The organism is Ligilactobacillus sp. LYQ135, from assembly GCF_053711055.1.
In genome coordinates, this window is the sequence record NZ_JBSJYT010000001.1 from 230,687 (window position 1) to 288,357 (window position 57,671).

The window sequence follows — 57,671 nt, forward strand, 5'->3', positions numbered from 1 at the left end:
TCACATTACTGCCATCATAAATTGTCAACCAATTAGCTGGAGTAGCTGGAAGTTCTTGATTTTGATCTTTATTAATAATTTGTCCTTCAACCGTTAATGTATTAGAGTTTTGCAATAAATTCGTGGGCAAATCAACTGTCATACTTTGTTGATTACCATTATTTCCTGGTTTAAATGAGTAAAACTTTACTCCATTTAATTCAAGAGTGATATTGGAAGTTTGATCATTACTTAATTGTGAAATCATGTAATCTAAATTAAAAGTCGCTTTTTTTACATTCCAATAATCAACCTTATTAAAATACATTGTTGCCTTAACACTTTTACCACTTAATGTTGTATTAGTGTTTTCAAAAGAATATGCAAATGTAGCATTTCCATTCTCTTGATTACCATTATTATTGGTAGTTGCTGAACTACTTTGTGATGAAGTTGTTTGAGTATTCTGGCTTGCTGGTGCCGCATTCACAATAGCTGGCATCAGTAAAAATGTAGTCAATGTAGCAAAAAAAGCTTTTGTAACTTTCTTCATAGTGACCCCTCTATTCTATTTATATCTTTTCGTTTTATACCATTTAGTTGATGATTCAAGATGGAAAACACTTTCCTTAATGTATAAATACATCCCTTTCAACGCAACAATCAGCCACATTTGGGTATAAATAACGTACATCAGGATAATGACGATAATGTTTGACCACCGCATTTCGCCTTTTTCTGTCGTGATCGAAACAAATACACTGACAACGTATAAAACTACCGCAAGTAGCCACAGCATGTTACTAAATCCTGGAACCGTTACATTTGCATATCCCGAAACCGACATTACAAAAGTAATATCCGACATTACTAAAGCAGTTAAAAGTAAAAAGTAAGTTGATAAGAAGTAAAAAATATCAAAACGAATTCGTTTTGCACTTGGATCAAATAATAGTTTTACGTTCTTAACAATTACATAAATATTTCCTTTTACCCACCGGGTGCGCTGGCGAAACCACACATCAACGGTTTGAGGTTCTTGTTCCCATGTAACCGCAGCTGGTTGAAACTTAATACGATATCCCATTTTATAAATCCGGAAACTAATTTCAGTATCTTCTGCAAGGGCCTTATCATCCCAACCACCCATATCTTCAATAATACTGCGCCGAATTACATAATTAGTCCCTGGAATCGTACATAATTTAAACATTTGACTTCGACCCGCTTGAGCCATCCATTGAAATGATAACGTTTCAACGTTAATAAAACGCGTTAATAAGTTAACATCTTTATTTCTGGTTCGAAATTTTCCAATTACCGCACCATATTCATCATTTTGTTGCAGTTCAGCAACTAAGTAGCGTAAAGCATTGGGTTCTGGAGTATTATCAGCATCATAAATTGCAATTACTTCACCGATTGCTGATTTAAATCCAATATTTAATGCATTTGATTTTCCTTTACCACCTGTAATGTTATCGGTATTAATTACTTTAAAATTACGGTCAGGATGTTCTTTTTGTAAATTTGCAAGTAATTCAGCACTATCATCGTCACTATTATCATTAATTACAATGACTTCATAACGGTCATGCGGATAATTGAACTTTAATAAAGCTTGAACAGTCTTTACAATTACAATCCCTTCATTATGAGCGGGAACCATAATAGATACAAATGGCGCTTTTTTGTCATCCAATTGTGGTAAAGGTGTTTTCGCCCAGTTCAAATAATACATGTATCCTGAAATCACCAATGCAATTGAAACTAAAAGCAATGTCCAAATAACTGCTGTTGAAAAAATTGTCATTGCATCCCAAACTGTTGACATTATTTCTCTCCTTTCTGCTCTTCTTTTTCTTTCTCTTTTGCAAAACGACTCTTAAACATTTTCAAATACAATTGTCGTCCTTTAATAAGCAAAATTCCTAAAACAATTAAAGCCCCAATAATAATTACCGTTAATACATCATTAATCTTATCTACGGTCCGTTTTGAAGTTATCGCAGTTGAGTTTGATTGAGCATTATTCACATTGGTAGCTTTATGTTGAATTGCATCAAAATTAATATTATTAACGGGAACATCATTTAAGGTAATCACACCATCTTTTCCTAATAAGTTTTGTGTTTGCGTTGATACCCCTGTACTAAATTGATATAAATACCCATCAGTTGGTGGGAACGGATCAGCTGTAATTTCAGCAAACATCTTTTCTAATTGCTTTTCTGATTTAGGAAATTGATAGTTTATGGTTGTTGGCATTGGGAAAGTAAACTCTGTATATTTCCCATTAATTTTCCAGTGTACATTTTTTAATGCCGAATGTGAAATTGTAAAAAATGTCGTTGGAAATACTTGACTCGTTTTAGTTTTCGTATGGAAATACTGATCTTTATCTTGGTTATAGAGCATCACTGCATCTCCAAAATCCAGTGCATTCATTTGATAATATTTATCAAAATTCCAGTACGTTGGTGCACTGATTCCTAATGGAAAAATTCCATTCTCAATAAATGTACTAATTTCTTGAGTCAACATGTTCATCAAATTATCATTATTTCCTGAGTCCTTAGTATTCATTGCCGGAACATTTAAATATATAATTGCATGATTATTTCGCGTCATTTGTTTGATAAACTTCAAGTAATCTTTAAAAGTTTGCGTATCAGTATTACTTGTTGTTGAAGTCGTTGTAATAATTACATTATTTTCAATCTTATTTAAGTCTTTAACAAACTTCTTTGCAATTTTAAATGAACTTAACGGCGTAAAGTTTTGGACTGTAATATATGGTGAATAATTTCCCTTAACTCCAAGCCACTTAGAAATTAATTGGATTGATGATAACAAGGATGCGCCTTGATCATCAAAAAGTGGTAAGTAGGCATTATTTCCATTAATAATTCCATATGAGTATGTTTTTTTAGACATTGATTGAGATTCTAAAGTGCCCACTGTTTCCTCGGTTTCAGATGGCTCTGTCAGTAATTCAATTGGGGGTTGAAAACTGATATCTTCATTGTAGTAACCATGTTCGCCTTTAAGTGTTAAAGTTTGTGCACTAACTTGTTGCCATTTCCCGGGAAATTCATTTTTTTCATTAACGGACAAGTTGGAACCAATATGCAGTTTTTTTCCTGTAAATTTTTGCAAATCTTGCTCATATGAGTGACTTTTAAAATCCATTTCTGGCCAATTAATCATCGTAATAACCGCATCATATTTACCATTTTTCAACATTCCAGCCTTATAATCTCCCATTGAAGTTGCCGTAACTTGCCGTTGCATACTCATCAACATTCGCGTCAACGTCTCTACTTCAGTTTGGTCTCCTTGACGCACATTTAAACTATCATAAACAAGCAAGACTTTTGATGCTGAATTAACTGCAGTATCTGCTTTAACATTTGAAGGACACCAGAGTAAGAACAATGTACTCAAAAATAAAATGAATGCCTTAATTTTGTTTTTCATCATTCATTCCTCCTGCCTTTGCAATCACTACTGTATCTTGATTAATCCAAATATCATGTTGGAACGTATCAGATAATATAATTAGAATTAATAAATCAAGTAATGCCGATGTCAGCGTTAACTGCCGAATTACATTTGTTTCTCCTGAAATTACAATCGGAGAAATAAATGATAGTAGCATCATTATTAATAACCCTACATTCATAAAGAATCTCGCTGCATATAGGGTTGAACCCATTTGCAATCCCCGCACAAATGAAACTGCATAAAGTGAAATTACTAAAATCGCAAAAATGATATAAAAACCAAATTTTTTAGGCAAAAAGGCGCCTTTAATTATCGTTGCCCACCGGAACAAAACTTTATTTTCATCTTCTGCTTTAACTGCACCTTTTTCATAAGCACTAACTTTAGTACGCGATACACTTCGATTTTCTAATCCCATTTGAAGTAAATTTGCTAGTACATTTGGGTGAGTGCCATAGTACCATAAAATCTTACCATAATTTAATTCATCAACAAATCCTTTTTGAATCGTTGCTGAATTAGAAGAAGCAATTGCATATGGTGAAGAGTATGAGGTTCCTCTTAAAATTTCGTTTTGCGGATCAACATCAATTTCAGCTAATCCCTTTCCTGGCTCTTTTGCAGCTGGCATTGCACCTAAAGTCATACTTTGGTAAATATTTTCACTTCGTTGCGGTGTATTATATAAAGTTGCCATAAAAAGACTAAGTGGAACTAATGCACTTACTAAAATAATCGCTGATATTCTCCATTGACGACTTTTAATAAAAATAATTCCACCAATTAGTGAAATACATAAAGCTGATAATAGGAGTGAAATCTCCTTAGAAACAAACATAAATAAGAAAACAATCAGCACTTGTCCACTACAGTACTTCAATATTTTTTTAGTATCAGTCTGTTGAAAAGCAAGTAAGCCTAATCCGACAAAAAAGATCATCATTACAAAATCTAAAGGTTCAATATAAAATGAATTGAAATAAATCGTATAAGTAGTATCTCCAAGTAAAAATACCGTTAATAATACGATTAAATATGCTTTGAATCCTTTTAACTTATTTGATAGTCCTTTCAAAAGTAGGCGTGCTCCAAGTAAAAACAAAACAGTATAAATTGCTCCTAAAAAGCGCACATCAAATACTTTTGTACTATAAAAAATTTTATTCAGAAAAATCGCCGCTTGAATCACAACATTTTGCAACGACAAGTATAAATGAGCATCTGGATTATAGTATTGCAAAATCGGGAATTGAGGTACAAAGTACTTATAGTAATTTGGATCGTTAGGATATTCCCGTAAACCATTTGCATGCAAAATTAAATTATAACTTCCATCATCAACCGGTCCATTTACTGGCGGTACAAATAAAAGTGTAATTGTAATAATTGCTAATAAAATGACCCCTAAACGCACGGGTGGTAAGTAATGCTCAAATGGGCCTGACCACTCATGCATCTTCTCTTTGATCTTATTGAACATTTAATCTATTCTCCCTATAAGATTGTGACATATCAAAGTTGTGTTTGATCTATTAATAATCATATGCAAGCATTGCCATTAAATTGTTAAATGAGTAAACTTCAAGTGTATTTTGATCACCAATTCCGCCATAAATTAAACTTGAAGGATTCATAATTTGGAAATTACCGACAATTTTAATTGCTTGACCATACAATTGTTCATCGCCAATTTCTTTTCCGATCATTGCAGCAATTGCATATGAGGCTGCAGATTGACTTTTATCTGCAGGAGTACCATCTAAATTATATGCATTATATAAAGTTCCGGTAGTTACCGCATTTTTTACAAACTGAATACTTTGTGATTTTTCTTGCCCAATTTCACTTAAATATAAAATTGATAACAGCGACTCAATAATATTGATTGTATCGCCATCTGTATATTTACCAGTATCATAATTATATTTTTGATGATACAGTGGGAAGGAATCAGAAATATAACCCTTCTTCAAAATTTGGTATTGAAATTCCAAATCTTTCTTCGGTAAATCAGCAACTTTATAAATATATCCCATTTGTTTTATATCAAGATAGTATAAAGAAACTTCATGAGCAGGTTTCTTCGAATTAACATCATAAAAGTCAACTAACATCCCATTTTGAATTGACTGCTTTTTAAAGGTTGAAACTAACTTTTTAATTTCTTTTTCATACTTTGGATCTTTAAACCGCTCTTTTGCTTCAATCAAAGAACAAATAATACGCATATCATCGACAGATGCATTTACAGGTGACTTAGTTCCATTTGCATTGATTCGATATGTAAATTGCCCTTTATCAAAAAATTCTTGCTTGGTTTTTTGATAAAATGCATCATACTGCTTTTGAGTGCCAGTAAGTGCTAAGTGGCGCAACCACAACCCTGATGATTCACTCAACCGGTCATGTCCTGTGGCCAGTTCAGTTTTATTTTGATCTTTTTTAGCTTTGTAGTTAGTTACAAAACTACCACCTACAAGCATATGATCAACCAAAAAGTCTTGTAACTTTTGTTTATCTTCTTTTTCAGAATCAGTTAATGGACTTTGAATGATTTTAAAGCTATTTGCATTAGTTGTATAAACCTTTGAGACTGGAGATGAAATTGATGATACTTGATGATCAACCTTGATAGTTTCTTCATTCTTATTTTTGAAAATGTAAAACCCGATAGCCCCAACAGCAATGATCAATAAAATTACAATGCTGATTTTAAATTTCTTTTTCATTTTCACACCAATATTCCTAACTTTATAAAAATTATTCAATCATTAGTTCAGAGTAAAACTAACAATTAAACTGCAATAAAAAATTGCAGTACTCCTCCCCCCGACATTTTCACTTATTTTTAAGTATAACAACTCTTTTGGTTTTAGTCTTAACGCATAGTTAACCTTTAAGATTATTTAACTTATTCAAAAAAAACAAAAACACCTAAAAAAATAAGTGCACCAGGATGAAATCACTTATTTTTACGATTCTGCTACACTTATTTGTGATGTTTTCCTTTCTTATGATGACACTTTACTTTTCTTTGAATTGCATTCCAAATAGAATGGAAGTTTTCTTGTTCTAGTTCTTTACGTGGATTATCCATCGATTTAAGCATTTCGTCTTTCAAAGCGGCATAAATTGGACGACCACCTAGCCAATCATTAATTACATAAGCAATTAATGTAACAATCAATAGTGGCATCATGTGTTTAATACTACCAACCATCTCAGAAATTAAAACTACTGCCGTAAAAGGTGCTTTTTCAATTGCTCCAAAATAAGCCGCCATCGCATAAATTACAATATTTAAAAAATAACCTTCTTTTAAAAATCCTAATCTAATCATCACACTAGCATACAAGGCACCACTCGTTGCTCCAAGTACTAAAATAGGCATAAAAATTCCTCCAGGAGTAGAAGCCCCATATGAAATCATTGAAAAAACAAAACGAATGATTAGTAATAAGAAGACAAAGCCAACCGCATGTAAAGGACCAGTAATATAACTAATAAACTGCTTGCTAGTTAAATCTAAAATGAAATCGTGACTTCCACCTAAAATTTTAGCATAAAATAATCCAATTGGAATAACCAACAATAGTGGAACAATGCTATGCCAAGCAGGTGGAATAATTTTCAATTTGCCATACCATTTTGGCAAACTCAAAATCACTACTTGATAGAAATAACCAAATAAACCAAGAATAATTCCTAAAATAATTAATTGCCAGTAATCTTTAACTGGTACGCTATAATCATAAATAAAATGCAAACTTGGTTTTAACCCGAAGAAAAGCAATGTCACTAAATCAGAAGCAACTGCTGCAGATAAAGCGGTCAACCATACAACTGAAGTTGCAAATCCTGAAGTAATTTCTTCAATTAAGAACAATGCACCTGCAAGGGGAGCGCTGAAAGCTGCTGATAGACCTGCTGCAACCCCACATGCAATCAAAATATTTCGTTCTTCTTTTCCTCCATGAAAAAGTTCTTCAGAAAATCCCTGGCCTATACATGCTCCCATTTGAATACACGGACCTTCTCTTCCAAGAAATAAACCTGGACAAATAGCCAATAAACCACCTACAAATTTACGCCAAAGAGTTGGCCACCACTTCATTTCAATTTGACCATCCATTACCGCTTCAATTTGAGGTACACCTGATCCTTTTACATAAAAAAGTTGTGCGCGAATTACAAACCCTAATACAATACTGACAATAATCGTTGCTAAAACATATAAAATAATTGTTTTAGGATGCTCCGACATGTAAGGATATATGTAATACAGGCATTTCATTGTTTTATCGATAATTAATCGAAAAATACTAACTACAAATCCCGTTACTAGCCCAACTAAAGTCCCCTTAAGCACATAAATAATATGCTTACTAGTAAACGGTTTTTGCAGAATATCCGAAACATTCATAATTCAATCCGTCCTTTACCAAGATCTCATATATTTATTTTAATTTAAAAACTTTAGTATTTGAAAGAATTATGCCTCTACCATTGATAATAATTTCTAATGTCAAAAGTAAATAAAAAAGATACAACTTATGCTGTATCTTTTTAAATTAATATACTTTATTTATTTGCTTGATTCTTAAATTTAAATTTACTCCATGGTTTAATGTAATCAAGCAAGAAGAGTTCTTCTTTTGCAATTTTTGCAACCAAGTTTTTCCGGGAATCAACTTGGGATGTTAAAACAATTTGCAATTCATTTTTATAACGTCCAAATTCATCATTGCCAATAACCACATCACCTTTTTCAAACTTGAATTCATTATTATGTGGTGGATTATCTTGGTGTGCATATTTCACCCGAACTTGAGTTGAACGAATAAATTGATCAGTGATATCGCCTCTCCGAAAATGCAAATTATCTTCAACGATTTGAGCTTCAACTGGATTAATTTCAGGTAAGAAATCAACGTCTAAGGTTACACAGTAACGGTCAAGTTCAGCTAACTTCTTCAACTCTTCATCAGAAGCATAGGCATCACCAATAATTACTGTATCAATTAAGTTAGTTGCAAATAAATGTTTAGCTTGCAATTCAATTGGCATATGACGGTGCATCTCTAGCGTTGGCAATCCATCATTAACATTCCAAGGACCTCCAGTTGCATCTTGACTAGTTACAAATGCAGAAGTTTTAATTCCATATTTCTTGAAACGTTTGCTACATTCAACAAAGAAATCATATGGTAAACCAGTTCCTTCTTGAGGATAAAAATTATGACAACCATAAATAAAAGGTTCATTAGCTTGGTATGACAAAATGTTATCCAAGTAATCTACATTGTTACTCATGTTTAACTCAATGTTTAAGCCATAGGGATTATATGAAATCAATGATTCTTTTAATCCATCAAAACCTTCATCTAAACGGATTCCACTTGCACCCAATTTTGCGAAAAATCCTAGATCATCATATGAAATGTCAAGTTGTTTAAAAATGCCAGGATTAATATCTAAAATAACTTCAAAGCCTAATTTACGGGCATACATAATAATATCTTTAAATTTTTCAGCAGTTTTTTCTTTGCCACCAGTGATTTCAAGCATACTCATAAATAAGCGACTAAATCCTAAGTCAGCTGCTTTTTTCACGTATTCCTTATCTTTTACTGGATCACTATGGTCAGGGTAAATTGAAATTCCTAATTCGCGTTTCATATGAAACATCCTTTCTCCTATTTCAATAAAAAAAGCGCAGTTATCCTTTTCGAAACTGCACTCTTTATTAATTAATTTTCTTTTTCTAAGCGTTCGTATAAATCAACCATTTCACCCGCTAAATCACGGAAAGTAATTGCATTCATCAAATGATCTTGTGAGTGCACTGTTAACAATGTAACTGGTTGACTTTCACCTTGAGCTTCTTTAGTAAGCATCAAAGTTTGTGCATTATGCGCTTCGTTTAAAGCTTTGTCTGACTCTTCTAATTTTTTATGAGCTTCTTCAATTTCGCCGGCTTTAGCTTTTTTGATCGCTTCAAATGCTAATCCCTTGGCATTTCCAGCATTAATAATTAAGCCCATTGTTGCTTCTAAATTTGGTTGTGTATTTTCTTCAGCCATATTTATTCTCCACTATTTAGATTAGCCTTCAATAAGGCTCATTGCTTGATCTAAAACTTTATTTCCATCCATCATTCCATATGCTTGCATATCAATTACAGCAAGTGGAACTGGATTGCCTAAACTGTTTTTTCTCTCTTCAAGCATATTTTCAAAATCGCCTTGCATGTAACTAACTTGTGGTCCAAGCAATACGCAATCAATTGTTTTTGAATCTAATTGTGAACGCGCTTCACTTGCAGGAACTGCAAAGATTTCTGCGTCAACACCTTTTTCTTGAGCCGCAGCTTGCATTTTAGTAACAAGTAAACTTGTACTCATTCCTGCAGAACAGTTTAACATAATTGTATATTTAGCCATGATATTGCACCCTTTCTTGATTAAACGTTTTGGTAACGCTTTCTCAACTCTTTTAGTATAGCACGTTAAACGACATTTTTAAAGTATTTACTTTATTTAATATGTTAATTTTTTTGTAGACAAAACCTAGAATATTCCTACGCTTCTTGCGTCTTCAATTTACGCTTATCTGCAACTTTGAAGAAAAACACATAAACTAATGCATCAACTACAATTAAAACAATTTGTAAAATTGATCCTGAAATGTGTCCAGTTGCTAAGTAACCTGAAATAATTGCTGGCGTCGTCCACGGAACCATAATTCCAATTGTTTTCGCAACTAAACCACTTGCCATTGCAAAATATGTAATTAAAACATTTAATAATGGAGCCACAATAAATGGAACTGCGATAAATGGATTCATAACTACTGGGAATCCAAAAATTAATGGTTCATTAATGTTAAAGATTGCTGGTGCGATTTCTAACTTACCTAAAGTTTTATATTCATCACTTTTAGCAAACATTACCATAATAATTGCAAGTCCCAATGTTGCGCCTGATCCACCAAGATGAACAAAGTTATCAAAGAATTGTGCGGTAACAATGTTTGGTAATTCTTTATGTGCTTCAAAAGCAACTGCATTTTGTTGCATTGCAGCAAGCCAAATAACTGACATTATACTTGAGACAACATTCGCACCATGAATTCCGAATAACCATAAAAATGCAACTAAAAATTCACAAATCAATGCACCTGGTAAACTTGTACCTACGATTGAAAGTGGTTTAAAAATAAATGCCATCAAGTTTGGAATTGTTTCAATTGGTGTGAATGAAATTCCTAAACGCACTACCCAAACTAATACTAAGCAGAATAACCCAGGAAATAATGCTGCAAATGAAGCACTTACTGCTGGTGGAACTGTACTTGGCATTTTAATGGTGATTTTTTTATGGATCAACCATACATAAAAATCAGTGATAAATAATCCAATAATGATTGCCATAAATAATCCACTTGCACCCAATTGATCTAATGGAATCCAAAATGAACCATCTTTGTTCATCTTAAATGGAATTGTTAAAAAGAATGCACACATTGCAACTAATGATGCTGGCAGTGGAGCAATATCTTTATAACTTTTTGCTAAGTTATATGAAATTCCAAAAACTGCAACTAATCCCATTAAATTAAATGAGGACTGGGTAATTTGTTGAATAACAACATTCCAATCTGGACCAAATGTTTTGGCCATAAAATCTAGATATGATTGAATTGGAAATTGTCCAATAATCATAAACACCGATCCAATTACGATGAGTGGAACGGCTTGAGCAATCCCGTCACGTAATGCGATCATATGACGAGCATTTGAGATCTTACCAATCACTTTCATCATTTTGTCCTTTGCATTTCCGCTTGAAGCCATAACGATCAACTCCCCGTTTAAATTAATCATCACCAATCATGCTTATTAAAAATTAATCGAATAAAAATAATTGCAAATAAAAAGCATTTTGGTAACGCTTACATTTTTAATATAGCATATCAACTGAATTTATTAAATAGATAATTAAAAATAATTTATGAACATAAAAAAGATTGTAACCGTAGTTACAATCTTCAACTTTAATATTAAGTTATACTATTGAGCAGCTTTAGCTTTTTTTCCTTCATTGCAAGCTTTACGTTTGTCAGCTTTCTTAAAGAATACAAAGTAAATCAATGCATCAACTAAAAGACATACTAATTGAGTAATTGCTCCTGAAATGTGTCCGGTTGCTAAAAAACCAGAAATTCCAACTGGAGTTGTCCATGGAACCATTACCCCAATTGTTTTTGCACATAAACCAGTTGCCATTGCAAAGTATGTAATTAAAACATTAGCTAATGGTGCAATGATAAATGGTAAAGCAATATAAACATTCATCACGATTGGGAAACCAAACATTAATGGTTCATTAATATTAAAGAATGCTGGTGCAATTTCCAATTTTGCCAGTGTCTTGTATTCATTACTTTTAGCAAACATAATCATAATGATTGCTAATCCTAATGTACCACCGGCACCACCAATATGGACGAAGTTATCAAAGAATTGTTGAGTAACAATGTTTGGCAATTCTTTATGTGCAGCAAATGCAGCCGCATTTTGTTGCATTGCTTGTAACCAAAATGCCATCATAATTCCAGAAACAACATTTGCACCGTGAACCCCAAATAACCATAAGAATGAAATTAAGAATTCACAAATTAATGCACCTGGTAAACTTGTTCCTACGGCTGCGATTGGTTTAAAGATAAATTGCATTAAGTTTGGAATTGTTTCAATTGGTGTAGCTGAGATTCCTAAACGAACTAACCAAACTAAAAGCAAACAAAAGAAACCTGGGAACAATGCAGCAAATGAATTACTTACTGCTGGTGGAACTGTACTTGGCATCTTAATTGTGATCTTCTTATGTACCATCCAAACATAAAAATCAGTAATAAATAAACCAACAATAATGGCAATAAATAAACCACTTGAACCTAATTGAGCCAATGGGATCCAAAATGAACCATCTTTATGCATTGAAAATGGAATTGTTAAGAAAAATGCACACATTCCAACTAATGCAGCCGGCAATGGAGCAATGTCTTTATAACTTTTTGCCAAGTTATATGAAATTCCAATTACAGCAACTAAGCCCATCAAGTTAAATGATGCAAATGTGATTTGTTGAATCACAATGTTCCAGTCTGAACCAAATGTTTTGGCCATAAAGTCTAAATATGCGGGAATTGGAAATTGCCCAATAATCATAAAGACTGAACCAATAATAATCAATGGAACCGCTTGGGCAATCCCATCACGTAATGCGATCATGTGTCGTGAATTTGAAATTTTGCCGACAACCTTCAAAAGCTTATCTTTAAAACTTACTTTTCCTGTAGCCATATTACCACTCCTAGCTTTTAAAATTATTACTTGATATTTCCAGCATAAATTTTAATCATTAAAATTGGTCTAGATAAACAATCGATAAAAATTTTTAAAAACAATATTTCAAAAGATGAGTGCAGTTTTTTGAATTATATAAATAAAACTAGTTAAAATTAATCATTTGATGACCAATTATTAATTAAAAAATTAATGATATCTTGATAAATAATTAAATTTAAAAAAGTTAATTTACCCTAGAAATATCTGGAAATTCGCGAAAGCGTTTACCGGTATTAAGTATAGAGAATAAAACACCTTATGTAAACCCTTTCGCTTGCTGAAACAGAAAAATCCACCAAACATTATACAATTTATAACAAAATAGTTAAAATCCCATTAAAATGATAATGTTAACGTTTACATCAAAAACACGCTAAATCATTAAATTAAAAGCGAATGATAAGACCAATTTTATAAAGTTGAACACATTTAAAAAGTGCATTCCGAAAAATATTTTTTCAAAATGCACTTTAAATTTCGTAATTTAATTTTCAGCCAATAGTTTTAAAGATTTTATTAAGATCTTTATTCTATGCTTTAGCTGGCTTTTGGTCAACTTGTTTTTCTTCTTTTTGTTCTTCTTGACCAAGTAAGTATTTATCATATTTTCTTGCAAATGGCCAGTACATTAATGTTGAAATTACAAGAACAACTGCTTGCCATAAAGCCCATTTCCAGCCACCAATGAAGAATCCTGAAATGATGATTGGAGTTGTCCATGGTGCTGCTACCCCATTTAATGGTGGTAAAATGCCGAAGTAAACCGCACCATAAGTTAATGCTGCAACTACAACTGGGACGAAGAAGAATGGTAATGCAAGCCATGGATTCATTACCATTGGCATCCCGAACAAGAATGGTTCGTTAATGTTAAAGATCGCAGGGACTGCTTCTAATTTACCCATTGATTTCATTTGTTTTGACTTAGCAGCTACTAAAGTAAAGATTAATAAACCAATCGTAATCCCAGAACCAGTTAAGTTAATGATGTTGTTGTAAAATTCATTTGTAACAATGTGAGCACCATTTGCTAATGATAATTTACCTGCTTGATATAATTCTGAGTTTGCTACTGTGTTTGGTAGTAAGAAGATTCCAGCAATTCCACCAACAATCAAACCACCATGAACACCGAAGAACCAGAAGAAAGTTACCGCAAATGCAATTAAAATTGCTCCCCAAAATGAATCTGACATTCCTTGAAGTGGGATTTGTAAAATTTTGTAGATCCAAGTTAATAAATCAGTATGCATAAATGTCTTGAAGACTGCGTAAATTAACATTGAAACTGTTAAAATTACACCTGCTGGAATCATTGCAGTAAATTGCCGTGAAACACCTGCTGGCACTTGTTCTGGCAAAGTAATTTTCCACAGTTATGCTTAATCATATATGTATAACTCCAACCGACAATTAAACCAATAAGTAAGGCTGCAATCATTCCTTGACCACCTTGAAAAGTAATGTTTAATACATTTGTCACTGGAGAAGTAATGAATGTTTGTAAAGTATGTGGAAGTTGTTCAATACTTTTTTCAACAACTTCAGCTTTCATTGTCACATTTCCTGCTGAATCAGTAATTCCTGACTTGATTGCTGCAGCAAGAGGATTATCTACTTGTAAGTTTTGTAAAAGGAAGAATGCTGATAAGGCAGTTAAACCTGCAGGTAAAGCATCATCTAAGCCTTCATTTTTAACATATGTATAGGCAATTCCTATAACTGCCCAAATAGAAGTAAATCCAAAAGTAGTTGTGTAAGCTTGATTAAAGAATACAGTCCAACCAGTTTTAGCAAAAAATTCCGAAACTGCTGGAATTGGGAAGTTTGCAAAAATTAAGAAAATTGATCCAATGATAATGAATGGTAAGGCTGCTACCATCCCATCAGTCATTGCTTTTACACCCTTTGTATTAACAAATTTCATTATCGGAGGTACAATTTTTTGATTAACAAATATATTTAATTTTGAAGTTTTTCCACCCTGATTATTCATTATAAATCATCTCCATTATTTCTCAATACCTTTTTAAACCAGTAAAATGACTTTTTAGGAACCCGCTTTAAATCCTTTAAATCATGGTTAGAACGATTAACATAAACCGCACCATATCTTTTTTCCATATCTGCATGTGAACTTGGAATATCAATTAAGCCCCAACCAAGGTATCCAAGTACCTTTGCACCATCTTCAAACATCGCATCTTTCATCGCTTGAATATGTTCTTTATGGAATTGAATTCGTTGATCATCTTCAATCATGGTTTCGCCATCCCATTCTTCACGACAACCAATTCCGTTTTCAATTGGAAATACTGGAATTTCATATCGATTGTAAAGATCCGTGATGATTTTGCGGAAACCTAATGGATCAATTTCCCAATTCCATTCAGTTTTTTCAGTAAACCGATTACCTTCACCGCCAACTTCCAAGTAGCGATTAGGTGCATCTTGAGCACTTAATTTATCAGCATTTAACGTTGTTGATTGATAGTAACTAAATGCCAAATAATCTGCATGCATTTTCTTTAAAATTTCAAAGTCACCTGCTTGTAAGTCCATGTCAATGTTGTGATTATCAATATACTGCATTACAGCAGGTGAATATGTTCCTTTAGTGAATGCGTCATTTAAGTTGTTATATAAAAATTCATTTGTCCGATTTGCATAAAAAACGTCATTTGGTTTAGATGTTGCTGGATATACTGGTGTAAATGCGTTCATTCCACCAATTTTTAATTGCGGATAGTTTTCATGAATGTATGCATCGATTTGTGCATGTGCCAACATGGTATGATGGAAAATCGTGTACATATCATTTAAACTTTGATCTCCATGATCGTACCCTGAAATATTGAAAACTTCATCTGTAAAGTATAAGTTATGTTCATTAAATGTAATCCAATATTTTACCCGATCAGCAAAATGATCAATAACATATTTCCCATACGCTACAAAAGCATCAACTGTATGGCGTGACATAAAACCATTGTATTTTTGTGCTAAATTAAGTGGCATGTCAAAATGATAAAGACAAATCATTGGTTCAATTCCACGTTCTAACATGCCATCAATCAAGCGATCATAAAAAGCAATTCCTTCTTCATTGAATTCACCATCACCATTAGGATTAATTCGCGACCATGAAGTTTGGATACGGTACATATTCATGTTCATTTCTTTTAATAAATCCAAATCCTCTCCATACCGGTGATATCCATCAATTGCAGCATGCCAATCGCTAGTATGCTCAGTTGCTGATCGCACATCATATACTGACAAGCCCTTGCCACCTTCATTCCAAGCACCTTCAGTTTGCATACTTGATGAAGAATTTCCCCAAAAGAAGTCCTTTGGCATTTTTTTCATAAAATCACTCTTTCTTAAATCTCTTTTGTCGTTTAATTTTTAGTTGTGTAAGCGCTTTACGTTACATTTATATTGTAGATAATTTTTTAATAAAAGTAAATACTTTAATAGAAATATGTATATACTTATTTGTATAGAAAAAAGTTGCTTTTTTAGTTTAAAGAAATAAAAAGAAGATTGAGACATAAGTCCAATCTTCTTAATTTTTATGAGTTTTAAAATGTTCTCATTTCTGGAATGTATTCTAATAAACGACAATCTTTTCTAGCTTTTTTGACTTCTGATTCAGGAATTAATTCACTTGGACTTTTCATAACTTTACGATTAGGATTTTCATCAAAGTAATATTATCTAATTTTCTAGATATATCCCCATCAACAATCACCATTCCTAGTTCATCCACTCACTCTCTGGTAATTTAGTTACAGAACAATCAAACCATAATTCTTCATTATCGTTAACATATCCTTCAATAATCGGTTCAACCGTCATACCTTGACTATATTCAATTCTTAATTTGATTGAATTTGGGTCTACATTGTTATAATACTTTTTAAACCAAATTTTCAAACCATCTCGAGCTTCTCTCAAAATATACTGATTATTAATAAAATTACTTTTTATGTTGATTTAATTTTGACATTTCATTATAATTCTTTGATACTAATTACAGATACAATAATACATAAAACCTAATAATTTCGTTAAGGATAAATTTAAATGAGCATTAAAACTACTGATGCAGATTATTTAACACTTGCTAAAAAGATATATGATGATAGAAAACTAAAACCAAAATCAAAATTCAGTAAATAATCCAACACAAGATATTAAATAAAATCATAACTGGAAAACTGTTGCTAGTATTGATGACAGAGAAACTGGTCTACAAGGAGCTATGGTTGTTCCTGCTGATGAATATGATGACGTTATACATCACGAGCAACCGTCAAAAATATATAATGCTGAAACAACAAAAGACAATTTAGAAGCAAATCAATTTATTCAATATGATAAATTTGTTCAGGAAAATTTACAAAAATATCAACCAAAATAATATTCATTTACAGGTCATAGTTTAGGTGGGATTTTAGCCACATATGCAGGTGTTAAACATAATAATACTAAAGCTGTTGCTTTTGCCGACGCCAATAGCTATCATTACTTTAATGAGTAACAAAGGAGACTGCACAAACAGTCTCCTTTTAATTTCTTCCTATGTCATACTTATTTGAACATTCTTGTCACATTTTACTGCTTATCAATTGTCTTAATAAATCTCATAAACGCTTGTTGCCCTTGATGATTACGTTTAAATACGCCCGCATCTTCCAAAACTTTGACAAATACTTTGCCAATTTCATCTTGCACAATATCACGAACCGTTGAACGTCGAATTTCAGTATGACTAGCCTTAATTTGTTCTGCCCATTTTTTATGATAATCCGCAATGTTATTTGGCTGATTCAATAAAAATTTTTCAACTTCTTTCATTTCATTTTTTAATCGTGGTGGCAAAATTGCTAACCCCATTACTTCAATCAAACCAATGTTTTCTTTTTTAATATGTTGAACATCTTGATGTGGATGAAAAATGCCATCTGGATACTGACTTGAAGTTTGATTATCCCTTAAAACTAAATCAAGTTCATACTTACCATTACGCAAACGCGCAATTGGAGTAATTGTATGATGCATTTCATCATTAGAAAATGCTCTTATAGAAACGCTTTCATCAGTATAATGCCGCCAACTTTGTAAAATTTTATCTGCTAGTTGACACAGTTGTTTTTTATCATGACTAGTTAATCGAATTACCGATAATGGCCACTTTACAATGCCTGCTTCAACTTTATCGTAATTTTCAAATTTTAATTTGCGTTCAATTGGAGCTTCTTCCATTGCAAATGTATGCCGTCCACCTTGATAGTGTTCATGGGCTAAAATTGATCCTCCTACAATTGGTAAATCTGCATTACTTCCTGCAAAATATCCTGGAAATTGCTTCACAATTGATAATAATTGTTCAAAGGTGGTTTTATTAATTTTCATTTCTTCATGCACTGAATCTAAAAAAATACAGTGTTCATTAAAATATGCATATGGCGAATATTGAAATCCCCATATTTGTCCTTCAATATCAAACCGAATTAGACGGTGATTTGCACGTGCAGGATAATCAATGCGCCCTTCATAGCCTTCATTATCCATACATAACTTACATTGAGGATAAGTTGCATTCTTCATTTTTTTAGCTAATGCAATTTGTTTAGGATCCTTTTCTGGCTTAGATAAGTTAATGGTAATTTCAATTTCACCATATTGACTAGGATGTTTAAAATAAATATTTTTAGCGATTGCTTTAGTTTTAATATAGTCATTGCGTTTACTCAATGAATAAAAATCAGCAATTGCTTTTTGAGGATCTTCTTGATACGTTTCCCAAAAGTGCCGGTTTACAACACCTGGAGGTGGAGTAATCAAATCCATTAATTTTGCACCTAATTCATCTTGAGCACTTTGTAAGGAATCAATTTTTTCATTTTTAATTGCAACTTTTATCAATTGATTCTTCATTTCAATTAAATTATTAGTTTCACAATTTAGAGGAATATTTTTTTCACCTACTAAATTTAAAACGCGATTTCTTAAATAAATATGGTCCAGTTGCGTATAATCACTTTCCATAATGACACTTGCAACAAACCGTTCAACTAAGTTTTCCTGCATAACTTCATCTTCCATCTTTATAATTCGTGTGTTCCATCAGCAACTTCAGCGACATAGAAACGAGGAGCATAGCCGATTTTTTCTTCATAGATTTTGCCGACTTCTTTTTCTAAATTATCAACTCCATCTTTTTGCACTAATGCAATTGCACTTCCTCCAAAACCAGCACCACACATCCGTGCACCTAAAACGCTAGGTTGATTCCATGCAGAATGGACTAAAGTGTCTAATTCAATTCCACTCACTTCATAATCATACTCAAGTGAAACGTGCGAAGCATTTTGTAATCTTCCAAATTCAGCTAAATTGCCTTCTTCAAGCACCTTTTCACCTCGAATACACCGTTGATTTTCCGAAACTGCATGTCGTGCTCTCTTTAAAAACGTTTCATTTCTAAGTAAATATGTATATTCATCAAATTGATCATTATTAAGATCACCTAATGCATTTATTTTTAATTCAGTTTGTAACTCTTTTAATGCTTCTTGGCATTCCGCAACTCTTTCATTGTATTTTGATTCTACTAAAGCACGTGGTTTATTTGTATTCATAATGACAATTACATTATCTTTTAGGTCTAGTGGCACATATTTGTATTCAAGTGTATTCGTATCAAGTAAAATGGCATGCTCTGCTTTACTCATTCCGACTGCAAATTGATCTAAAATTCCGGAACTTAGGCCTAAAAAGTCATTTTCAGTTTTTACTCCCATTTTTACTAAATCAAGGCGCTCAATTTTTAAATCAAAAAGACTTTGAACCATTATACCAAATAACATTTCAATTGAAGCTGATGATGATAATCCTGATCCTCCTTGAGGAAGATTTCCCCATATGTATATATCCATGCCTGCATCAATTGAATAACCGGCCTGTTGAATATAGTAAATCATTCCTTTAGCATAATTAGCCCAGTTATCTTCTTTTTTATATTCTAATTGATCTAAACTACTTTCAATGATTCCTAATTTTTCAAAGTTTCCGGAATAAAAACGCAATTTACGATCTTTTCTTTTGGCAACTGCTCCCCAAGTACCTAGTGAAATTGCACATGGGAAAACATATCCTCCATTATAATCTGTATGTTCTCCAATTAAATTAATTCTTCCAGGTGAAAAAAATTCTTTTTCAGATTGCCGTTGAAAAATTTTCTCAAACTTTGCTTTTAATGTGTTCTTATCCATAAAAATCATCCCCTGATCTTTTTTATTATGTAACCGATAACTACACTTTAATTATAAAAATATTTACTAAAATAATCAATATGTTTACTTAACATTTTTCGTTAAAAAGTGTCTTCTATTATGCTACAATATTTGTATACATTATTTACGGAGGTGAAAAAGATGGCCACTATCAAGGATATTGCTGCAATGGCACACGTTTCATCAGCAACCGTTTCTCGAGTTTTAAATTATGATAAAACTCTTTCTGTAAGCGATGAAACTCGCAAACGCATTTTTTTAGCAGCTGAAAAACTTGATTACTTAACTAAACATAAATCTAAAAAGAAAAGCCATCTTGGAAAAGTTGCGATCATTCAATGGTACACTGAACAAGAAGAATTGAATGACCTTTACTACTACTCAATTCGTACCGGAATTGAAGAACGTTTACGTGAATTAGATTACTCAGTTACCCGCATTTTCCATAATGATTCTTTAAAGCAAATCAATGAAACTGATGGAATTATCGCCATTGGTAAATATAGCGAAAATGAAATCAAAAAAATTGAAAAAATCAACGCTAACATTGTATTTGTTGACTACAATACACTAAAAACAAATCATAGTTGTATCGTACCTGACATTGATGATTCAGTAATTGATGCACTTGATTATTTTATTAATCAAAACCGGACAAAAATCGGTTTATTAGCCGGAGAAGAATTTACTAATGATAATACTGAATCTATCATTGATCCACGTTTTGTCACTTTTAAAAACTATTTAAGTGAAATGTCACTTTATTATCCTAAATATGTGTATATTGGCAACTTTACTGCGAAATCAGGTTATGACATGATGCGCAAGGCAATTGCTGATCTTGGTGATGATTTACCAAATGCCTTTTTTACTGCCAATGATTCAATTGGAATTGGTGCTTTACGTGCATTGCAAGAGGATAATATTAAAATTCCTGATGAAGTTTCTTTAATTTCATTTAATGACACTTCAATTGCAAAATATGTATACCCATCATTGAGTTCTATTCGAGTTTACACCAAACAAATGGGGATCGAAGCAGTCAATCGTCTAACTTCCATTATCGAAAATGGCGATGACTATCCACAAATGACCACCCTTAAAACTAAATTAATTTTAAGAGATAGTTGTTCATAAGGTGTGACAAAAGCATTTCGTACTTATGTTTAGTTTTGTTACCTTTAAACCCAATTAAAGTGACACAAAAAGAGACTGTGATTTTTCACAGTCTCTTTTTAGTGTGTTTTAGAAAGTGTTTACTAATTTTTATTATTTTTTAACTAATCTCATTACATTATCAAATGCATTAATCTTTTGACCATCTTGTGGCAAAAGATCAACTTCATTAAATTCTTGAGCATTGGTAATCGTGATCATTACCGTATCATCAAAGCCAGCTTTCTTGATTGCTGGATCCCAGAATTCAAGAATTTCTTGGCCTTTCTTAATTTGTTGATCCTTTTCAACATAAGAAACAAAGCCCGTTCCTTGCATATTAACTGTACCAATTCCAATGTGAATCAACATAATTACTCCATGATCAGACTCAATTCCAATTGCATGCCGCGTTGGAAAGACTTGACGAACAATTCCATCAAACGGAGCATAAACTTTACCATCAGTTGGTTTTAAGGCATATCCTTTTCCCATTGAACCTGAAGCAAAGGTGGCATCATTTACTTCGTTAAGTTGTACAAAATTACCTTGTAAAGGAGATTCGATTTCATATGTGCCTGCAACGACTCTTTCTTGTGTTCCTTTACTTGTATCATTCTTTTCGCCCCAACTTTTTTCAAGTTCTTCAACAATTTGGGCATGTTTCTTTTCTGTAAGGGTAACTTTCTTCCAGAAAATTAATGCACCAATGATGATCAACACAACTGGAATAGCAATTACAAGAAGTTTAAAGACCATAATATCATGTGCGGTCACTGTCTTATAAGTGTAACCACTTGTCATATGTGCCAAAATCGCAATTGGTCCAATGCACCAACCAGCAATGGCACCACCAAGTTTATCAATTAATGGACGTACAGCCAATGTTAACGATTCATCCCGGTGTCCCAATTTCAATTGACCATATTCAATTGAATCAGTAATTGTCATTAATATTACTAAGAAAACGATTTGTTGTGGTACTGCAAAAAGTTCCATTGCAATAACTACTAATGGTAAATTTTGTCCTGCAATTGCTAAAAGTCCTGCACCAATTACCATCACTAAAATTGAAACATAAAATACATTTTTACGGTTAAACTTCTTAGCTAAAATTGGAAAAGCAGAAATTGAAAAGAATCCAATAATCATATTAATTGTTCCAATAATTGCAAACTTTGAAGATTGACCAAGAACATATGTAAAGTAGTATAATTCAGCGGAATTAAAGATGTTAATTCCAATTCCATACAATCCATAAGCAACTGCGGTCCACATTAATTGATCATTTCCAAGTAAAATTTTGAAAACATCTTTTAACTTAGTTTCTTCTTCGTTTTTACGCAAATCAGAATCAAGTTCATGAGTACCAAGGCAAACAACAATAACGGTAATAATTACAATAATTGCAGTGATTACCCCAAACATTGACCATCCACGAAGGTCACCAGAACCGTCATTTTTCGTCAATGAGAAGAACAATACTAATGGCATGATTACCATTCCAACTAAGTTCCCACCAATATTAGAACCAATCCGTGCAAAGGTTGAAATCTTTTCGCGTTCCCCTGAATTAAATGTCAATGACGACATTTCAGACCAAAAACCAGTATCTTTAAATGAATAAAAGATATCCATTGCAATGTAAAGAATTGCAAAAATTATTAGATAAATAAATGGATGAGTCCGGTTTAAACCACCCATGTTAGTGAATAAAATTGCAAGGGCAATTGCACTCACAATTCCTCCACCAAAAATCCAAGGCTTAAATTTTCCCCAACGCGTCTTGGTACGATCAATCGCATTTCCAATAATTGGATCAATGAAAAGTTCCACAATCCGTAAAATCGCGATGATATTGGTGATATAAAGAATCATTGCGTTATCACCTTTACCAAACAAATGCGAAGTTACAAACATAATAAAGTAAGTTGAAAGAACGGCATAAAACCAGTCATTCCCAAACGCACCAATTGCATAAGAAATACGGGTAACCCATTTATTGCCCTTTTCTTCTTGGACATTATTTTTCATAGGAAAACTCCTTTCTTATATGATTACAATTTATATTGTAAACGTTTACTTCAAAAATAGCAATAGTGTTTTTACTAAAATATCGGATTATTTTTACTTAATGGTTTTACTAATCGTTTCTTAAATGTGATTCATTAAAGTTTATTGGTAAAATAGCCGCTTTACTTGCCTTCCCATGTCAGATGAATTATTACGGAAGGAGAAGAATAGTAAAATGATTATTTTTAAATTTTACTGTGATTCAATTATTTTTAGGGAGGTGAACGTAATGGACAAAAAAGATGCAAAGGCGCCTAAATCTCAAAAATACTTCATGTCAACATTAGCATTAACGATGTTAAACGTTGTTATGATCGCCGGTTTAGCGAATGATCCCCAACAAGCTTTTTATGGTTTGTCATCAGTCACATACTTTATTATCGGATTCATTCTCTTCTTCATTCCAACTGCGTTAGTATCAGCTGAATTAGCGAGTGGATGGCCACAGCGTGGAGGCATTTTCCGGTGGGTCGGCGAAGGTGTCGGTAAAGGTTGGGCATTTACATGTTTGATTATTTTATGGTTCCAATCAACCTTTAACTTAGGAGCCGGGATGCCTAACTTTGCAGCAACTGTAATGTTCTTTACGCCACACTATAACGAGGCGATTAAGTTTCTTGAACATCCTCAACATGAACTGTTAATCATGTGTGGATTCATTGCACTATTTTGGTTTGTTACATGGCTTGCAGCTCGTGGGACCAAAACATTTTCTAATATTGCTAAATATGGTGTTATTATTGGAACTTTTATTCCATTAGCTGTAATGATTATTTTAGTTATCGTTTGGCTTTGCCAAGGTCATACTCCTGCAATGCCAACTCAACCTAAAAATTTGATTCCTCAATGGAATGGAATGGGGACGCTGGCATTAGTTGCCGGAGTTTTATTCTCATGGGCCGGAATTGATATGAATGCCGCTCATATTAAAGAATTAAGACATCCAGAAAAACAATATCCAATCTCAATTTTCTTTGCTGGAATTTTAGCATTAATCATCTTCATCGTCGGAACTTTGATTATTGCAACCATTATTCCATCAAATCAAATTAACATTTTGGATGCTTTATTTGTTACATTCCATGAATTAGGTTCAACAATTCATGCACCTTGGCTTTATATGTTATTTATTTACGCAAACTTTTTAGTAATGGTCGCAATGTGGATTACCAACTTAGCAGGTCCATCATTTATGCTTGGACAAGCTGGTCAAAGTGGGTTACTTCCTAAGTGGCTTCAAAACTATAACAAACACGGAATGCCATCAAAAATGATGTATTTCCAAGCAATTTGTGTTACTGTAATTGCATTTATGGTTAAGTTACTCCCAAATGTTGAGGGATTCTTTATCATGATTACCCAAACAATCACAATTTTGTACTTGTTATACTACATCATTATGTTCGTTGCATTTATTCGTTTGCGCTATACACAAGCTAACCGGCCACGGTCATTTAAAGTTCCTGGTGGAAAATTTGGCGCATGGTTAGTTACAATTGTTGGAATTGCTTCTTCTGTATTTGGGATCATTTTGGCATTTTATCCACCAACTCAAGTTAAAGAAGAAGTCGGCTCAGGAACTACTTATGACATCATTATCGCTTGTTTAGTCGGATTAGTTTTACTTGTTGCCTTTGTTTTATATCAAACATCTAAACATCACAACGCTAAACACAACAATGATTGGGTTAATAAAGATAATAAATTTGCACCATATACATGGGAAATTGAAGGTTTGAAGAAACCCCAAAAGGTTGAATCAAATGTTCCAACTGACATTATGTCTGAAGATCAAAATCCAATGGGAATACCAATTAAATATAAATTTGATCCAAATGAGAAGGTCAAACTTCCAAAAGACTGGTCTTCACCAACTGCAGATATTGCAAAATATGCGAAGGAAATGCGTCAAAAAGAATGAAATATAAGATGTAATGCAAATTGCAGCCTTTCTACTTTATTTTGAATGTTTATCTAAAACTAAATTAAACAATAATAAAAGAAGTTATGGATTATGATACACACCTCAAATCTTGGACAAAATAATTCAAGATTTGAGGTGTTTTTTATGCGCTTTTCAAAGGAAGACAATATAAATATGTATCAAAAAGGATATGGGTATTCAAAAATACAGGAATATTATCCTATGTTACCGAATTTAAATTGCGTTATGAAAAAATTATTGCCTATGATGTTTCAACTTCTCCAACATTAATCAAACCTTTAATATGTTAAATAACCTTAATCAATGTGGATCATTAGATGGAATGATCTTACATAGTGATTAAGATTGGCAATACCAACATTCTGCTTATCAATATTTTTTGAAAGATCATGGAATTATTCAAAGTATGTCCCGTAAGGGAAATAGTCTAGACAATGGATTAATGGAAAACTTTTTCAGTGTTATGAAAAAGAGATGTTTTATGGTTATGAAAGCCAATATAAAAATACTGATGAATTAATTCGAGCAATCCATCAGTACATTTATTACTATAATAACGAAAGAATTAAGGTAAAATTAAAAGGACTAAGTCCTGTTCAATACAGAACTCAGTCCCTAACTGCTTAATTTAATAAAGTGTCCAACTTTTGGAAGTGCATATCAATTACCACAACTTCTTTTATATTATTACCAAATTTGAACTCTTTTTTCTGGTGCTAGCCACATTCCATCGCCTTCATGAACATCAAATGCTCGATAAAAATCTTCAAAGTTTTGCGGTTGAACATTTGCACGCAATTCTTCGGGAGCATGTACATCAATTGCTAATAGCATCTTCTTGTATGCTTCACTTGCCTTCATCCGCCATACAGTTGCCCAATTGGTAAAGAATTCTCTTAAATTAGCATCTGAGTAGCGTTTAATTGCTTCAAGTGAGCAACTCATCCCGCCATTATCAGCAATATTTTCTGAAACAACTAACTTCCCATTAACCTTGCCACCAGCAAATGGAATGCCATCAAATTCATTAATCATTGCTTGAGTTAATTTTTCAAAATGAGCAAAATCATCTTTTGTCCACCAGTTAACCATATTACCATATTCATCAAAGTGGGCGCCGTTATTATCAAATGCATGTGAAATTTCATGTCCCATTACGCAACCAATACCACCAAAGTTTTTACTACGAGATTGGTGTAAATCATAGAATGGTTTTTCTAAAATTGCTGCTGGAAATGTAATATCATTTCTTGAAGGATCATAACATGCATTTACTAATTGTGATGGCATATCCCACTCAGAACGATCAACTGCTTTATGATATTGTTCAAAGTTATCCGCAAGCATTACGCTTTTGATTTCAACGTAATTACTTAGTAACGTCCCGCCATCTTTGGCCTCAGTTACATGTAATTTTTGATAAACTGGTTTGATTTTATCTGGATAACCGACTTTAATTGCAATCTTATCAAGTTTCAAAATTGCCTTTGCACGGGTTTTATCACTAAGCCATTCATTGTGTTCTAACCGATGCTTATAAATACCAATCATTTCTTTGATCATTTCAGTTGCGTTTTGCTTTGCTTCTTCACCAAAGTATTTACGCCCATAGTAATCACCAATTACATACTTGAAAGTATCATCAATTACACTGTATGCAAATTTTGGTTGGGATAATGATTGTTTTGTTCCCGCAACTTCACGGTGAAACATGTCTGCAATTTGGCGAATATCTTCACTTAAATATGGTGCCAATTGATTAATTGTTTTAGTTAACATCCAACTCTTCAAATTCTTAAAAGTAGTGTCATTGACAATTTGATCAAATGCTTCAAAGAACTTAGGTTGAGTAACAATGACTTTTTCAGGTTCATCATCCACTAAATTGGAAATTAGTGCAGCTAAATCAAAACTTTGACTGTAAGCCTTAACTTCTTTCATTGTGCGTGGATTATATTGTTTAGGATAATCAGCAAGTTCTTCTGAAGTCATTACATGTGGTACTAATGATTTATCAAATTCAAGTGCTTCGCTGACAATTTGCTTTGCATTTGCAGAATCAAATCCTACTAATTCTAATAATTTTTGTGACATTTCAGCCCAAGTCTTAAGTAACTTCGGGCTGTCTTTACGGTCTTTGTCATAATATGTCTTATCTGGCAAAATTAAGTCAGGTGCATACATAAACACTGCATTTTTAGCAGTATCTTTCCAATCTGGTTCCACATCAATCGTAAAGGGAACTGGTAATGTGTTTTTAATCCATTCATCTAATTGCTTGCTTAAATCATTCATCATATTTAACTGTTGAATTGGTTTAATATAAGGAACTAATGGCTTAATTCCCGCTTCTTTCCGACTATCAAAATCAATTGCAAGTGCATGCATTTTCATTGCTTCTGCAAACATTTTATTTGGAGCATCAAATTTTCCTTGATGATAATCTTCAAAGTCATGAATCAAGCGCTTTTCAACATCTTCATCCATGTCTTGAAAACTTCCTGCAGCAGGTTTATCAGCTGGAATTTTGGCTGTCTTTAACCATTCATAGTTAACATGCATATATAAATTATCTTTTGCACTTGCTTGATAACCCTCTTCTACTGAAGCACCACCAAGTACACCTACAACATTACTCATTGATAAGACTTCCCTTCAATTTATCCCTTTTAACATCTATACAAGTGCTGTGACACAAACTGTCACCGCCTTAAATCTAATCAAGTTTCCAAAGCCACAAACTAAACACTGCTAAAATTATGCTTCACGTGTTTAGTTACTTTGGTGTACCTGATTTTAAACTCATTTTAGTCAACTTGTCATTCGGAAGCAATTTAATTGTCACTACCTTCTTTTGATTTATCAATAATTTTAGGCTTTTTTTCACGCATTTCTTCAGCGTATTTTTTAGTATCAGCAGTTGGCTTAGACCAATCTTTTGGAACTTTAACTTGTTTATTTGGATCAAATGGATATTTAATTGGTACCCCCATTGGATTTTGTCCTTCAGACATAATATCAGTTGGGATGTTTGATTCCACTTTTTGGGGCTTCTTTAACCCTTCAATCTCCCATGTATATGGTGCAAACTGATTATTTTGATTTACCCAATCATCATGATTTTGGGCATTGTGATGCTTAGATAAAACATACAAACCAAGTGCTGCTAAAAGAACAACTCCAACTAAACAGGCAATTGTAACTACATAAACAGTTCCTGAACCAACTTCTTCTTTAACTTGAGTTGGTGGATAAAATGCCAAAATGATCCCAAATACAGAAGAAACAATTCCGACAATTGTAACTAACCATGCGCCAAATTTGCCACCAGGAACTTTGAATGACCGTGGTCGGTTAGCTTGCGTATACCGTAAACGAATAAACGCAATAAACATAATGATGTAGTATAACAAATATAAAATTGTAACTGTTTGAGTAACCATTACAAAGAAGCCTTCAACATTTGGTAGAAGTTTTACTAAAAATGCAATTATAGTTACACAAAGTGCTTGGAAATACATCATCCGTGATGGCATCCCATGTTTATTATAATTTTGTAACCATTTAGGTAATAAACCACTTTGTCCTGCTTGCCCAAGCATAAATGATGGTCCAGCAAGGTTAGTTGTCCACATTGCAATTAAAACAATAAAGTTAACGTAAATGAAAATTAAATATAACCATGGGAAGTGAATTGTTTCACCTAAATCATGAAAGGTAACAAATAAGGCATCTAAAATATTGATTTTACTTGCAGGAATGATTGTTGCAATAATTAAAGTACCAACAACGAAAATAATTAATGCTAAAATTCCGGCAAACAGAATTGAAATTGGATATTGCTTTTCAGGATTCTTTAATTCTTTAATGTGAGCAGCGTTCATATCAATTCCAGTCCAAGAGAATAAAACTCCGGCAACTAGCGCTAATGTGCCCATTCCATCCCATTGCGGAATTAAATTTTTAGGTTGAGTTGGCATTGCAGGAGTATGACCTTGGCAAAGCCAAACAATTGTTAAAATGACTAATACAGCAAGTGGAATAAAAGTCCCAATAATAACTCCATACTTAGCAATATTAGAAAATGTTTTGGTCCCACGTGCCGCAAGCCAAGTAACAAACCAAAATAATGCGATAAACCCACACATAATTAACAGTTCATGTTGAGGATGTTCAACAAAGTTAATCGCTTCTTTATAGTGAGGAGTAAAAAACATAATTGTGGCTGCAAAGTTAGGCATCCCGGCTCCTAAGTTAAAGGTTGATTGGAACCATAAGATCACTAAACAAGTAAAGGCCCAACCTTTTCCTAAACCTTCACCAACCCAGCGGAAAATCCCACCACGTTGAGGCCATCCACTTGCTAATTCGGCAGATACCAAGGCAGTTGGAATGAAGAAAAGAATAAACCCAATTAAAAAGTATGTGACTGATGATAAGCCATAAAAGGCCTGTTGCGGATCATTTCCTAACCCCGCAATCATTACAACGTTTAACATTGTTAATGCTAAAGTTGACATGAAATATTGTTGAGATTTAGGTGTTTTTGTTTTTGATTTTTCCATTACTTTCATCTCCCTAGAAAGTGCAAACCAAGTTACAAATCAGACTTAATTGAGACGACTACCTCTCTATTATTTAGTAAAATGCAATTTTAGAATAATAAATAAGAGATTGAATTTTGTCATTACCTTTAATTTAAATCTTCTTTAATTACATTCCTTACTTTTATCGTAGTTCAAATATTTGATATATTCAATTTCAGTTTCTTTGCGCGATTTTTATTTGCTACATTCCTTTTTTGATTCCTTTTTTTACTAAAAACCAATTCATTGGATAAGCAGTTAAAAATCCACATGCCATTCCAATTGACATCATCACCCAAAATGCCGGTTGGAGTGGCGTAAAGTGCAAATGTAACCCAAATGTTTCAATTGCAGACCAGCCGTACATTCCTACTTGCCAAGCAGTTAATGACCAAAAATCGATTTTAAAAGCTCGAATTAACTTTTCTGCCACACTACCTTTAAGCATTGGTCCAATTGCAGCATATTGAAACAGTATTCCAATAATTAATGCCAAAATATAGTCAAATAGCCATTCGCCAAAAACTTTTTGATCAAATAAACTAAATGTTATTAAATAGTAAAAAATCCATGAGCCAATCAAGTCTGACAAACTACATCCAGCACCACAATGCAAAGCATCTACAATAATTCCTTGCCAATATTGATTATATTTCAAATCTTTAGGTATTAAATCCATTTTCATACTAGTCTTTTTTTGATTCATTGGCATTCCCATTTGCATTTTACGATGTTTTCCTAATGTGAAATATGTCCATAAAATCAAAGGACCTCCCCACAGCGCATTGATTGGCCAAACTGCATCCATAATCTTCATTTGTTGGGGATTACGGGTAACATCAACTAAGATAATTAATGCAGATAAACATCCTATTACAATCCAGATTGTCCCAACAATATTCAAAATTGACATTAAAAACATCTTCTTCCATGTAAATAGATTCATAAAACAAAAGGACCACGACTGCTGTCATGCCCCTTTATTGGATTTTAATGATTAATTCGTTAGTGCTTAATATTTAATTTTGGATTCAAGTTACCAATATGACCTGATTCTTTTCCAATTGCAGGATCAATTACAGCATTGATAATTGCTGGTTTACCAGAATCATATGCTTCATTTAAAGCTTTATCTAATTCTTCTGGTGTTGTGACGTTATATGCTAACCCACCAAAAGCTTCAGACAACTTGTCATAACGTCCCTTCGCATCAAGTGTAATTGGTGCCGGATCACTTCCGGCAGGGTTCTTTTCAGCACCATTGTAAATACCACCATTATTAAAAATTACAATTGTAATTGGCAAGTGTAACCGACAAATGGTTTCAATTTCCATTCCGTCAAATCCAAAGGCACTATCACCTTCAACACATACAACTTTTTGGCCAGTTTCAATTGCTGTTCCAATAGCATAACCTAAGCCAACACCCATTACACCCCAAGTACCTGTATCTAAACGATGCCGTGGTTTGAAGATATCAATTACGTCACGTCCAATATCTAACGTATTAGCACCTTCACTGACAAGGTAAGTATCTGGGTTTTTCTTAATTAATTCCTTGATTGGACGCATTGCGCCAAAGTATCCCATTGGTGAATGCGGAGTAGTTAAACGTTTTTGCATTTTGGCAAAGTTTTCTTGCTTTTTAGCATCCAATTCATCTAACCAAGATTGTGGAGTAGTAACATTGGCTTCTTTGACTGCTGGGATCAGTTCATCAAAAACTGAAATCATATCACCAACTAATGGACCATCAATCTTCTTATTTGAATCAATTTCATCTGGATCAATATCAATTTGAATTAATTTTGCATCTGGATTGAATTTATTACCATATGACAACATCCAATTTAAACGTGCACCAACTAAAATAACAGTATCCGCTTCACTAAATGAAAGTGAACGTGCAGCTGCTACACATAATCCATGGTCATCTGGTAATAACCCTTTAGCCATTGACATTGGTAAATATGGAATTTTGGTTGTTTCAATAAATTCACGAACTTGCTTTTCAGCATGAGCAATTGAAGCACCCTTACCTAAAATAATTAATGGCTTCTTAGCATCTTTCAATAATTCAATGGCACGTCCAATTGCTTTGCTACTTGGCTTTTGTTTTGGAGCAGGGTCAATTTCTTTAATAATTGTACTTGATGGTTTTACTTTACTATCAAGTAAAGCTCCAATTGTATCAGCTGGTAAGTCAAGGTAAACCCCACCAGGACGGCCAGACATTGCTGTACGCATTGCCCGTGCAACTGCTAAGCCCATATCTTCAGGACGATCTACCCGAAAAGCTGCTTTACAAAATGGTTTAGCTACATTATATTGATCTAATCCTTCATAATCGCCCCGATCCATATCAATAATATGACGTTCAGATGATCCTGAAATCATGATACAAGGAAAACAGTTTTTAGTTGCTTCTGCTAACGCAACTAACCCATTTAAAAAACCAGGAGCAGAAACCGTTAAGGCAACACCTGGCTTGCCAGTTAAAAAGCCAACTGCAGCAGCTGCATTAACTGCTGAATCTTCACGTCTAAATCCAAAGTAACGCATCCCATTTCTTTGTGCCATCCGTGCAAGATCAGTTACTGGAATTCCTACAACACCATACATATTCTTTAATCCATTTTTCTTAAGTGCATCAATTAGTAAACCTGCACCGGTCATTTGTTCATCCGCCATTTTTAAACCTCCCATAAAAAGTGGTTATAACTGAGCCTTTTTTGTTAAAAACAATCTATTTTCAAGGAACATGTCCTTTCATTTTTTATATTAGGTCAATTGACAAAGAAGTGTTAATAATATGTAAATAGATTAATCAAGTTAAAGCAAAGATGTTTTGTTTGCACCTAATTGCCATTCACGTTACTATATAGATAGTTGATAGATAGAAATCTTTCAACTTACCTCAATTTCGCTTTACACAACACAGGTATACGAATTTCCATCCTATTTAGAGTAATGCGCACTCCGTACTCGGGTAAGCTTATTTTGTTTCGGCCTTACTATCATGTCAAAGATAGTAAGGTTTTTTTATTCATTAATATTTCTTGGGAAATTTCGGGATACTAAGGAGAATATTTATGCAATTATTATTACTAACTTTATGTGGCCTATTAATTGGATTCATTATGATTTCTCTTGGAATGGGAGCCGCTTTGTATATTGGTTGTTTTATTACTCTCTTTCATCTAAGTGATAAAACTGCAGCTGCAAGTGCTTTAATTACCACCTTGCCTGCACTATTAATTGGTACATTTTTTTATCAACGCAAAAAATTGATAGACTTTCATCAAGGAAATAAATTATTAATTTGGACTTTAGGAGGAACAATTTTAGGAAGTATTATTGTGCCATTCATTAACCAACGTTATTATCAAATTATCATCAGCATTATTTTAATTGTGCTTTCTTTGACAATCCTTTATAAAGCATGGATTGCACCCCATTTGCCTACAAAAGCACGTCAAAAAGACCAGCGTTTAGACCAAGCAACTGCATCTTTTGCAGGAGTAATCAGTGGAATTATGACCGGATTAGCTGGGATGTCAGGCGGAGGACCCTTAGTAGCAGGAATGTTACTTTTAGATGCACCCGTTGCAGTTGCAGCAGCAACTTCATCATATATCCGCATTTGGACCGCGGCTGCTGGAATTGCACTTCATTGGAATACAATGCATATTGCATGGCAACCCGTCATTTTCATGACACTAGGTACAATTATTGGTGCTGCCATTGCGCCTTTTGTCATGGAACATTTTGGTAAGTCACAAAAATCAACCTTTACTCATATTATGAAGCCATTAATTGCCCTAATTTTGTTTTACATGGGAATCAAACCTTTTCTTTAAAAAAGTAACCCCAAAAGACTGCAACTTCAATTTCGTTACAGTCTTTTTTTGATTATTTTATTCTTTTCTTATTTTGTTAAATCATCTTTTTAACTAACATTCTTGCTCCAAATAAGACTAAAACTCCAATTACAGTTAAGACAATTATTGAGTCTTTCTTTTCACCGGTTTGAGGAAAAGTTGACTTCCCAGTTGCAAACCGAGCTTCTTGTTGCTGATTTGCAGATACATTTTTAGCTACAACGACAACTGGGACAGTATTATCAAATCTACTTGGAATCTTAGTTGCCTGCTTTATTTCAATTAGATTAGCATTACTTGAAGTTTGATTACTAGTTAATCCATTTGAAAAGCTTGATAAATTAGCTTGACTTGATTTACCATTATTTAAAGTCACTTCTGATGTCAAACTTTGAGCTGGATTTTGATTTAATTTTGCTGATGAAGCCACACTTTGATTTGAAGTAAAACTTGTTGTCATAGTTGACTGACTTTTCTTTGTCATTGTGCTTGATTTTTGAGTACTTGAACTCATCTGTTGTTTGGCTGAACTTCGTGAACTATTACTTGTAACTGGAACATTACAATCTGTAATTGCTAAATATAATTGATTAATGGCATCATTAATTGTAAATTTAATTGGTGTTGAGTTTAATTAATAGCCACTTGGAGCTTTAGTTTCAATTAATTGGTATGTTCCGTCTGCCAAGTTAGCAATAATAATTTGACCATCATTATTAGTTGTTAAGCCTGATTTAATTACATCTCCATTAGCGTTTTCTAAATTAAAAATAGCTCCTGATAGGGGTTGATTTGTATTAGCTGCATATTTATCACCATTGTACCCTTCTTCATTTCCTGAACCATCATATTGGACAGTTGCGGTTGCTTGTTGTGAACTCGTATTATTTCAATTAACAATTCCAATATTATCCCACTTATTTGTGGTTGAAGATATACTATTTATTACTCCCATTGCATATTGTATATTACTAAAATAAAAATTGATATTTTACATCGATACTTTTATAATAATCAATATAAAATAATTAATATATGTGAGGTGATAAATTGGTTCCAAAATTAAAGGCATTAGGCGATGATTCTCGCTTAGCCATTCTTGAACTTTTAGCTAAAAATGGTGAATTATGTGGATGTGATATTGAAGAAAAGTTTTCAATATCACAATCTACTGTCTCACACCACATGAAAATTCTTATTAATGTTAACTTAGTTACCGAACGCAAAGTTGGGCGCTCACATTATTATTCTATTAATCGAGAAGCTATAAAGAAAATGATTAACAGTTTAGAAGTTAAACTTCTATAAATTTATTGAAAGAAGGAATAAACATGGATACATCAAAAGATGTTGTTGTTTTAGGCCCTGGATGTGCAAGTTGTGAAACATTAAATAAAAATACAAAAAAAGCCATGAGCAATTTAAATTGTGAAGCAAGCTATAATTACATTACTGATATTACTGTAATGGCTAGTTTAGGTATTATTTCAGCTCCTGCTTTAATGTTAAATGGAAAGATCGTTTCTACGGGGAAAACATTAACCGTTTCTGAAGTTGAAAAATTATTAAAAGAAAATAAATTAGTTTAGATTAAAAGAAAATGGTTAATGACCATTTTCTTTTAATCAATACATTCATACTTATACATGCATCAATTTAAAATGTAGGAGGGATCATCATTTTGACTTGGATTACAGATAATATTTTTCAAATGACATGGTTAAGTGATTTTTTTAATTGGTTAATTTTTGATATTTTTGGTGTTTCAACTAGTAGTAAACTTGCTAATTCTATTCAATTTTTTATGTTTGATACAGTTAAAATCTTTATACTTATGTCTGGACTAGTATTTTTAATGGGAATTTTACAATCTTTCTTTCCCCCTGAAAAAACAAAAAAGATATTAGGGAGAATGAATGGAATTGGTGGAAATATTTTAGGAGCATTTCTAGGTGGAATAACTCCTTTTTGTAGTTGTTCTAGTATTCCACTGTTTATTGGGTTTACTTCTAGCGGATTACCACTTGGAGTGACTTTCTCTTTTTTATTTGCTTCTCCAATGATTGATATAGCTTCATTAATTTTACTAGCTTCGTTTATGGGAATGAAAGTAGCTATTAGTTATATTTTAGTCGGATTAATTTTATCGATTATTGGTGGAATAATTATTAAACACTTACATATGGAAGATCAAATCGCAGACTATATTCGCGATATTCAACAAGTAGAAGTTGAAACAGTTGCTCCTACATGGAAAGATCGTATTAATGATGGTTTTACTGAAGCTCGTGAAATTATAGGAAGAATTTGGAAATATGTAATAATTGGGGTAGCAATTGGTGCTCTTATTCATGATTGGATTCCTGCTAGTCTTATTCAAAGTATTTTAGGAAATCAAAACCCATTCTCAGTTATTTTAGCAGTATTAATTGGAATTCCAATGTATGCAGATGTTTTTGGAGTAATTCCTATTGCTACTGCTTTACTTGCTAAAGGAGTGCCTATTGGAACATTAATTGCATTTATGATGGCTGTAACCATGTTATCTTTACCTGAATTAATAATGTTAAAAAAAGTATTGAAAAATAAGTTATTAGCAACTTTTGTAACAATTGGAACGATTGGAATTATTCTTATAGGTTTTGGTTTTAATTTTGTATTAGGATAGGTGAAAAATATGACTAATATCGCATTTATATGTACTCAAAATTCTTGTCGTAGTCAAATCGCAGAAGCATTTAGCAAAAAATATTTAACTAATGTCAATTGTTATTCAGCAGGAACTAATCCTGCTCCAATGATTAATGTAAATGCTGTTAGGATTATGCAAGAAAAATATCAAATAAATATGAAGAAAACTCAATATCCCAAAAAACTAGGAGAATTGCCTTCAATAGATGTAGTAATTACAATGGGATGTGGCGTAAAGTGTCCGTTTATTCCATGTAAAAAAAGAATTGAGTGGAATATTGAAGATCCTAATGGAAAAAGTGATTCTGTATTTATTAAGGTAATCGAAGAAATTCAAAGCAAAGTTAAAAATCTTCAATTCAAACTATCTTAAATATGCACTATATAAAAAAGCTATGATGCGAAAATCATAGCTTTTTGTTTTAACACCGAGCAGTTGTAATTCGCTCAGCGTGATATCCTAATTTTGAAACAATCTTACTCAAAGTCATTGGTTTAATTTTATTAGAATCAATATTAACCTTTATCTTTGAGTCACTTAACAAAATTTCAACTTCATTAACACCTTTTTGTGCTTGCATAATTTGTTGAATTTTCTTTAAGTCTGAAAATTGATTTAATTTAAAAATTACTTTTGTATCACTCATTTTCATTACCTTCTTCCATTTTTATTAAGTGCAATTCTATCTATCCCCTGAAAACACTTACCTTAGCTTATCAAAAAGAAAGAAGATCTGTCAAAGAATTGAGTAGCTATTCAAGCCCAACTTGTTTGTAAATATCATCGATATAACGCAAGTGATAGTGATAATCAAACGCATCATCGATTTCTTCTTGAGGCAAAATATCTGCGATTTTACTATCTTGAACCAATTCTTTAAATTGGATATGTTCATTCCAAGACTGAGCAGTTAATTTTTGCACCATATCATATGCTTCTTCTCGTGACATTCCTGTATTAATTAATTTAAGTAACAAACGTTGGCTATAAATTAAACCATATGTCCGCTTCATATTTTCTTCCATCGTTTCTGGGAAAACATCTAAGTTACTTAAAATGCGATTGAAACGGTGGAGCATATAATCTAAACCAATGGTTGTATCGGGTAAAATTACTCGTTCAGCTGATGAGTGCGAGATATCCCGCTCATGCCATAAAGCAACATCCTCATAAGCGGTAATAATGTTACCTCGTAATACACGTGCCATTCCACAAATATTTTCGGAACCAATTGGATTACGTTTATGAGGCATTGCAGATGAACCCTTTTGTCCTTCATTAAAGTGTTCTTCAACTTCATGAATTTCAGAACGTTGCAAGGAACGAATTTCAGTTGCAAATTCTTCTAAACTAGTAGCAATTAAAGCCAATGTAGCAATATATTCAGCATGTAAATCACGTGGTAAAACTTGACTTGTAACTGGTTGGCGATTCAATCCTAATTCTGCCATGACGCTTTCTTCAATTGCTGGAGGAACATTTGCATAAGTTCCGACTGCACCACTAATTTCGCCACATTCAACTCCTGAAGCGGCATGTTCAAAGCGTTCAATATTACGCTGCATTTCTGTATACCAGCGACACATCTTCAAACCAAATGTCATTGGTTCAGCTTGAACTCCATGAGTACGTCCAATCATCACCGTGTTTTTATGTTTGATTGCTAATTTTTTGATCGTTTCCTTCAATTCATTTAAGTCAGCACGCAAAATTTGATTTGCTTGCTTTAATAAATATCCTTGAGCTGTATCAACAACATCTGTACTTGTTAACCCATAATGTACCCACTTTTTTTCTGCTCCTAAAGACTCAGAAACGGTACGCGTAAAAGCAACTACATCGTGATGAGTAACTGCTTCCATTTCTGCAACCCGTTGCGGTGTAAATGATGCATTTTGAGCAATTTTTTGAGCATCTTCTTTAGGAACAATTCCTAATTTAGCCCATGCATTGGTTACCGCAATTTCTACTTTTAACCATGCGTCATATTTACTTTCATCACTCCAAATTTGTGCCATTTCTGGGCGTGAATAACGTGCAAGCATCTCTTAAACCTCCCATGCATCCTTTAAAATAATTGTTTGTTCTCGACTTGGACCTACTGAAACGGTTCCAAGTGGTAATTGAGTCAACTCTTCAATTCGTTTTAAATATTTTTTCGCGTTTGTTGGTAATTCATCATAGTTTGTAATTTGAGAAATTTCTTCATTCCAACCATCAAGTTCTTCATATACTGGCTGACAACGTGATAACTCTGCTAAGCTTGCAGGATAATAATCAATTTGTTGACCATCTAATTGATATGCAGTACAAATTTTTACCTTTCCAAGTCCGGTAAAAATATCTAATAGATTTAAACTTAAGCAGGTCATTCCAGAAACGCGTTTGGCATGACGCATTGCAACCGCATCAAACCATCCAATCCGCCGTGGACGACCAGTAACGGTACCATATTCATGTGCTTTTTCACGAATATAATCACCAATTTCATCCGTTAATTCAGTTGGAAATGGACCTTCACCAACACGAGTAGAATAAGCTTTACAAATTCCCACCATATTAGTTAATTTTTGCGGACCAACTCCACTTCCGACTAAAGCTCCACCTGAAATTGGGTTAGATGAAGTTACATATGGATAAGTTCCATGATCTAAATCAAGCATGATTCCTTGGGCTCCTTCAAAAAGCACCTTGCGATCATTTTCCAATGCTTCATTAACCAATACTGAAGTATCTGTAACATAGTCTTTTAACTGTTGTCCATATTCAAAATATTCATCAAAAATCTCATCAAACTCAAATGGTTTAGTATCATAAATTTTAGTGAAAAGTGCATTTTTTTGTGCAAGATTTTCTTTCAATTTAGCTTCAAATGTATCTTTTTCTAATAAATCACACATTCGAATTCCAATGCGAGAAGCTTTATCCATATAAGCCGGGCCTATTCCATTTTTAGTTGTCCCAACTTTTTTATCTCCACGCTGCTTTTCTTGTTCAATATCTAATTGAATGTGATATGGCAAGATGACATGTGCACGACTTGAAATCTTAAGATTGGATGTATCGACATTAGCATCATGCAAAAGTTTTAATTCTGCTAACAATGCCTTAGGGTTAACAACTACTCCATTGCCGATTACATTAATTTTAGAAGGATCAAAAATTCCTGAAGGAATTAATTGCAACTTATATGTATTCCCACTAAATGTAATGGTATGACCTGCATTATTTCCTCCTTGAAAACGGACGATCATGTCAGCTTTTTGAGCTAGATAATCCGTCATTTTTCCTTTACCTTCGTCGCCCCATTGACTTCCCATAATTACAATTGATGACATACGTAAAAATCTCCTAGTCTTCTATTTAGATTTAATTCCGATGTAAGTTTACCAATTATTCTCGTTATTAGTCAATAAAAATACGAATATTTTTTATTGAAAAACCGTTCTTAGATTTTATATTCAAAATTAGTTCGTTAAATCATTACAAAACAAGAAAAAAACACGAACAATATTATTAATGTTATATTCAATAGGTTTTATTAGCAAATTCAGGCAAAAGTTATATGATAAAGACAGAAGATCTTCTATTGATAACATTTATATAAATTGTTACAAGTAGTCTCAGGCCTGCTACTTAAAGTGTCATGGCAAATGTAAGGAAGGAGAGGTAACATGCTTACCATCATCAAAAATGATATTATTCCTATTCTTATCATTATGCTGTTAGGCTACATTTGTGGGAAATTTCACTTTTTTGACAATGATCAAAGACAAGGACTTAACAAATTAGTTCTTAATATCGCTCTTCCTGCAGCTTTATTTATTTCAATTGTTAAAGCAACACGTAAAATCTTTGCACAAGACATCGTGCTTACTTTAATCTCTGTTATTGGAGTTACAGGATTATTCATGTTAAGTTACTATTTGGACAAATTAATGTTTCATCGGACAACTCAAGAAGCTGCTGTTTGTGCGTTAATCGCTGGTTCTCCAACAATTGGATTCCTTGGTTTTGCTGTTTTGGATCCAATTTATGGTAATGATGTTACGACTAACCTAGTTATTGGGATCGTTTCAATCGTTGTTAATGCGATCACAATTCCAATCGGATTAGCTTTAATTAATCAAGGGCAAGCCAAAATGCGTGCAAAAGCAGTTGCAAAAAATAATGCAACAAATGTGAAAAGAGCTCCTCAAAAAGTTGCCCCTAAAAAAAGTGATACAACTTTAGTAGATACATCAGCTATTCCTAATGGCGTTCCCGTTACAGATGCTGAGGCTAAAGCATTAAAAGAACACGGTGTTAAACGTGAAATCGACTTGGCACGTGCTGAGTTTGAATACACAAAACTTGAAGATAAAGATAAAACTCCTTCAGTTTGGTCATCAATTATCAATGCGGTTAAACAGCCCGTTGCGGCCGCCCCATTACTTGCTGTAATTTTAGTTTTAATTGGAATTCGAATTCCAGCATCATGGGCTCCTACGTTTGATTTGATTGCCAAAGCTAACTCTGGAGTTGCCGTTTTAGCTGCTGGGCTTGCTTTATCAACCGTTAAATTTTCAATTGATAAAGAGGCTTTATGGAATACTTTTTATCGTTTATTCTTAACTCCTGCAATTATTGTTGCTGCTGCATATTTATGCGGAATGGGACCTGATCCAAGCAAAATTTCAATGCTTTGTTTAGCGGTCGGCTTACCACCAGCATTTTCAGGAATTATTATTTCAAGTCGTTACAATATTTATGTTAAAGAAGGCGCTAGTTCAGTTGCCATTTCAACAGTTGGTTTTGCTGTTTCTTGTATCTTCTGGATTTGGGTATTACCAATTATTGCCCATATGTTTCATTAAAATTAAACAAAAAGAGACTGTTTTTGATATGTCCCCAATTGGGACATACTTCAATTAACAGTCTCTTTTTGTATATATTTTCCACTTCTTACTTGAGATTAATTTTATAAAATCCTTCTAAAAAGCGGTTAATTGTCTTTAATTCATCAGCATTAAATTGCTCCATAAACGCATGCTGTTGTACAGTTAAACTCATGACACTCCTCTTCTCAATAAGCTTTACAAGAAACCATTATTTCAAAAAGTAATACCTTGATAAGTTAAATAGCTCTAAAACTGTTGTTTTCTAACCTACAATTTTAGAGCTATTTATTTTATATCATCATCTTTTACTTAATTGCTTTCTTTAAAATTGGAATTAAGATCCATGCAACAAACGTTCCTGCAATTCCTTGAATAATGTTCATAAAAATTCCTAAAGTACCTGTCTGGATATTGTATAAGATTGAGTCTGAACAAAAATAACCTCCAACCATAACAATAATTCCAACAATCATTGTGCCAACTTCTTTAGATATCGTTTGGTGTTTAATTTTTTGCCAAATCAACCCTACAACTAATCCTTCTAATCCATGCACAATTAGTGAAAAAAACATATACTGGCTATATCCTGAAATTAAGTCCAAAACAAAACCAGAAATGGCACCGGTAAATAAGCCTGCCCAAGGTCCATAAAGAATTGCCGCAATGAAAATCCCAGCATCACACAAATTAATATTTCCATGGGTAAATGGAATTGGAATAATTAAAATTCGGCTAATTACAATGTTCAATGCTGTGAGTAATGCTGTCACAGTCATTGTTTTTAACTTACTATCTTTCATTGATCTGCCCTGCTTAATTCAAACCATGATCAACTTTATTTTCATCACCAAATTCATATAGTGCACGGTGACCACCAATTAATTTTGGCCGTGAATATAATCCAGTAACATTAGCATCGCCTACCATGTGATGGTTTAATCTTACAGGAACTTGAACAAACCGCACATGCATTCCAATATCTGTTCCGCCAATATCAATTCCGCCATCAGCAACAATGTGTTCTACTTCAACTGGATCTTGCATTTCTTCATAAGCAGCTACTTGAGTGCCACCACCTGCATGCATTGAAGGACAAACTGAGACAATTTCAAAATGATGCTTTTCAGCAACTATGCGCTCCATCAATAATGCTCGGTTAATATGTTCACATCCTTGAATGGCTAAATCAATATTTCGTGGTTTTAAAAATTCTTGGACTGTTTCATAGACGGTTTTACCAATTGATAAAGCTGAATCTGTTCCCATCCATTCGCCTCGAATCATACTTGTGCTACATCCAAGCACAAATAAAGAACCTGGCTTTAATTCAAATTTATCATCATTAAAGTAATCTGTTAAAACTGCTGATAAGTCTTGTTTAATTTGCATTAAATCAATCATTTTTTAACACCTCTAGATCAATTTTCTATCACGTTGTAAAATACGCGTTATATCTATTCCTAATTTTAAATCATCTGTAGATAAATGGGTATTTTCAACTACTGCTTGCATTAATTGCATAATTTCTGGAATGGCATCAGTTAAGTCCTCATCTTGTGCTAATTTTCCTAATAAAGTTGCTGCAAAGGCATCTCCAGTTCCATAAAAATGACCGGGAATTTTGCGCAAAAAATATGTTCCATGTGAAACATTTGCATCCCAAAAACAACCAATGCGCTCAGTTTGTTCAATTCCCGTTACAATCACAGTTGCTTCTGGCTTCAAGTATTTCCGTAGCTGATTAATTCGTAAATTCAATTCACTTTCAGTTAATTGCTCGCTATATGGCATTTCAGTTAATAAAGCTAATTCTGTCATATTAGGTGTTACTACATCTGCAAATTGTAATAACTGACGCAGTTTGCGCATATATGCATCATCCAAATTCGGATAGTATTTTCCTTGATCAGCCATTGCTGGATCAATTAACAGCAATTTAAAATCGTTGATGAGTTTACTTTGAAGTAATTCATCAACTAAATCACTTCTTCCAAGATAACCAACTAATCCATAATCTTCTTGTTTTTGAATTTGCTGATGAGCAGTTTCTAATGTGTGATTAAGCCATTTGTTCAAAGAAACACCATAGTGACCATCACCTACTTCACTTTGAGTTGCTAGTAATTGCACCGGAATTGATAATGCTCTTAATCCAAAGCTAGCAACAATTGGAACAGCAACATTCATTGAAATGCTACTTAAACTTGAAAGATCTTCTAAAATCACTGCATTTTTGATGGTTCTTCGCCTCACTTTTACTTTATACTTCAATTTTAAACTATATAGTAAAGTATTTAAATATACTTGCTTCCTTCACGCACACTTAGTTTGCTCAATTTAGATTGATTTTTACTAATAAAATTGCGTACCCATTGAGGATTCGTTTTAGAATAGTCACGTAATGCCCAACCAATTGCTTTATTAATAAAAAATTCACCTGAACCTAAGTTTGCCAAAATAACTTCTTGAAGTAATTCTGAGTTAGTTTGCTCTTTAAATGTAATTTGGTGAATAATCGCAATCCGTCGTAACCAAAAATCTTCGTCAACTGCCCATTTACGCATTAATTGTTTAACTTCTTCATCTCTTAAAGTTAGCTTTCCAATTACCTTATTAAAAGAATCAACTGTGTCCCACCATGATTTAGTTTGAATAAATTTTTGAATGTGTGCAATGTCTTTAGTTTCAATAAAGTTTTGCATACGTTCTAAATAATTGCAAACTAAATATTGAAATTCACGATGTTCATCTGCGTAACATTCATCTAAAAATTCCCAATCAATTTGTTTTAGTTTACATTCTTCTTTCAAAAATTCACGATAAATTTCCTTTCGCTTAGGTGTTTTAATCCCGTAAAATTCAAATTGATTTCGCATATACTTTTTCATTGCAATGCGATCTGCTAAATTTGAATTTTTTTCAAACATCATTTTAAAAGTTTCGTATCTTAATGTCATCTTTCGCTCCACTAATAATAAATTTTTTGAACTTCTCCTGAATAATAAGTTTGAGCTTTTCCATTAGCTGTTTGAATAGTTAATCCTCCATCAGCACTTAAATCTGTTACCAATCCCTTAATTTCTTTTCCTCCAACTTGAAGAACAACTTCTTTTTGTAATAAATTTAATAACCGTTTATATTCTTTCATATAACGTCCATCTGCATAGTTATCAAAAATTTTAATGAGATGATCAATTAAACTTGCTGCAATTTCATTAATATCAGCTGGAAGATCCTTTCCCGCTGCTTGGGCAACTTTTTTTAATTTAGAAGGAAATTTTGTGGTTGTTAAATTTATTCCTGTTCCAATTACAACCTCATTGGGTGCTAATGATTCTAAATCAGCAGTAGCCTCAGTTAAAATCCCTGCAACTTTTTTATTATTCAAAAAAACATCATTAACCCACTTCACTGAAAAAGATTGTTCTGGAAAATACAGTTTAAGCGCTTGAACGACTCCCACGGCGATACTTGTTGTTAATAATGATGGATTTAGCTGTTCTTTTAAAGGAAGTCCTAGACTTAAATATAATCCTCCGTTTGCAGGAGAATAAAATTCTCGTTTAAACCTTCCATAACCGGCACTTTGTTCTTCAGCAATGACTGCTAAAGGAGCAGTTAATTGATGAGTTGTCATGTATTCTTTTAAATATGTATTGGTTGAATTAATCGTTTTAAAAGTTTGTACGTGAGCTTTTACCTTTAATTTGGATTCAATTAAAATCGCATTTAATGCATATCCAGGTAACAACCGATAACCGGCACTTTTTTTACTTACAATTTCAAAACCTTCGTCTTGCAACGCTTTAATATGTTTCCAAATCATTGTGCGACTGATTTTAAATCGGTTAGCAAGTTCATCACCAGAAACCCATGTCTTTTGATGTGCAAATAGTAAATTTAAAATTTTTTGTTTTGTACTCATTGTCAACTTCCTTATATAACTTCTGTTTTATTATTATACTATAATATGTCTTGAAACTTATATTTTTGTTCATCTATTGTTAACTTATTGTTTACTTATTTGTTAACAATGTGTATAATCAAATCATATCAAAAATAATGAGGTTTATATTATGAAACATCAAACTAAAAATATTGCTCAAATTGCACTTATGACCGCAATTATTATTGTGCTTGGATTTATTCCACCAATTCCATTAGGCTTTATTCCCGTCCCAATTGTTTTACAAAATTTAGGAGTAATGCTTGCTGGAGCAATTTTAGGTGCACGGAAAGGAACTATTAGTGTTGGTTTATTTTTATTAATGACCTTACTTGGAATGCCTCTTTTAAGTGGTCATAGTGGTGGACCAGCATCCTTTTTTTCACCATCTAGTGGTTATTTATATGCATGGTTGGTTGCACCTTTCTTAATTGGAATCACTTTAAAACACTTTAATGTTAAAAGTTTTAGCATGACATTTGTGATCGTTTGGCTATTTGGTGTCTTGCTAATTGATTTAACTGGAGCATTTTGGCTTGCATGGTATACTCATACAGAACTTAAAGCAACCTTAATTGCCAATTTGGCATTTATTCCTGGAGATACCATTAAAGCATTACTTACTGCTTTAATTAGTCCCCGAATTAAACGGCAAATTGCATAAATCACCAATTTGAAACTTTCTCATTCAGTGACTTAAATAGTATCACTATTTTAAACATGGTATAATTAAGATGTAAACGTTATAGTTAACACCTTTACCTTGTTTAGAAATTGAGGAGTTTCACATGAAACATATAAATTTAAAAGTTGCAGGTGCTGCTTTAGCAGTAAGTTTTGTATTAGTTGGTTGTCAATCTTCAACTGAGCATCATCAAGATAATAATGATACAAGTAAAGTTCAAACTTCTAAAAAAACAAGTCAAAGCACACAGTCTGCGAAGTCATCAAGTAATTTAAATATTAGTAAATCAGTTAATAATGCAGCTACTTCAAGTCAAACAACGCATCCAATTAGTAGTTCTGCTAAAACTAATGAAAGTACTGCAAGTTCGACTTCAGCATCCAATCCTTCCGTTGAATCGAATCGAAACTTAACAACTGCTCAACTGAATGATTTAGTGTGGCAACAAGTTAAAAAAACTCAAAAAGTCACCGACGCTCAAAAGCAAAATTATTCATTTGAAAATACTACTCAAAATGGATATGCGGTCGTTACTGTACGTGAAAACCATTCTGATGATTCAAATGCTAATCCTACAACATCACCAACTGTGGGAACTTATCGTATCGATCAAAATGGTAATTTACAACAATATAATGTCGTTTCAGATTCATGGAATAATGTTAATTAATGAATTGACTTTCAATGATTGTTTTTACGCTCATTGGAAGTCTTTTTTGGTATACTAAAAGTGTAAATTACTTAGATAAAGGGAGTTGTTTTCAATGAAAAAAGGATTACTAATGGTACCAGTTTGGATGTCGCTTGGAATATTACTGACTGGTTGTGGTAATAGTAATAAGGAATCCGCTTCAAGTTCAAAAGAAGCTAAAACTACTGAAGTGGTTTCTAAAAAGGTTCAAGCAAACTCATCAACTAATCATGAAGCCCAAACTTCTTCACAAAAAGAAAAAAATCAAGAAACGGCTTTATGGAATGATGAAAAAAATCAAAAACTGGCCACGTTCATGCAAGAATGGGGAAAATCCATGAACCAAACTTATGAAAGTTTTGGTCCTAATCGTAATACTAATTTTTATGGATTAAAGTTCCCCGCTCAACTTGATCAAACTTTACTTAAAGTTAATCAACAAGAAGTGTCAATGAAATGGTCAACCAATGGAACAGGTGATGCTGATTACAACATTGTAGCGATTTATAGTGATAGTCAATCAGCAAGTCCAATGAGTGCACACCTATATTTCTTTACCTTCCATAATGGTAAACCCGTTGTGTTAGTTACTTCTCAAACTAATGGAAATGTAACTAAATCTACATCTAATAATAAAGATGATGGCCTCTTTTTCAAAGAAACTGAAAACAAAGATTTGAAGAATGGATTTGCAGAAATTGTTGCTGGTAAAACTCCAACAATTTCAAATAGTTCAAATGCTGATAATTCCTCAGCATCACAACGTTCAACTCAGATTGAACAAAAAAATACTGCTGATAATTTTCCTGAAAATATGCAAGGAGAATGGTTTGCATACAGTCCTTATGAAGATAAGATTATCACTTTAACAATTAAAGATAATAAAATTACAAGTGAAGGAACTACAACTGAAGTTCATAAAATCACTGAAGCTGAAAAGAAAGCCAATCAATCTATTAACGCAGATCAAATGAATGATCAACAAAGAAACTGGGCATACTTTAATCATATTGATGGTTGGTTAAATGTTTATGGTTGGTATCAATCTGCAGGTGATGGAACATACTATAAAGTTGTTAATGAACAAGTTAACGGGCAAGCAACCCCTGTTTTAGAACAAGCCAGTGGTGCAACTATTAATGTTAATTACAAATTTTACCGTTCAAAAGAACTTGCAATACAACAAAAAAACAGTTCCTCAAGTTCAACGCCTGCTGCTATGCAAACGGTCAATGATGATTAAATTTACAAAGAAAATACAAAATGCTGTAGCGATGCCACAGCATTTTTTAATACTATTTTCAAGAATAGGGACTATTTAATTTTTAATGCTAAACAGTTGCGCCTTCTTGGATAGTATCCTTCTTGTGAACTGCAAATTTTACTTTCCCCTTAAAATTCACAAACAAGAAGTATCCGTTCACTAAACCGAAACAAAACAACAATATTCTCCCGTATGTTGCCATTTTTTCATTACTAATTACTTTTCCCAAAAGTAGTCTCTACTCCTGATTAGTTAATACCTTTTCATGTTTAATTGGTCCCCTACGGCTTTATTATAATATTATTTTTATAACAAAAATAATATTTATGCATAATTACATCAAAAGAATCAGATTTGCACATTTAATTATCTTTAGCTACTATTAATATAAAGTCTGACTACTTTACTGAGGAGAAAACCACTATGAATTATGGCAAAACAATTTCAAATATTCGCAAACATAAGCATATCTCAATTGAACAAGTTACTCATGAAACGATTACTAAATCTTCATATACTCGTTTTGTAGAAGGAAAAACACAGCCTTCCGTCAATAACTTTGTTAAACTTCTAGAAAATTTACACGTAAATTTTGAAGAATTTTTATATATAAATCGCGGATTCAAACCTGATTATTTTAATGAAATGGGGGATGAAATTCGAAAAGCAACTTTGCGAATGAATGTTGAAAAATTGCAAGAAATTCATGATACTTTTGCCGTATATCATCAACAAGAACCTGATCATGAAATTTATCATCATTTTGAATGCATCACCCAATTAATTTTAAATTTTATTCGGCATGAACCTTATGATGAAGCTGCTAAGCAAGTAATTTTAGATTACTTACTTAAATGTGACATTTGGACTCACTATGAGCATAATATGTTTAATAGCGTCATTTTTATCTTTAGTGTTGATGCCGTTAAAGCAATGGAAAGCCGTATTATTAAAAATTTAGACAATTATCAACTAATGCATGCTTTTGGTAATGAAAGTTTTCGCACCTTAATTGTAATGCTTGCTTACTATATTCGCCATCGTGATTTACTTGCTGCCATTAAAGTGATTAGTAAGCTTTCAAGCATTGAGTTACAGCCTAATATGATTTTTGAAAAAACACTATATAAATTTTACTCTGGAGTAGTTTTCATTCTTTCCAAACAAGAAAATGGCTATGATAATATCAAAACCGCACTTGAGACAATGAAATTAACTGAAGCCCATGAATATCTTTATGCCATGGTTCTTTCGCTTGAACGTCTTTTTGATACATATGACTTTGAAAGCAAACGACTTAGAGAAATCATTGCCGAGTACAAAGTCAATTAATCTACTTTTAATGCATCCTATTCTATAATTATTTATGTAATCAATAGAAAGGATGTTTTTTATGACTCAAAAAGATGCTCGTCAAGCAATTAAGCAAGTTAATGTCGGTTGTTCTAGTATTGCATGGGACACAAAAGATGGTAAACATATTTGGGGAAGAAATTTTGATTTTAATTCAATTGCAGAATCGTTCACAATGGTAGTTCCACGTAATTTTGAATATTATACTTCTGGAACTGAATTTGATCATAATTTATCACTTGAAAATGTTGTTAAATCAAAGTATGCAGCCGTTGGTTTAGGAACTATGTCAATGAAAACCACTCCTGTTTTTTATGATGGAATCAATGAAAAAGGATTAATGGGTGGTCAATTATACTATGCGGATTTTGCTTCATTTCCTGATGAAGTCAAACCTAATTCTAAGCCATTAAATCCCGGGTTCGTAGTTTCACAAGCACTTTTACAATGCGCATCTGTTGAAGAAGTCATCGACCTTTTAACTAAACAATATACTGTAATTAATGAAGAATTGGCAGGAACATTACCGACAGTTCACTGGGCTTTTTCAGACCGTTCTGGCGAAACAATTATTGTCGAACCTGATAACCAACAAATGACCATTTATCGTCATACTGCCGGAGTTTTAACCAATAGCCCCTCATATGATTGGCATAAACAAAACTTATTATCATATCTTAACGTTCAAAACACTGAATTTCCAGATCGAAATATGGATGGTGTTGAAGTTAAAAAGCCTTTTAAAGGCACCGGAGCTTTAGGTTTACCTGGTGATTTTACCGCCCAATCGCGGTTCATTCGTGCTTCATTTTTAAAATATTATGGTATTAAAGGAAAAAATGAAGATCAAGGAATTGAATACTTTTTCCACTTACTTGATAATGTTGCCATGCCTCTTGGAATGATTAAAGTCGCCGATGGTGATGATCCTTCTGCATATGATGAAACCATTTACTCATCCGCAATGTGTGCCGAATCTAAAAAATTTTACTGGAGATCATATGAAAATTCACGGATTCACTGCGTTGATCTTAGCTTAGAACTTGATAATTCTGACATCAAGTTGATTCCGTTAGAAAATAAAGCTCCTGATTTTAAATTTATGAAATAATTTTTGATATAACAATATTTTGTAGGTTAATTTAGGAAAGAATTTTTAAGTGAGCAAAGACAGATTAACTGCCTTTTTATGCAGTAGTTGCAATTGTAATGACGGTGTTGGTTTTAAGTTTATGGAACCATCAAGTGCAACAATTGCTGCAATCATGGAACTTCACAAGGAATACTTGACCTGTACTGTTTCATTTTTTGTTTTAGCAATTACGTGGCATAATTTGCACAATACTTTTCAAATTGTTCAAAAAATTAATGGGCAAGTTCTTTGGGCAAATACATTACTTCTTTTTGTAATTTCGTTTTTCCCATACGTAGCTACTTTTGTTAGTAATAATTTCCATAGTATTGTGGCCGAATATTTTTATGGAATTATCTTCTTTTTAATTTCTGTAATGTATGTGTTACTTTGTTTCACACTTCACCTTGCTGACAAAGATAATCAAGCACTTTTTAAAGTTGTATATCGCTCTAAAAAATTCGCAATTTATTTTGCAATCCAAGTTTTAGAATTCCTAGTTGGATACTGGTATCCCAAAATGGTAATTCTACAATTTTAGCAACGGCCGTTTGGATTGTTCCTGAACGCAAAGCCGAAATTGTGATTAAACAACAACGTAAAAGTCAACGTGAAAAACGTAAAGAACAAAAAATTATTCGCAAAACATTGCTTAATGAATTTAAAAATCAGGTTGAAGATTCCAAGCAAAAAAATAAGCATAATTAACACAAAAGAGACTGAACTTCATTATTTGAAGGACAGTCTCTTTTAACTTTGTTGTGATTCCATTATTTAACCTCTAATCTTATAGATCGCGATTGTATTTTAAGTTTTGCATTAAAGTAACAATTGAACCAAATTCGCGATTGTGAACTAATGTGTGTAATACTTTAATCATTATTAATTCCTCCTTTACTTTAACCATCTTTATGGTAACACCTTTATTACAAAATAACTGATTTTTGCTTGAATTCTAATGAAATTTTTAGCTAAAATTTGCAACTTACTTGTCACCTTACATAACATCGTTTAATCCTTTGTGCCACAAGGAATTGCGAGTTTTACAAAAATGAGAATTTGGTCGCAAAAAAAGAGATTGCTGATAATTCTAACAATCTCTTAATTTTTTAGTTCTCACTTTAAAAGTAGTCACTAAAACTGACTGGTTCAGTAATCAATGCATTCTCAAATTGATTTAATTCATCAGTTAAGAGGGGTTGAACTTGAATTTTCTCCATTTGAATTGCAACTGATAGCGGCATTGCTCCTAAAAAGATTGCAGCGAGATCATTAATTTTTCCTTTAAGTTGCCACTCTTTTTCAGTTTGAATGCATTTTTGAATACCAACTTCCCACTTGGTATCATTAACTGCTAAAAAATCATCTTCAACTTGGATACAAATTGAATTAAAATCATTTTTAAAAGGATATTTGGAAATAAATTTTTCAAAATTAACAATTCTTCCCATCATATATGGTTCAACTGAAGTTTTAATCTTAGCAGGTTCAAGTGAACGAAAACCTTGATATTTATCGGAGTAATCTTCAAAAATGAATTTTTCAAACATACTTCCATGAGCACAAACAAAATTAATTAATTGCTCATACGCTGTCATGTTTTGATATTGAAATTCATGGACAATTAACCGATTTATTTGGCGTTCATAAATAAGATAACCTTGAGCTTGCTTGTTTTCGTCAAAGTAAATTGCTACATCCCAATTATTTTTAATTGTTAAATAGTCCCACCACCAATGTTTACGATGCAATTTGCCATTTTGAACTGCAACATTTTCAGTATAAAATTTAGTTAGGTACTGCAATCCATCTTTTAATGTTTCACGTGTAACATATCCTTGTTTAGTATTTTTAAATGGACTTAAATCTTCAACTGCAATTTCATATGTAATTTTATTTTCAACTTGTTCATAACCAAAACGGCGATAGTAACGATGAGCAAATGGGGCTAAAAATGATAGCTCATAACCTTCATCATACATATCTTGTAAGGCAGTTTTTAATAATTTTGAAGCATATCCATTCCCACCATATTCTGGATATGTCATCACATCTCCAACTCCGCCCATTTGATAATTTTGATGATTTAACGTAATTTTAAATGGCAAACGGTAAAGTGCGCTTACAACATTTTGCTGCTCCTTATCCTTAATTCGAAAAACTTTTCCATGACTAGCTCTTTTTACAAAAAAATCACGTCGATTCAAATTATCTTGGCGGTTAAATGCATATAAGTATAGTTGATAAAGCGAATCCATTTCAGATTGCTTTAAAATTAAATCTTCCATTTTCATTCCTCCTTAAAATCATTTACATTAATATGATAACGCTTTCTATTTGGTAAGTATAGACATCTTTAAATAATAAAAAGAGATTGCAACTTACGTTACAATCTCTTTTAGTTCCTTTAAAATTAATTTTGACTTTCAATTTTAGCAGCTTCATCTTCTTGATGCTTTGCAAAAGTTTTTGCAATTGTTAACAAAATCACAACTACGTTCAAAATGCCAATAAAAATGCCAAGTTTTTGACTTTTTTTCATAAAAATCCACTCCATTCATCTTAAGTATATCATCATTAAATTTTAAAAAACACTAATTTCAATTCCACTATATCAATCTTTTATAATACTTTATTTTTGATATGAAAACGCTTATTTTATATAATAATAAGTGGAGAGTTACATAACAAAATGCACCCAAATTTTTGTTTCCCCTCTCCAACTTGAAAGGGGATGATGCTTTATGCCAGAAGATGTCTACCCAGATAGTGAAGTTTGGGATTACGTCCAAACTGAATTGAAAAAAAGAAAAATCTCTGCTAAAGAGATTGCTTATCATGCATGGGAACATCAAAAGCAATTTAACGATGATTTAACTGTAGAGGAAGCCGAAATGGCTGTCCAAAAGGTATTAAAAAAACGTGAGGTCCGCAATGCTTTGATGGTTGCTTTTGCCATTGATAATTTAGCCAGTGAACATAAACTGCCTGAACCGTTGCAGACAATTATTGCAAAAGACAATCCTTGTTTTGGTGTTGATGAAATGCTTGCAATTAACGGAATTGCCCAACTTTACGGTTCAATCGCCGTTTCAAACTTTGGTTACCTTGATGTGCATAAATCAAATACAGCCAAAAAGTTAGATTCCGCCCAAAAAAGCGGTGGTCGAATCGCAACAATGTTTGACGATTGCGTTTCAGCTATTCAGGCTTGTGCGGAAGGCTACTTAGCCCACAATTTAACTCGAGATGACTTAGACTAGGAGAATATATTATGAAATTTAATAAAGTATTTGTTTTAGGGGGAACAGGCTTTCTTGGATATTACACTATTCAGGAACTATTAAAACATGACATTAAAGTGAAGACACTTTCTTTACCCGCTAAGAAAGATACTGTTATTAATGATACAAACCCATTATCCGGATTTAAAAATGTTGACTGCTTAGTTGGTGATATTAACCACATGAGTGATGACGAAGTAGTAGATATGTTAACGGATTGCGATGGATTTATCTATGCAGCCGGTGCCGATGAAAGAGTTCAAGCAAAGATTCCAGCTAAGCGTTTTTACTATGAAGCAAACGTAATCCCTACTCAACGAATGGTTCATCTTGCAGCCAAAGTTGGTCTTAAGAAATTTATTGTGTTTGGTTCATACTTCTCGGAAATGGCGGAAAAATATCCAGACACACACTTAAAAGACTCACCATATATCAACACCCGTTTACTTCAAGAACAGCTTGCGTTTGCTGAAGGTGAAGGTAAAATTGAAGTTTGTGGGTTACGTTTACCATATATTTTTGGAACAATGAAAGAGCGAATGCCACTTTGGAAAATGTTTGTTGATCGTATTCGTGACAATGATACCTATCCTGTATTCAAAGGTGGCACTGCATGCGTAACTGCTAGTCAAGTCGGCCAAGCAGCCGTTGGAGCATTGTTGTATGGTCATCATCGTGATACATTTGCGATTGGCGATATCAACATGACATATGAAGAATTTGCAAACATCATTAAAGATGAGTTGCACACAGATACACAAATTCCAGTTTTAACTCTTGAGGAAGGTTTGCCACAATATCAGCAACTTGATAAATCTTTGGCAGACCAAGGACGCGAAAGTGGAATTCATATGGAAATGATTGCACATGTCCAACAAAAATTTTGCTATTTAAATTGGGCAGACACATTTCCAAAACTTCATGTGAAACGTACCGATATTCGACAAGAATTACGTAAGACGATTCGTTATATTATTGAGCTTGAAAATCAAAAATAAGTTTCACGTGAAACAAATAAACCGGCTAAATACCTAGCCGGTTTATTTTATCCTCTCTTCTCTCCATAACATACAACCGAAAAAAATACTTAAACCTATTTTCTCTACTCTACTTAAAATTTCTACAATTTTTAATATCGCCCAAATCATTAAAAACTGTATTAATTTATTTTCATTATCTTAAAAGTTTTTCTTATTCGCAATACCTTTGGTAAACTTTTTTAGATTATTTATCTTTTCATAATTTTCATTAATATAATTTAATCTTTATTAGATAGAATCTTAAAAAAACACTTACCAATCAATTTCCGTAATATCTTGAAGTGCCTTTTTTACATAATTTTGCTTTTGATTTTCCGCTTCGACTGCTTGTTGATTAAATGTAAATGTTCCGGTTTGAAGCAATTCTTCATATAAATCATAGTACGGAATCTTACGTTGGCGTGCGATTTCAAGTTCCTTTTCTAAATTATACGAAACATTCCGTTGAGTCCATTCGAAAATACTATGCTTTTCAACGATTAAAATTCCATAACTTGCCATTCCACTAATATCTAAGCGATCTGAAACTGGCATTCCAACACTTCCAGGATTAAAAATGTATCTGCCATCATCTGTCATTCGCAAAATATAGCGATGCGTATGCCCATATATTCCAACATCTGCATTTGTTTGTGCCATTAATTCGTCAAAATTGACCTGATCATTAGTTGGATAACTAAAATGACCGCGGGGTTGAGTCGGAGTTGCGTGAAAAATATTAAAATTAACATCTTCAATTTTAATTTCTGTATTTAATGGTCGCTCAGCTAGCCATTCCATTTGCTTTTTACCTAGTTGTTCACGATCATATGCTGATGTAATGATTGCCATAATTGCTTTTGGATTATCTTCAAAGTTAGTAAAAGTATGGTTGATTAAGTTATGATAAACTTCTTCATGATTACCTGTAACCCATGCAAGTGGTTTTAATTTTTGGAGGGCTTCTACACACTCAAGTGGTTGAGGCCCGCGATTTGTAATGTCACCTAATACAATATAATCTGTCACTTTATTTTTCTTAGCATCCGTTAAAACGGCTTTGAGTGCCTCAAAATTTCCATGACTATCACCTAAAACTGCTACTTTTCGCATCTATCTTTTACCTCGCTTGTCAATTTCTGTACTGTTTTTATAATAAACTGGATTTTGATATTCAAATGAAGTTGTTTGTAGCCAATCAATCAACTTTTCTCCTAAAGAATGCACCATTTCAAATGATTTTTGAATTTGTGCTCGACTAATTTGGTTAACGTGAATTCCAGCTGTAATGACACAATTTCCTGGAAGAAATTTTTTAATTTGATCAATCAGTTTTTCAGCAAGCATTCCATCTTTATGAACACGTCCATGATGACTTTGAAAATTTTTAACAGTGACTTCAGCAGTCTTAGTGTCATACATCACGATTGAACCTAAATGTGGGACGTCGCCTCCTGTAATTTCGATTAACAAATCTTGATTAATCATTTGAGCATCTAGTTGAATTGTAAAATTTAATTGCGTGATTTTAAAAGTACGCTTACTATTCATGCTGCATCCCTTCCCACCGTGTGCCTACTTCGTTTTGTATTCCGAATGCATCTAAAATTTTCATCGTCTGTTGTTCCACAATGTCTTGAATAGTTTGCGGATTATTATAAAAAGCCGGTACCGGTGGAATAATTTGCACACCTAATTTGGCAAGTCGCGTTAAATTTTCAAGATGAATCACACTAAGTGGTGTTTCACGTGGAACAAGAACTAACTTACGTTGTTCTTTAATCGTTACATCAGCTGCACGTGTAATTAAGTTATCAGAATATCCCATAGAAATTACCGCAACGGTTTTCATACTTGTGGGTACAATTACCATTCCATCAGTTTTAAAAGAACCACTTGCAATGCTTGCTCCTAAGTTTTTAAATTGATGCATTTCGTCAGCTAAATTTTGAATATCTTTAATTTGATAGTCTGTTTCTATTTCAATATTTTGCCGTGCCCACGGACTTAAAATTACATGAGTACGCACATTTGCAATTGCACGAAGTTTTTGCAATAAGTCAATTGCATAAACACTTCCTGAAGAACCTGTAATGCCAATCACAATATTTTTCATAACCATTTCCTTAATCTAAATATTTTTGCCAATCATCCACTTTTTTGAAAGATGCACGTTTAAACTGATCTTTCATATCAAACGGAACGGTTCCATCAATAATTGTTTTACAACTCATCCCCGCGAAACGAATTGATTTGGGATCATATTGAGGACGTTCTGATAGATCAAGAGGATGATTACGCATTCCAGGTAAAACAATTATATCTTGATCTCCTTGAAAACGTGTATTCATAGTCCAAACAACATCATTCATATCAAAAATATCGACATCATCATCAACTAACCACACCGTTTTTAATTCTTTAAATGCAGCAAATGCAAGTAAGGCCGCTTGACGTTGAATTCCTTCATCCGCTTCATTTTCTTTATGTACTTGAATAATTGACATTAATTTTCCCCCACCACATGATGGATTATATACATTTTTAACTTTATCTGGAATGGCTTTATCAACCATTTCCAAAATACTTGCTTCAGTTGGAATGCCTGCCATTGAAACGTGTTCTTCACTTGGACCAATTGTGGTTTGCATAATTGGATTGTTTTTGCGATGAGTGACGGCTTTAACTTTTACAACATTAACTCGAGTTGCCTTACCATCATATCCTGGATATTCGGGCATTGCAAAACCAGTATGAGTATTAATATCCTCTTGCATCATTTGATTTGGCATAATCTCTGCTTCAATAACATATTCAGCACGGGCAATGGCCATTTCATCAACAGTAATTCCCTTAGTAATTTGAACTCCTTCTTGCCGCAAT

Annotated in this window: 53 protein-coding genes and 3 pseudogenes (2 of these 56 running past the window's edge); 19 read left to right on the forward strand and 37 right to left on the reverse strand. The window is 33.0% G+C overall.

Features of this window, described 5'->3' with window-relative positions; translation table 11 throughout:
* The 14 genes and pseudogenes from ACWCL1_RS01055 to ACWCL1_RS01120 form a co-directional block, all read right to left on the reverse strand.
* Positions 1–532, reverse strand: partial view of a cellulose biosynthesis cyclic di-GMP-binding regulatory protein BcsB gene (locus tag ACWCL1_RS01055; protein ID WP_454545074.1) — the beginning only. 1,595 nt of this gene lie to the left of the window's left edge; 532 of the gene's 2,127 nt are visible here — the first part of the coding sequence; it begins with the start codon at positions 530–532; its stop codon lies beyond the left edge, outside the window.
* 15 nt (positions 533–547) lie between these two features.
* Entirely contained in the window at positions 548–1,792 is a 1,245-nt protein-coding gene (locus tag ACWCL1_RS01060) for a glycosyltransferase (protein WP_454545243.1), read from the reverse strand.
* Between the two features lie 20 nt (positions 1,793–1,812).
* Positions 1,813–3,459, reverse strand: a complete 1,647-nt coding sequence (locus ACWCL1_RS01065) for a hypothetical protein (protein WP_454545075.1) — start codon at positions 3,457–3,459, stop codon at positions 1,813–1,815.
* A complete protein-coding gene (gene wsfD / locus ACWCL1_RS01070; protein WP_454545076.1) occupies positions 3,443–4,966 on the reverse strand; it encodes a glycan biosynthesis hexose transferase WsfD in 1,524 nt (507 codons plus the stop codon). The genes ACWCL1_RS01065 and wsfD overlap by 17 nt, the downstream gene beginning before the upstream one ends.
* 52 nt (positions 4,967–5,018) lie before the next feature.
* Positions 5,019–6,215, reverse strand: coding sequence for a hypothetical protein (locus tag ACWCL1_RS01075; protein ID WP_454545077.1), 1,197 nt, complete (start codon positions 6,213–6,215; stop codon positions 5,019–5,021).
* Between the two features lie 260 nt (positions 6,216–6,475).
* Positions 6,476–7,909: a ClC family H(+)/Cl(-) exchange transporter gene (locus tag ACWCL1_RS01080; protein ID WP_454545078.1), complete on the reverse strand. Its 1,434-nt coding sequence runs from the start codon at positions 7,907–7,909 to the stop codon at positions 6,476–6,478.
* 158 nt (positions 7,910–8,067) lie between these two features.
* On the reverse strand, positions 8,068–9,165 hold the full coding sequence (locus ACWCL1_RS01085; RefSeq protein ID WP_454545079.1) for a DUF871 domain-containing protein: 1,098 nt from the start codon (positions 9,163–9,165) through the stop codon (positions 8,068–8,070).
* Between the two features lie 71 nt (positions 9,166–9,236).
* Complete coding sequence (locus ACWCL1_RS01090; protein ID WP_454545080.1) at positions 9,237–9,569, reverse strand: PTS lactose/cellobiose transporter subunit IIA; 333 nt, start codon at positions 9,567–9,569, stop codon at positions 9,237–9,239.
* Positions 9,570–9,590: 21 nt separating this feature from the next.
* A complete protein-coding gene (locus tag ACWCL1_RS01095; RefSeq protein ID WP_454545081.1) occupies positions 9,591–9,929 on the reverse strand; it encodes a PTS sugar transporter subunit IIB in 339 nt (112 codons plus the stop codon).
* Positions 9,930–10,066: 137 nt separating this feature from the next.
* Positions 10,067–11,341, reverse strand: a complete 1,275-nt coding sequence (locus ACWCL1_RS01100) for a PTS sugar transporter subunit IIC (RefSeq protein ID WP_454545082.1) — start codon at positions 11,339–11,341, stop codon at positions 10,067–10,069.
* Positions 11,342–11,557: 216 nt separating this feature from the next.
* Positions 11,558–12,853: a PTS sugar transporter subunit IIC gene (locus ACWCL1_RS01105; protein ID WP_454545083.1), complete on the reverse strand. Its 1,296-nt coding sequence runs from the start codon at positions 12,851–12,853 to the stop codon at positions 11,558–11,560.
* Between the two features lie 575 nt (positions 12,854–13,428).
* Positions 13,429–14,894, reverse strand: a pseudogene (locus ACWCL1_RS01110) (PTS sugar transporter subunit IIC).
* Positions 14,894–16,267, reverse strand: coding sequence for a glycoside hydrolase family 1 protein (locus ACWCL1_RS01115; RefSeq protein ID WP_454545084.1), 1,374 nt, complete (start codon positions 16,265–16,267; stop codon positions 14,894–14,896). Before ACWCL1_RS01115 ends, ACWCL1_RS01110 begins: the two are co-directional and overlap by 1 nt.
* A gap of 390 nt (positions 16,268–16,657) precedes the next feature.
* Positions 16,658–16,858 (reverse strand): hypothetical protein, encoded by a 201-nt coding sequence (locus tag ACWCL1_RS01120; RefSeq protein WP_454545085.1) that lies wholly within the window; start codon positions 16,856–16,858, stop codon positions 16,658–16,660.
* A gap of 307 nt (positions 16,859–17,165) precedes the next feature.
* On the opposite strand from ACWCL1_RS01120, the gene ACWCL1_RS01125 reads away from it, so the two are divergent.
* Positions 17,166–17,324 (forward strand): hypothetical protein, encoded by a 159-nt coding sequence (locus tag ACWCL1_RS01125; RefSeq protein ID WP_454545086.1) that lies wholly within the window; start codon positions 17,166–17,168, stop codon positions 17,322–17,324.
* Between the two features lie 194 nt (positions 17,325–17,518).
* Here the strand turns inward: ACWCL1_RS01125 and galT are convergent, their stop codons facing one another.
* Both galT and ACWCL1_RS01135 read right to left on the reverse strand, forming a co-directional pair.
* The gene (galT, locus tag ACWCL1_RS01130; RefSeq protein WP_454545087.1) at positions 17,519–18,997 is read right to left on the reverse strand and encodes a UDP-glucose--hexose-1-phosphate uridylyltransferase; all 1,479 of its coding nucleotides are present in this window, start codon (positions 18,995–18,997) and stop codon (positions 17,519–17,521) included.
* Between the two features lie 17 nt (positions 18,998–19,014).
* On the reverse strand, positions 19,015–20,181 hold the full coding sequence (locus ACWCL1_RS01135; RefSeq protein ID WP_454545088.1) for a galactokinase: 1,167 nt from the start codon (positions 20,179–20,181) through the stop codon (positions 19,015–19,017).
* Positions 20,182–20,343: 162 nt separating this feature from the next.
* Between ACWCL1_RS01135 and ACWCL1_RS01140 the strand changes: the two genes are divergently transcribed.
* Positions 20,344–21,339, forward strand: coding sequence for a LacI family DNA-binding transcriptional regulator (locus ACWCL1_RS01140; RefSeq protein WP_454545089.1), 996 nt, complete (start codon positions 20,344–20,346; stop codon positions 21,337–21,339).
* Positions 21,340–21,471: 132 nt separating this feature from the next.
* Here the strand turns inward: ACWCL1_RS01140 and ACWCL1_RS01145 are convergent, their stop codons facing one another.
* On the reverse strand, positions 21,472–23,391 hold the full coding sequence (locus tag ACWCL1_RS01145; RefSeq protein ID WP_454545090.1) for a glycoside-pentoside-hexuronide (GPH):cation symporter: 1,920 nt from the start codon (positions 23,389–23,391) through the stop codon (positions 21,472–21,474).
* A gap of 268 nt (positions 23,392–23,659) precedes the next feature.
* On the opposite strand from ACWCL1_RS01145, the gene ACWCL1_RS01150 reads away from it, so the two are divergent.
* Both ACWCL1_RS01150 and ACWCL1_RS01155 read left to right on the forward strand, forming a co-directional pair.
* Positions 23,660–25,351 (forward strand): APC family permease, encoded by a 1,692-nt coding sequence (locus ACWCL1_RS01150; RefSeq protein ID WP_454545091.1) that lies wholly within the window; start codon positions 23,660–23,662, stop codon positions 25,349–25,351.
* Between the two features lie 462 nt (positions 25,352–25,813).
* Positions 25,814–26,002 (forward strand): IS3 family transposase, encoded by a 189-nt coding sequence (locus ACWCL1_RS01155; protein WP_454545244.1) that lies wholly within the window; start codon positions 25,814–25,816, stop codon positions 26,000–26,002.
* Positions 26,003–26,062: 60 nt separating this feature from the next.
* On the opposite strand, the gene ACWCL1_RS01160 is transcribed toward ACWCL1_RS01155, so the two are convergent.
* The 4 genes from ACWCL1_RS01160 to oxc all read right to left on the reverse strand — a co-directional run bounded on the left by ACWCL1_RS01160 (position 26,063) and on the right by oxc (position 32,652).
* Positions 26,063–28,015: a M13 family metallopeptidase gene (locus tag ACWCL1_RS01160; protein ID WP_454545092.1), complete on the reverse strand. Its 1,953-nt coding sequence runs from the start codon at positions 28,013–28,015 to the stop codon at positions 26,063–26,065.
* A 194-nt stretch (positions 28,016–28,209) separates the two neighbouring features.
* Entirely contained in the window at positions 28,210–29,940 is a 1,731-nt protein-coding gene (locus ACWCL1_RS01165; RefSeq protein ID WP_454545093.1) for an APC family permease, read from the reverse strand.
* 223 nt (positions 29,941–30,163) lie between these two features.
* Positions 30,164–30,874 (reverse strand): DUF4396 domain-containing protein, encoded by a 711-nt coding sequence (locus tag ACWCL1_RS01170; RefSeq protein ID WP_454545094.1) that lies wholly within the window; start codon positions 30,872–30,874, stop codon positions 30,164–30,166.
* A 92-nt stretch (positions 30,875–30,966) separates the two neighbouring features.
* Complete coding sequence (oxc, locus tag ACWCL1_RS01175; RefSeq protein ID WP_454545095.1) at positions 30,967–32,652, reverse strand: oxalyl-CoA decarboxylase; 1,686 nt, start codon at positions 32,650–32,652, stop codon at positions 30,967–30,969.
* A gap of 401 nt (positions 32,653–33,053) precedes the next feature.
* On the opposite strand from oxc, the gene ACWCL1_RS01180 reads away from it, so the two are divergent.
* Complete coding sequence (locus ACWCL1_RS01180; RefSeq protein ID WP_454545096.1) at positions 33,054–33,821, forward strand: sulfite exporter TauE/SafE family protein; 768 nt, start codon at positions 33,054–33,056, stop codon at positions 33,819–33,821.
* A gap of 76 nt (positions 33,822–33,897) precedes the next feature.
* Here ACWCL1_RS01180 and ACWCL1_RS01185 read toward each other — a convergent pair whose 3' ends face one another.
* A complete protein-coding gene (locus ACWCL1_RS01185; protein WP_454545097.1) occupies positions 33,898–34,302 on the reverse strand; it encodes a hypothetical protein in 405 nt (134 codons plus the stop codon).
* A 174-nt stretch (positions 34,303–34,476) separates the two neighbouring features.
* Positions 34,477–34,647 (reverse strand): annotated as a pseudogene (locus ACWCL1_RS01190) (prealbumin-like fold domain-containing protein); the annotation flags it as partial.
* 245 nt (positions 34,648–34,892) lie between these two features.
* On the opposite strand from ACWCL1_RS01190, the gene ACWCL1_RS01195 reads away from it, so the two are divergent.
* From ACWCL1_RS01195 to ACWCL1_RS01210, 4 genes are all read left to right on the forward strand, one after another.
* Positions 34,893–35,150 carry an ArsR/SmtB family transcription factor gene (locus ACWCL1_RS01195; protein WP_454545098.1) on the forward strand — a complete coding sequence of 86 codons (258 nt, stop codon included), beginning with the start codon at positions 34,893–34,895 and terminating at the stop codon, positions 35,148–35,150.
* Between the two features lie 23 nt (positions 35,151–35,173).
* The gene (locus ACWCL1_RS01200; RefSeq protein ID WP_454545099.1) at positions 35,174–35,431 is read left to right on the forward strand and encodes a thioredoxin family protein; all 258 of its coding nucleotides are present in this window, start codon (positions 35,174–35,176) and stop codon (positions 35,429–35,431) included.
* A 92-nt stretch (positions 35,432–35,523) separates the two neighbouring features.
* On the forward strand, positions 35,524–36,510 hold the full coding sequence (locus ACWCL1_RS01205; protein ID WP_454545100.1) for a permease: 987 nt from the start codon (positions 35,524–35,526) through the stop codon (positions 36,508–36,510).
* A gap of 9 nt (positions 36,511–36,519) precedes the next feature.
* Entirely contained in the window at positions 36,520–36,906 is a 387-nt protein-coding gene (locus tag ACWCL1_RS01210; RefSeq protein ID WP_454545101.1) for an arsenate reductase/protein-tyrosine-phosphatase family protein, read from the forward strand.
* 49 nt (positions 36,907–36,955) lie between these two features.
* On the opposite strand, the gene ACWCL1_RS01215 is transcribed toward ACWCL1_RS01210, so the two are convergent.
* From ACWCL1_RS01215 to ACWCL1_RS01225, 3 genes are all read right to left on the reverse strand, one after another.
* Complete coding sequence (locus ACWCL1_RS01215; RefSeq protein WP_454545102.1) at positions 36,956–37,180, reverse strand: heavy-metal-associated domain-containing protein; 225 nt, start codon at positions 37,178–37,180, stop codon at positions 36,956–36,958.
* 106 nt (positions 37,181–37,286) lie between these two features.
* A complete protein-coding gene (purB, locus tag ACWCL1_RS01220; protein ID WP_454545103.1) occupies positions 37,287–38,579 on the reverse strand; it encodes an adenylosuccinate lyase in 1,293 nt (430 codons plus the stop codon).
* Positions 38,580–38,582: 3 nt separating this feature from the next.
* Positions 38,583–39,872, reverse strand: coding sequence for an adenylosuccinate synthase (locus ACWCL1_RS01225; RefSeq protein ID WP_454545104.1), 1,290 nt, complete (start codon positions 39,870–39,872; stop codon positions 38,583–38,585).
* Between the two features lie 336 nt (positions 39,873–40,208).
* On the opposite strand from ACWCL1_RS01225, the gene ACWCL1_RS01230 reads away from it, so the two are divergent.
* Positions 40,209–41,390: an AEC family transporter gene (locus tag ACWCL1_RS01230; RefSeq protein WP_454545105.1), complete on the forward strand. Its 1,182-nt coding sequence runs from the start codon at positions 40,209–40,211 to the stop codon at positions 41,388–41,390.
* A gap of 329 nt (positions 41,391–41,719) precedes the next feature.
* Here the strand turns inward: ACWCL1_RS01230 and ACWCL1_RS01235 are convergent, their stop codons facing one another.
* The 5 genes from ACWCL1_RS01235 to ACWCL1_RS01255 are packed head-to-tail and all read right to left on the reverse strand — an operon-like array spanning position 41,720 to position 45,339.
* Positions 41,720–42,214 (reverse strand): ECF transporter S component, encoded by a 495-nt coding sequence (locus tag ACWCL1_RS01235; protein ID WP_454545106.1) that lies wholly within the window; start codon positions 42,212–42,214, stop codon positions 41,720–41,722.
* Between the two features lie 13 nt (positions 42,215–42,227).
* Positions 42,228–42,815 (reverse strand): TIGR01440 family protein, encoded by a 588-nt coding sequence (locus tag ACWCL1_RS01240; protein WP_454545107.1) that lies wholly within the window; start codon positions 42,813–42,815, stop codon positions 42,228–42,230.
* A 12-nt stretch (positions 42,816–42,827) separates the two neighbouring features.
* Positions 42,828–43,667 carry a PfkB family carbohydrate kinase gene (locus ACWCL1_RS01245; RefSeq protein ID WP_454545108.1) on the reverse strand — a complete coding sequence of 280 codons (840 nt, stop codon included), beginning with the start codon at positions 43,665–43,667 and terminating at the stop codon, positions 42,828–42,830.
* Between the two features lie 41 nt (positions 43,668–43,708).
* The gene (locus tag ACWCL1_RS01250) at positions 43,709–44,371 is read right to left on the reverse strand and encodes a DNA alkylation repair protein (protein ID WP_454545109.1); all 663 of its coding nucleotides are present in this window, start codon (positions 44,369–44,371) and stop codon (positions 43,709–43,711) included.
* A gap of 11 nt (positions 44,372–44,382) precedes the next feature.
* The gene (locus ACWCL1_RS01255; RefSeq protein ID WP_454545110.1) at positions 44,383–45,339 is read right to left on the reverse strand and encodes a biotin--[acetyl-CoA-carboxylase] ligase; all 957 of its coding nucleotides are present in this window, start codon (positions 45,337–45,339) and stop codon (positions 44,383–44,385) included.
* A gap of 151 nt (positions 45,340–45,490) precedes the next feature.
* On the opposite strand from ACWCL1_RS01255, the gene ACWCL1_RS01260 reads away from it, so the two are divergent.
* The 7 genes from ACWCL1_RS01260 (at position 45,491) to ACWCL1_RS01290 (ending at position 51,193) form a co-directional block, all read left to right on the forward strand.
* Entirely contained in the window at positions 45,491–46,024 is a 534-nt protein-coding gene (locus ACWCL1_RS01260; RefSeq protein WP_454545111.1) for a biotin transporter BioY, read from the forward strand.
* A 124-nt stretch (positions 46,025–46,148) separates the two neighbouring features.
* On the forward strand, positions 46,149–46,715 hold the full coding sequence (locus ACWCL1_RS01265; RefSeq protein WP_454545112.1) for a hypothetical protein: 567 nt from the start codon (positions 46,149–46,151) through the stop codon (positions 46,713–46,715).
* A gap of 94 nt (positions 46,716–46,809) precedes the next feature.
* Positions 46,810–47,979, forward strand: a complete 1,170-nt coding sequence (locus ACWCL1_RS01270; protein ID WP_454545113.1) for a DUF4767 domain-containing protein — start codon at positions 46,810–46,812, stop codon at positions 47,977–47,979.
* 444 nt (positions 47,980–48,423) lie between these two features.
* Positions 48,424–49,332 carry an Rgg family transcriptional regulator gene (locus ACWCL1_RS01275; protein ID WP_454545114.1) on the forward strand — a complete coding sequence of 303 codons (909 nt, stop codon included), beginning with the start codon at positions 48,424–48,426 and terminating at the stop codon, positions 49,330–49,332.
* Between the two features lie 61 nt (positions 49,333–49,393).
* The gene (locus tag ACWCL1_RS01280; RefSeq protein ID WP_454545115.1) at positions 49,394–50,464 is read left to right on the forward strand and encodes a linear amide C-N hydrolase; all 1,071 of its coding nucleotides are present in this window, start codon (positions 49,394–49,396) and stop codon (positions 50,462–50,464) included.
* A 49-nt stretch (positions 50,465–50,513) separates the two neighbouring features.
* Positions 50,514–51,026 carry a TMEM175 family protein gene (locus ACWCL1_RS01285; protein WP_454545116.1) on the forward strand — a complete coding sequence of 171 codons (513 nt, stop codon included), beginning with the start codon at positions 50,514–50,516 and terminating at the stop codon, positions 51,024–51,026.
* 41 nt (positions 51,027–51,067) lie between these two features.
* On the forward strand, positions 51,068–51,193 hold the full coding sequence (locus ACWCL1_RS01290) for a hypothetical protein (RefSeq protein WP_454545117.1): 126 nt from the start codon (positions 51,068–51,070) through the stop codon (positions 51,191–51,193).
* 413 nt (positions 51,194–51,606) lie between these two features.
* Here the strand turns inward: ACWCL1_RS01290 and ACWCL1_RS01295 are convergent, their stop codons facing one another.
* Both ACWCL1_RS01295 and ACWCL1_RS01300 read right to left on the reverse strand, forming a co-directional pair.
* Complete coding sequence (locus tag ACWCL1_RS01295; RefSeq protein WP_454545118.1) at positions 51,607–52,773, reverse strand: GNAT family N-acetyltransferase; 1,167 nt, start codon at positions 52,771–52,773, stop codon at positions 51,607–51,609.
* 125 nt (positions 52,774–52,898) lie between these two features.
* Positions 52,899–53,027, reverse strand: a complete 129-nt coding sequence (locus tag ACWCL1_RS01300) for a hypothetical protein (protein ID WP_454545119.1) — start codon at positions 53,025–53,027, stop codon at positions 52,899–52,901.
* Between the two features lie 202 nt (positions 53,028–53,229).
* On the opposite strand from ACWCL1_RS01300, the gene ACWCL1_RS01305 reads away from it, so the two are divergent.
* Both ACWCL1_RS01305 and ACWCL1_RS01310 read left to right on the forward strand, forming a co-directional pair.
* Positions 53,230–53,748, forward strand: coding sequence for a phosphatidylglycerophosphatase A family protein (locus ACWCL1_RS01305; protein ID WP_454545120.1), 519 nt, complete (start codon positions 53,230–53,232; stop codon positions 53,746–53,748).
* 11 nt (positions 53,749–53,759) lie between these two features.
* Positions 53,760–54,767 carry an NAD-dependent epimerase/dehydratase family protein gene (locus tag ACWCL1_RS01310; RefSeq protein WP_454545121.1) on the forward strand — a complete coding sequence of 336 codons (1,008 nt, stop codon included), beginning with the start codon at positions 53,760–53,762 and terminating at the stop codon, positions 54,765–54,767.
* Positions 54,768–55,061: 294 nt separating this feature from the next.
* Here ACWCL1_RS01310 and ACWCL1_RS01315 read toward each other — a convergent pair whose 3' ends face one another.
* The 4 genes and pseudogenes from ACWCL1_RS01315 to ACWCL1_RS01330 form a co-directional block, all read right to left on the reverse strand.
* Positions 55,062–55,901 (reverse strand): metallophosphoesterase family protein, encoded by an 840-nt coding sequence (locus ACWCL1_RS01315; protein ID WP_454545122.1) that lies wholly within the window; start codon positions 55,899–55,901, stop codon positions 55,062–55,064.
* Entirely contained in the window at positions 55,902–56,339 is a 438-nt protein-coding gene (gene lpdD, locus ACWCL1_RS01320; RefSeq protein WP_454545123.1) for a prenylated flavin chaperone LpdD, read from the reverse strand.
* Positions 56,332–56,904 carry a UbiX family flavin prenyltransferase gene (locus ACWCL1_RS01325; protein ID WP_454545124.1) on the reverse strand — a complete coding sequence of 191 codons (573 nt, stop codon included), beginning with the start codon at positions 56,902–56,904 and terminating at the stop codon, positions 56,332–56,334. Before ACWCL1_RS01325 ends, lpdD begins: the two co-directional genes overlap by 8 nt.
* A gap of 10 nt (positions 56,905–56,914) precedes the next feature.
* Positions 56,915–57,671, reverse strand: a pseudogene (locus ACWCL1_RS01330) (UbiD family decarboxylase) (it continues 714 nt past the right edge of the window).

Coding starts and splice junctions, on each gene's coding strand:
- ACWCL1_RS01275 (WP_454545114.1), top strand. CDS start 48,424: ATGAATTATGGCAAAACAATTTCAAATATTCGCAAACATAAGCATATC.
- ACWCL1_RS01135 (WP_454545088.1), bottom strand. CDS start 20,181: ATGGATAAGAACACATTAAAAGCAAAGTTTGAGAAAATTTTTCAACGG.
- ACWCL1_RS01300 (WP_454545119.1), bottom strand. CDS start 53,027: ATGAAAAAAAGTCAAAAACTTGGCATTTTTATTGGCATTTTGAACGTA.
- ACWCL1_RS01145 (WP_454545090.1), bottom strand. CDS start 23,391: ATGAAAAATAATGTCCAAGAAGAAAAGGGCAATAAATGGGTTACCCGT.
- ACWCL1_RS01310 (WP_454545121.1), top strand. CDS start 53,760: ATGAAATTTAATAAAGTATTTGTTTTAGGGGGAACAGGCTTTCTTGGA.
- ACWCL1_RS01060 (WP_454545243.1), bottom strand. CDS start 1,792: ATGACAATTTTTTCAACAGCAGTTATTTGGACATTGCTTTTAGTTTCA.
- ACWCL1_RS01265 (WP_454545112.1), top strand. CDS start 46,149: ATGAAACATATAAATTTAAAAGTTGCAGGTGCTGCTTTAGCAGTAAGT.
- ACWCL1_RS01080 (WP_454545078.1), bottom strand. CDS start 7,909: ATGAATGTTTCGGATATTCTGCAAAAACCGTTTACTAGTAAGCATATT.
- ACWCL1_RS01315 (WP_454545122.1), bottom strand. CDS start 55,901: ATGCGAAAAGTAGCAGTTTTAGGTGATAGTCATGGAAATTTTGAGGCA.
- ACWCL1_RS01260 (WP_454545111.1), top strand. CDS start 45,491: ATGAAACATCAAACTAAAAATATTGCTCAAATTGCACTTATGACCGCA.
- ACWCL1_RS01065 (WP_454545075.1), bottom strand. CDS start 3,459: ATGAAAAACAAAATTAAGGCATTCATTTTATTTTTGAGTACATTGTTC.
- ACWCL1_RS01125 (WP_454545086.1), top strand. CDS start 17,166: ATGGTTGTTCCTGCTGATGAATATGATGACGTTATACATCACGAGCAA.
- galT (WP_454545087.1), bottom strand. CDS start 18,997: ATGCAGGAAAACTTAGTTGAACGGTTTGTTGCAAGTGTCATTATGGAA.
- ACWCL1_RS01215 (WP_454545102.1), bottom strand. CDS start 37,180: ATGAGTGATACAAAAGTAATTTTTAAATTAAATCAATTTTCAGACTTA.
- wsfD (WP_454545076.1), bottom strand. CDS start 4,966: ATGTTCAATAAGATCAAAGAGAAGATGCATGAGTGGTCAGGCCCATTT.
- purB (WP_454545103.1), bottom strand. CDS start 38,579: ATGCTTGCACGTTATTCACGCCCAGAAATGGCACAAATTTGGAGTGAT.
- ACWCL1_RS01105 (WP_454545083.1), bottom strand. CDS start 12,853: ATGGCTACAGGAAAAGTAAGTTTTAAAGATAAGCTTTTGAAGGTTGTC.
- ACWCL1_RS01270 (WP_454545113.1), top strand. CDS start 46,810: ATGAAAAAAGGATTACTAATGGTACCAGTTTGGATGTCGCTTGGAATA.
- ACWCL1_RS01085 (WP_454545079.1), bottom strand. CDS start 9,165: ATGAAACGCGAATTAGGAATTTCAATTTACCCTGACCATAGTGATCCA.
- lpdD (WP_454545123.1), bottom strand. CDS start 56,339: ATGAATAGTAAGCGTACTTTTAAAATCACGCAATTAAATTTTACAATT.
- ACWCL1_RS01305 (WP_454545120.1), top strand. CDS start 53,230: ATGCCAGAAGATGTCTACCCAGATAGTGAAGTTTGGGATTACGTCCAA.
- ACWCL1_RS01115 (WP_454545084.1), bottom strand. CDS start 16,267: ATGAAAAAAATGCCAAAGGACTTCTTTTGGGGAAATTCTTCATCAAGT.
- ACWCL1_RS01295 (WP_454545118.1), bottom strand. CDS start 52,773: ATGGAAGATTTAATTTTAAAGCAATCTGAAATGGATTCGCTTTATCAA.
- ACWCL1_RS01240 (WP_454545107.1), bottom strand. CDS start 42,815: ATGATTGATTTAATGCAAATTAAACAAGACTTATCAGCAGTTTTAACA.
- ACWCL1_RS01100 (WP_454545082.1), bottom strand. CDS start 11,341: ATGGCTTCAAGCGGAAATGCAAAGGACAAAATGATGAAAGTGATTGGT.
- oxc (WP_454545095.1), bottom strand. CDS start 32,652: ATGGCGGATGAACAAATGACCGGTGCAGGTTTACTAATTGATGCACTT.
- ACWCL1_RS01160 (WP_454545092.1), bottom strand. CDS start 28,015: ATGAGTAATGTTGTAGGTGTACTTGGTGGTGCTTCAGTAGAAGAGGGT.
- ACWCL1_RS01230 (WP_454545105.1), top strand. CDS start 40,209: ATGCTTACCATCATCAAAAATGATATTATTCCTATTCTTATCATTATG.
- ACWCL1_RS01090 (WP_454545080.1), bottom strand. CDS start 9,569: ATGGCTGAAGAAAATACACAACCAAATTTAGAAGCAACAATGGGCTTA.
- ACWCL1_RS01180 (WP_454545096.1), top strand. CDS start 33,054: ATGCAATTATTATTACTAACTTTATGTGGCCTATTAATTGGATTCATT.
- ACWCL1_RS01255 (WP_454545110.1), bottom strand. CDS start 45,339: ATGAGTACAAAACAAAAAATTTTAAATTTACTATTTGCACATCAAAAG.
- ACWCL1_RS01225 (WP_454545104.1), bottom strand. CDS start 39,872: ATGTCATCAATTGTAATTATGGGAAGTCAATGGGGCGACGAAGGTAAA.
- ACWCL1_RS01185 (WP_454545097.1), bottom strand. CDS start 34,302: ATGACAACAAGTTTTACTTCAAATCAAAGTGTGGCTTCATCAGCAAAA.
- ACWCL1_RS01235 (WP_454545106.1), bottom strand. CDS start 42,214: ATGAAAGATAGTAAGTTAAAAACAATGACTGTGACAGCATTACTCACA.
- ACWCL1_RS01200 (WP_454545099.1), top strand. CDS start 35,174: ATGGATACATCAAAAGATGTTGTTGTTTTAGGCCCTGGATGTGCAAGT.
- ACWCL1_RS01075 (WP_454545077.1), bottom strand. CDS start 6,215: ATGAAAAAGAAATTTAAAATCAGCATTGTAATTTTATTGATCATTGCT.
- ACWCL1_RS01150 (WP_454545091.1), top strand. CDS start 23,660: ATGGACAAAAAAGATGCAAAGGCGCCTAAATCTCAAAAATACTTCATG.
- ACWCL1_RS01140 (WP_454545089.1), top strand. CDS start 20,344: ATGGCCACTATCAAGGATATTGCTGCAATGGCACACGTTTCATCAGCA.
- ACWCL1_RS01170 (WP_454545094.1), bottom strand. CDS start 30,874: ATGTCAATTTTGAATATTGTTGGGACAATCTGGATTGTAATAGGATGT.
- ACWCL1_RS01250 (WP_454545109.1), bottom strand. CDS start 44,371: ATGACATTAAGATACGAAACTTTTAAAATGATGTTTGAAAAAAATTCA.
- ACWCL1_RS01280 (WP_454545115.1), top strand. CDS start 49,394: ATGACTCAAAAAGATGCTCGTCAAGCAATTAAGCAAGTTAATGTCGGT.
- ACWCL1_RS01325 (WP_454545124.1), bottom strand. CDS start 56,904: ATGAAAAATATTGTGATTGGCATTACAGGTTCTTCAGGAAGTGTTTAT.
- ACWCL1_RS01095 (WP_454545081.1), bottom strand. CDS start 9,929: ATGGCTAAATATACAATTATGTTAAACTGTTCTGCAGGAATGAGTACA.
- ACWCL1_RS01165 (WP_454545093.1), bottom strand. CDS start 29,940: ATGGAAAAATCAAAAACAAAAACACCTAAATCTCAACAATATTTCATG.
- ACWCL1_RS01210 (WP_454545101.1), top strand. CDS start 36,520: ATGACTAATATCGCATTTATATGTACTCAAAATTCTTGTCGTAGTCAA.